Annotated in this window: 45 protein-coding genes (2 of these 45 cut by a window edge); 29 read left to right on the top strand and 16 right to left on the bottom strand. The window is 61.4% G+C overall.

The window, feature by feature from the left end; all coding sequences use genetic code 11:
* The 4 genes from pssA to J3P94_RS05120 all read right to left on the bottom strand — a co-directional run.
* Positions 1-669 carry the 5' portion of a CDP-diacylglycerol--serine O-phosphatidyltransferase gene (pssA, locus tag J3P94_RS05135; protein WP_305498795.1) on the bottom strand. Its footprint begins 177 nt before the window's first position, so 669 of the gene's 846 nt are visible here — the first part of the coding sequence; it begins with the start codon at positions 667-669; its stop codon lies beyond the left edge, outside the window.
* 144 nt (positions 670-813) lie between these two features.
* Positions 814-1,830 (bottom strand): ketol-acid reductoisomerase, encoded by a 1,017-nt coding sequence (gene ilvC, locus J3P94_RS05130; RefSeq protein WP_003185459.1) that lies wholly within the window; start codon positions 1,828-1,830, stop codon positions 814-816.
* Positions 1,831-1,875: 45 nt separating this feature from the next.
* Entirely contained in the window at positions 1,876-2,367 is a 492-nt protein-coding gene (ilvN, locus tag J3P94_RS05125; RefSeq protein WP_003176102.1) for an acetolactate synthase small subunit, read from the bottom strand.
* A gap of 2 nt (positions 2,368-2,369) precedes the next feature.
* On the bottom strand, positions 2,370-4,094 hold the full coding sequence (locus J3P94_RS05120; protein ID WP_305498794.1) for an acetolactate synthase 3 large subunit: 1,725 nt from the start codon (positions 4,092-4,094) through the stop codon (positions 2,370-2,372).
* Between the two features lie 400 nt (positions 4,095-4,494).
* Here J3P94_RS05120 and J3P94_RS05115 point away from each other — a divergent pair, with 400 nt between their 5' ends.
* Positions 4,495-4,917 (top strand): DUF4124 domain-containing protein, encoded by a 423-nt coding sequence (locus tag J3P94_RS05115; protein ID WP_434571808.1) that lies wholly within the window; start codon positions 4,495-4,497, stop codon positions 4,915-4,917.
* Between the two features lie 6 nt (positions 4,918-4,923).
* Here the strand turns inward: J3P94_RS05115 and J3P94_RS05110 are convergent, their stop codons facing one another.
* Genes J3P94_RS05110 through mrcB form a run of 3 tightly spaced genes read right to left on the bottom strand, consistent with a single transcriptional unit; the run spans position 4,924 to position 8,310 of the window.
* Positions 4,924-5,253, bottom strand: coding sequence for a YqcC family protein (locus J3P94_RS05110; protein ID WP_434571806.1), 330 nt, complete (start codon positions 5,251-5,253; stop codon positions 4,924-4,926).
* Positions 5,253-5,975 carry a tetratricopeptide repeat protein gene (locus J3P94_RS05105; protein WP_434571804.1) on the bottom strand — a complete coding sequence of 241 codons (723 nt, stop codon included), beginning with the start codon at positions 5,973-5,975 and terminating at the stop codon, positions 5,253-5,255. Before J3P94_RS05105 ends, J3P94_RS05110 begins: the two co-directional genes overlap by 1 nt.
* Before the next feature lie 16 nt (positions 5,976-5,991).
* Positions 5,992-8,310, bottom strand: coding sequence for a penicillin-binding protein 1B (mrcB, locus tag J3P94_RS05100; protein WP_434571803.1), 2,319 nt, complete (start codon positions 8,308-8,310; stop codon positions 5,992-5,994).
* A 116-nt stretch (positions 8,311-8,426) separates the two neighbouring features.
* On the opposite strand from mrcB, the gene J3P94_RS05095 reads away from it, so the two are divergent.
* The 3 genes from J3P94_RS05095 to J3P94_RS05085 all read left to right on the top strand — a co-directional run bounded on the left by J3P94_RS05095 (position 8,427) and on the right by J3P94_RS05085 (position 10,900).
* The gene (locus tag J3P94_RS05095; protein WP_434571801.1) at positions 8,427-9,983 is read left to right on the top strand and encodes an AAA family ATPase; all 1,557 of its coding nucleotides are present in this window, start codon (positions 8,427-8,429) and stop codon (positions 9,981-9,983) included.
* 90 nt (positions 9,984-10,073) lie between these two features.
* Positions 10,074-10,415, top strand: coding sequence for a pentapeptide repeat-containing protein (locus J3P94_RS05090; protein WP_434571799.1), 342 nt, complete (start codon positions 10,074-10,076; stop codon positions 10,413-10,415).
* A gap of 212 nt (positions 10,416-10,627) precedes the next feature.
* Entirely contained in the window at positions 10,628-10,900 is a 273-nt protein-coding gene (locus tag J3P94_RS05085) for a TfoX/Sxy family protein (RefSeq protein ID WP_039593847.1), read from the top strand.
* 219 nt (positions 10,901-11,119) lie between these two features.
* On the opposite strand, the gene J3P94_RS05080 is transcribed toward J3P94_RS05085, so the two are convergent.
* Genes J3P94_RS05080 through J3P94_RS05065 form a run of 4 tightly spaced genes read right to left on the bottom strand, consistent with a single transcriptional unit; the run spans position 11,120 to position 14,660 of the window.
* Entirely contained in the window at positions 11,120-11,968 is an 849-nt protein-coding gene (locus tag J3P94_RS05080; protein WP_434571798.1) for a ChaN family lipoprotein, read from the bottom strand.
* A gap of 21 nt (positions 11,969-11,989) precedes the next feature.
* Complete coding sequence (locus J3P94_RS05075) at positions 11,990-12,757, bottom strand: heme ABC transporter ATP-binding protein (RefSeq protein ID WP_434571796.1); 768 nt, start codon at positions 12,755-12,757, stop codon at positions 11,990-11,992.
* Positions 12,757-13,740, bottom strand: a complete 984-nt coding sequence (locus J3P94_RS05070) for a FecCD family ABC transporter permease (RefSeq protein WP_434574097.1) — start codon at positions 13,738-13,740, stop codon at positions 12,757-12,759. The genes J3P94_RS05075 and J3P94_RS05070 overlap by 1 nt, the downstream gene beginning before the upstream one ends.
* 50 nt (positions 13,741-13,790) lie before the next feature.
* Positions 13,791-14,660, bottom strand: a complete 870-nt coding sequence (locus J3P94_RS05065) for a heme/hemin ABC transporter substrate-binding protein (protein ID WP_434571794.1) — start codon at positions 14,658-14,660, stop codon at positions 13,791-13,793.
* Positions 14,661-14,826: 166 nt separating this feature from the next.
* Here J3P94_RS05065 and J3P94_RS05060 point away from each other — a divergent pair, with 166 nt between their 5' ends.
* Positions 14,827-15,144, top strand: a complete 318-nt coding sequence (locus J3P94_RS05060) for a Rieske (2Fe-2S) protein (RefSeq protein ID WP_434571793.1) — start codon at positions 14,827-14,829, stop codon at positions 15,142-15,144.
* Here the strand turns inward: J3P94_RS05060 and sfsA are convergent.
* Both sfsA and J3P94_RS05050 read right to left on the bottom strand, forming a co-directional pair.
* Positions 15,100-15,858 (bottom strand): DNA/RNA nuclease SfsA, encoded by a 759-nt coding sequence (gene sfsA / locus J3P94_RS05055; RefSeq protein ID WP_434571791.1) that lies wholly within the window; start codon positions 15,856-15,858, stop codon positions 15,100-15,102. The two genes, J3P94_RS05060 and sfsA, sit on opposite strands and share 45 nt — an antisense overlap.
* Positions 15,858-17,030 carry a pyridoxal phosphate-dependent aminotransferase gene (locus J3P94_RS05050; RefSeq protein ID WP_434571789.1) on the bottom strand — a complete coding sequence of 391 codons (1,173 nt, stop codon included), beginning with the start codon at positions 17,028-17,030 and terminating at the stop codon, positions 15,858-15,860. The genes sfsA and J3P94_RS05050 overlap by 1 nt, the downstream gene beginning before the upstream one ends.
* Before the next feature lie 337 nt (positions 17,031-17,367).
* Here J3P94_RS05050 and dksA point away from each other — a divergent pair, with 337 nt between their 5' ends.
* The 15 genes from dksA to J3P94_RS04975 all read left to right on the top strand — a co-directional run bounded on the left by dksA (position 17,368) and on the right by J3P94_RS04975 (position 37,437).
* Positions 17,368-17,811 carry an RNA polymerase-binding protein DksA gene (gene dksA / locus J3P94_RS05045; protein ID WP_434571787.1) on the top strand — a complete coding sequence of 148 codons (444 nt, stop codon included), beginning with the start codon at positions 17,368-17,370 and terminating at the stop codon, positions 17,809-17,811.
* A gap of 229 nt (positions 17,812-18,040) precedes the next feature.
* Complete coding sequence (gluQRS, locus tag J3P94_RS05040; RefSeq protein ID WP_434571785.1) at positions 18,041-18,922, top strand: tRNA glutamyl-Q(34) synthetase GluQRS; 882 nt, start codon at positions 18,041-18,043, stop codon at positions 18,920-18,922.
* A gap of 78 nt (positions 18,923-19,000) precedes the next feature.
* The gene (locus tag J3P94_RS05035) at positions 19,001-19,177 is read left to right on the top strand and encodes a hypothetical protein (RefSeq protein WP_003176118.1); all 177 of its coding nucleotides are present in this window, start codon (positions 19,001-19,003) and stop codon (positions 19,175-19,177) included.
* Complete coding sequence (locus J3P94_RS05030; RefSeq protein ID WP_305498777.1) at positions 19,161-22,115, top strand: sensor histidine kinase; 2,955 nt, start codon at positions 19,161-19,163, stop codon at positions 22,113-22,115. Before J3P94_RS05035 ends, J3P94_RS05030 begins: the two co-directional genes overlap by 17 nt.
* Before the next feature lie 22 nt (positions 22,116-22,137).
* Positions 22,138-23,574 carry a sigma-54-dependent transcriptional regulator gene (locus tag J3P94_RS05025; RefSeq protein WP_434571783.1) on the top strand — a complete coding sequence of 479 codons (1,437 nt, stop codon included), beginning with the start codon at positions 22,138-22,140 and terminating at the stop codon, positions 23,572-23,574.
* 714 nt (positions 23,575-24,288) lie between these two features.
* Complete coding sequence (locus tag J3P94_RS05020) at positions 24,289-25,686, top strand: polynucleotide adenylyltransferase PcnB (protein WP_434571781.1); 1,398 nt, start codon at positions 24,289-24,291, stop codon at positions 25,684-25,686.
* A gap of 2 nt (positions 25,687-25,688) precedes the next feature.
* A complete protein-coding gene (gene folK / locus J3P94_RS05015; RefSeq protein ID WP_434571780.1) occupies positions 25,689-26,174 on the top strand; it encodes a 2-amino-4-hydroxy-6-hydroxymethyldihydropteridine diphosphokinase in 486 nt (161 codons plus the stop codon).
* A gap of 327 nt (positions 26,175-26,501) precedes the next feature.
* Positions 26,502-27,302, top strand: coding sequence for a 3-methyl-2-oxobutanoate hydroxymethyltransferase (gene panB / locus J3P94_RS05010; protein ID WP_434571779.1), 801 nt, complete (start codon positions 26,502-26,504; stop codon positions 27,300-27,302).
* A complete protein-coding gene (gene panC / locus J3P94_RS05005) occupies positions 27,299-28,159 on the top strand; it encodes a pantoate--beta-alanine ligase (RefSeq protein WP_434571777.1) in 861 nt (286 codons plus the stop codon). The genes panB and panC overlap by 4 nt, the downstream gene beginning before the upstream one ends.
* Positions 28,160-28,342: 183 nt before the next feature.
* The gene (gene panD / locus J3P94_RS05000; RefSeq protein ID WP_003228271.1) at positions 28,343-28,723 is read left to right on the top strand and encodes an aspartate 1-decarboxylase; all 381 of its coding nucleotides are present in this window, start codon (positions 28,343-28,345) and stop codon (positions 28,721-28,723) included.
* Between the two features lie 330 nt (positions 28,724-29,053).
* Positions 29,054-30,718, top strand: coding sequence for a glucose-6-phosphate isomerase (gene pgi, locus J3P94_RS04995; RefSeq protein ID WP_434571775.1), 1,665 nt, complete (start codon positions 29,054-29,056; stop codon positions 30,716-30,718).
* A 205-nt stretch (positions 30,719-30,923) separates the two neighbouring features.
* Positions 30,924-32,861 carry an acetate--CoA ligase gene (acs, locus tag J3P94_RS04990; protein WP_434571773.1) on the top strand — a complete coding sequence of 646 codons (1,938 nt, stop codon included), beginning with the start codon at positions 30,924-30,926 and terminating at the stop codon, positions 32,859-32,861.
* A 210-nt stretch (positions 32,862-33,071) separates the two neighbouring features.
* Positions 33,072-34,088: a class I SAM-dependent rRNA methyltransferase gene (locus tag J3P94_RS04985; RefSeq protein WP_434571771.1), complete on the top strand. Its 1,017-nt coding sequence runs from the start codon at positions 33,072-33,074 to the stop codon at positions 34,086-34,088.
* 116 nt (positions 34,089-34,204) lie between these two features.
* Positions 34,205-37,138, top strand: coding sequence for a DUF748 domain-containing protein (locus J3P94_RS04980; protein WP_434571769.1), 2,934 nt, complete (start codon positions 34,205-34,207; stop codon positions 37,136-37,138).
* A gap of 2 nt (positions 37,139-37,140) precedes the next feature.
* Positions 37,141-37,437: a DUF2845 domain-containing protein gene (locus J3P94_RS04975; protein ID WP_434574095.1), complete on the top strand. Its 297-nt coding sequence runs from the start codon at positions 37,141-37,143 to the stop codon at positions 37,435-37,437.
* 317 nt (positions 37,438-37,754) lie between these two features.
* Here the strand turns inward: J3P94_RS04975 and J3P94_RS04970 are convergent, their stop codons facing one another.
* Together J3P94_RS04970 and J3P94_RS04965 are read right to left on the bottom strand one after the other, a co-directional pair.
* Positions 37,755-38,108 (bottom strand): BON domain-containing protein, encoded by a 354-nt coding sequence (locus J3P94_RS04970; RefSeq protein WP_305498762.1) that lies wholly within the window; start codon positions 38,106-38,108, stop codon positions 37,755-37,757.
* A 285-nt stretch (positions 38,109-38,393) separates the two neighbouring features.
* Positions 38,394-38,804: a pilin gene (locus J3P94_RS04965; protein WP_434571767.1), complete on the bottom strand. Its 411-nt coding sequence runs from the start codon at positions 38,802-38,804 to the stop codon at positions 38,394-38,396.
* Between the two features lie 224 nt (positions 38,805-39,028).
* Here J3P94_RS04965 and pilB point away from each other — a divergent pair, with 224 nt between their 5' ends.
* The 5 genes from pilB to yacG are packed head-to-tail and all read left to right on the top strand — an operon-like array spanning position 39,029 to position 43,646.
* Positions 39,029-40,729, top strand: a complete 1,701-nt coding sequence (gene pilB / locus J3P94_RS04960) for a type IV-A pilus assembly ATPase PilB (RefSeq protein WP_434571765.1) — start codon at positions 39,029-39,031, stop codon at positions 40,727-40,729.
* Positions 40,730-40,731: 2 nt separating this feature from the next.
* Positions 40,732-41,949, top strand: coding sequence for a type II secretion system F family protein (locus J3P94_RS04955; protein WP_434571763.1), 1,218 nt, complete (start codon positions 40,732-40,734; stop codon positions 41,947-41,949).
* Position 41,950: 1 nt separating this feature from the next.
* Complete coding sequence (locus J3P94_RS04950) at positions 41,951-42,820, top strand: prepilin peptidase (RefSeq protein WP_434571761.1); 870 nt, start codon at positions 41,951-41,953, stop codon at positions 42,818-42,820.
* Complete coding sequence (gene coaE / locus J3P94_RS04945; protein ID WP_434571759.1) at positions 42,820-43,443, top strand: dephospho-CoA kinase; 624 nt, start codon at positions 42,820-42,822, stop codon at positions 43,441-43,443. The genes J3P94_RS04950 and coaE overlap by 1 nt, the downstream gene beginning before the upstream one ends.
* Positions 43,440-43,646: a DNA gyrase inhibitor YacG gene (yacG, locus tag J3P94_RS04940; RefSeq protein WP_434571758.1), complete on the top strand. Its 207-nt coding sequence runs from the start codon at positions 43,440-43,442 to the stop codon at positions 43,644-43,646. The genes coaE and yacG overlap by 4 nt, the downstream gene beginning before the upstream one ends.
* 47 nt (positions 43,647-43,693) lie before the next feature.
* Here the strand turns inward: yacG and J3P94_RS04935 are convergent, their stop codons facing one another.
* Positions 43,694-44,380, bottom strand: coding sequence for an energy-coupling factor ABC transporter permease (locus J3P94_RS04935; protein ID WP_434571756.1), 687 nt, complete (start codon positions 44,378-44,380; stop codon positions 43,694-43,696).
* 143 nt (positions 44,381-44,523) lie between these two features.
* Between J3P94_RS04935 and J3P94_RS04930 the strand changes: the two genes are divergently transcribed.
* The 4 genes in view from J3P94_RS04930 to J3P94_RS04915 are tightly spaced (at most 60 nt apart) and all read left to right on the top strand, a layout consistent with a single transcriptional unit that may run on beyond the window.
* The gene (locus tag J3P94_RS04930) at positions 44,524-45,150 is read left to right on the top strand and encodes a DUF1780 domain-containing protein (protein ID WP_030140261.1); all 627 of its coding nucleotides are present in this window, start codon (positions 44,524-44,526) and stop codon (positions 45,148-45,150) included.
* A complete protein-coding gene (locus J3P94_RS04925; RefSeq protein WP_434571754.1) occupies positions 45,147-45,674 on the top strand; it encodes an MOSC domain-containing protein in 528 nt (175 codons plus the stop codon). Before J3P94_RS04930 ends, J3P94_RS04925 begins: the two co-directional genes overlap by 4 nt.
* A 52-nt stretch (positions 45,675-45,726) precedes the next feature.
* A complete protein-coding gene (locus tag J3P94_RS04920) occupies positions 45,727-45,900 on the top strand; it encodes a DUF3094 family protein (RefSeq protein ID WP_076386361.1) in 174 nt (57 codons plus the stop codon).
* 60 nt (positions 45,901-45,960) lie between these two features.
* Positions 45,961-46,748 carry the 5' portion of an NAD(P)/FAD-dependent oxidoreductase gene (locus tag J3P94_RS04915; protein ID WP_434571751.1) on the top strand. The gene runs 511 nt beyond the window's last position, so 788 of the gene's 1,299 nt are visible here — the first part of the coding sequence; the start codon lies at positions 45,961-45,963; its stop codon lies beyond the right edge, outside the window.

Here is a 46,748-nt window from a genome sequence, read left to right as displayed (position 1 = left end):
TTTGATGTTGCTGACCATCAGCATCCCGGCCGCCGCCACCAGCAATGCCACCAGGAACGACATTTTCGAGCCCTGGATGCCGTAGTCGCTGAATGCCCAGACCACGCCGGCCACCACGCCCGCGGCTGCAGGGCTCGCGAGACCGATGAAGTAGCGTTTGTCGGCAGTGCCGACCTGGGTATTAAAACGTGCCAGGCGCAACGCGGCACCGGCCACATAGATGAAAGCCACCATCCAGCCGACCTTGCCCATGTCGCCCAGCGCCCAGCCGAACGCCAGTAACGCGGGGGCAACACCGAACGCGACCATGTCGGACAGTGAGTCGTATTCGGCGCCGAATGCACTCTGGGTATTGGTCATGCGGGCCACGCGCCCGTCAAGGCCATCGAGCACCATGGCGACGAATATCGCAATGGCAGCCAGGGCGAAATAGCGGCTTGCCCCGGCACTGTCACCAGCACTGAGCGCCGCCTGGGCGCTCATGGAGCTGATGATGGAATAGAAGCCGGCAAACAGGTTCGCGGTGGTGAACAGGTTCGGCAGTAGATAGATGCCACGATGCCGGACCTTACGGCCTTCAGCGTCATGGCCCTCTTCGACGTGTTCATCGATGGGCAACAGGCTTTCGGCGTCAGGAGCCTGGTTCGGCTCGTCGGGACGTTCGCTCATGGACAGTACCTTGCAACGGTGTGAAAAAATTCGACAGGCGTCTGGGACGACGGTTCGGCCGCAAACGATGCAGCTTTATACCAGAAGCCAATGCCCAAACGAAAAAACGCGGCCAGGGCCGCGTTTTTTCGATCAAGTCGCGACTCAGTTCTTGGCTTTGTCGACGATCTTGTTGGCACCGATCCACGGCATCATGGAGCGCAGTTGCTCGCCGATGATTTCGATACCGTGAGCGGCGTTGTTGCGGCGCTTGGCGGTCATCGAAGGATAGCCGGTGGCGCCTTCGCTGATGAACATCTTGGCGTATTCACCGTCCTGAATACGTTTCAGGGCGTTGCGCATGGCCTGGCGAGATTCGGCGTTGATGACTTCCGGACCGGTCACGTACTCGCCGTACTCGGCGTTGTTGGAGATCGAGTAGTTCATGTTGGCGATACCGCCTTCGTACATGAGGTCAACGATCAGTTTCAGTTCGTGCAGGCACTCGAAGTAGGCCATTTCCGGCGCGTAGCCAGCTTCAACCAGGGTTTCGAAACCGGCTTTGACCAGCTCGACGGTGCCGCCGCACAGAACGGCTTGCTCACCGAACAGGTCGGTTTCAGTCTCGTCCTTGAAGGTGGTTTCGATGATGCCGGTACGACCGCCACCCACGCCGGCGGCGTAGGACAGCGCAACGTTCTTGGCATTGCCGGACGCATCCTGATAGATCGCGATCAGGTCAGGGATACCGCCGCCCTTGACGAACTCGGAACGGACGGTGTGGCCCGGGGCCTTCGGCGCGATCATGATCACGTCGAGGTCGGCGCGCGGCACAACCTGGTTGTAATGGATCGCGAAGCCATGGGAGAAGGCCAGGGTGGCGCCTTTCTTGATGTTCGGCTCGATTTCGTTCTTGTACAGGGCAGACTGGAATTCGTCCGGGGTCAGGATCATGACCAGGTCGGCAGCGGCAACGGCGGAAGCCACGTCGGTGACTTTCAAGCCGTGGGCCTCGGCCTTGGCGACGGTAGCCGAGCCTTTGCGCAGGCCGACGGTTACGTCAACGCCGGAATCTTTCAGGTTGCACGCCTGCGCGTGACCTTGGGAGCCGTAGCCGATGATGGCGACTTTTTTGCCCTGGATGATCGACAGGTCGCAATCTTTATCGTAGAAAACTTTCATGAATTTCCCCTATATCCGGCCATTCCGGCCATTCGCTAATTTGGTTTAGATGCTCAGTACTTTGTCGCCACGGGCAATCCCGGTAACGCCACTGCGTACGGTTTCCAGGATCGAGGCAGTTCCGATCGATTGAATGAAGCTGTCGAGCTTGTCGCTGGTACCGGTCAACTGAACGGTATAGACGCTGGCGCTGACATCGACGATCTGCCCACGATAAATATCGGTAGTGCGTTTGATCTCGGCGCGCTGGGCGCCGGTGGCCTTGACCTTGACCAGCATCAGCTCGCGTTCGATGTGAGCGCTCTCCGACAGGTCCACCAGCTTGACCACCTCGATCAGCTTGTTCAGGTTCTTGGTGATCTGCTCGATGACTTCATCGTGGCCCACGGTGGTCAGCGTCAGACGCGACAGGGTCGGGTCCTCGGTTGGCGCCACGGTCAGGCTTTCGATGTTGTAGTTGCGCTGCGAGAACAGGCCCACTACACGAGACAGAGCACCCGGTTCGTTTTCCAGAAGCAAGGAAATAATATGTCGCATGATTAGGTACGCTCCGTCTTGCTCAGCCACATATCGCGCATGGAGCCGTCTTTGATCTGCATCGGGTAGACGTGCTCGCTGGTATCGACCTGGATATCGAGGAACACCAGGCGGTCTTTCATGGCGAAGGCTTCTTCAAGCCCGGACTTCAGGTCCTTCAAGTCGGTGATGCGGATGCCCACGTGACCGTAGGCCTCGACCAGCTTGACGAAATCCGGCAACGATTCCATGTAGGAATGCGAATGACGGCTGCCGTAGCTCATGTCCTGCCACTGGCGAACCATGCCCAGTACACCGTTGTTCAGGTTGACGATCTTCACCGGCAAACCGTACTGCAGGCAGGTCGACAGCTCCTGGATGTTCATCTGGATACTGCCTTCGCCGGTGACGCAGGCGACGTCGTTGTCCGGGAAGCTCAACTTGACGCCCATGGCCGCCGGGAAGCCGAAGCCCATGGTGCCCAGGCCACCGGAGTTGATCCAGCGGTTAGGCTTGTTGAACCGGTAGTATTGCGCCGCGAACATTTGGTGCTGGCCAACGTCGGAAGTCACGAAGGCATCGCCCTTGGTCACTTCGCACAGGGTCTCGATGACGGTCTGCGGCTTGATCACGCTGCCGTCGCCCTTGTCGTACGGGAACAGGCCACGATCACCGCGCCATTCATCGACCTGTTTCCACCAGGCGGCCACGGACTCCTTGTTCGGAGCCTCGCCGATTTCCTTGAGGATGGCGACCATCTCGGTCAGCACGCTCTCGACCGGACCGACAATCGGCACGTCTGCCTTGATGGTCTTGGAGATGGACGCCGGGTCGATGTCGATGTGAATGATCTTGGCGTTCGGGCAGAATTTCGCCGGGCCATTGATGACCCGGTCGTCGAAACGTGCGCCCACGGCCAGGATGACATCGGCATGGTGCATCGCCAGGTTGGCGGTGTAGCTGCCGTGCATGCCGAGCATGCCGATGAACTGGCGGTCGGTGCCCGGGTAGGCGCCAAGCCCCATCAAGGTATTGGTAACCGGCAGGTTGAGCATCTTTGCCAATTCAGTCAGCGGCGCGGAGCCACCACCGAGGATGACTCCACCACCCGAGTACAGGACCGGGCGCTTGGCCGCGAGCAGCATTTCGGCGGCCTTGCGGATTTGTCCCGAGTGACCGCGTACGGCCGGGCTGTAGGAGCGCAGCTTGGCTTTTTTCGGATAGATGTACTCGAATTTCTCGGCCGGGTTGGTCATGTCTTTCGGCACGTCGACCACGACCGGACCTGGACGACCGGACTCAGCCAGGTAAAAGGCTTTTTTCATGACCTCCGGGATTTCCGACGCGTGCTTGATCATGAAGCTGTGCTTCACGATCGGCCGGGAGATACCGATCATGTCGGTTTCCTGGAACGCATCGGTACCGACCATGGTGCTGGGCACCTGGCCAGAGATGATCACCATCGGGATCGAGTCCATGTAGGCCGTGGCGATACCGGTGATGGCGTTCGTGGCGCCAGGGCCGGATGTCACCAGAACCACGCCGGCCTTGCCGGTGGCGCGGGCATAGCCGTCAGCCATATGGGTGGCCGCTTGTTCGTGGCGAACCAGGATGTGGGTCACTTCCGGTTCTTTGAACAGGGCATCATAGACATGAAGGAGAGCACCGCCGGGGTACCCGTAGATATATTTGACGCCTTCGTCACGCAAGAAGCGGACGAGCATCTCACCGCCAGATAAAAGCTCCACGTTGTTCACCTCTAAAACGCCAGAATACCGACCCACGAAAAGGGGACGGGTCTTAATAGGTTTACTTCTCGGCAGAGCATGAGCGACGGTGGTCGCCGACTACGTCAGCACTGACTGAGCAAGTATTGGGATCGTCCCAAGTGTTGCGGGCCTTTCCCACCCAGCGCGAGGTAACGCGTTGCGGGTGTAACAGGTCGGCGCGGATGTGCGCCTCATGATCTGCCGAGTGGGTCTGCTTCTGGCAGTCCCTCTACAGCGGACTTTGGATTCTTCTGTTTCGCCCTCTGCAAGTCAAGTCGTCAATGTGCTTTATTGAAGTAAGCACATGAGAACGCAAGAAAAAACCTTTAAACGGCTACTCTGTTAGCTTCAATTGCGCAACCCAGGACAAGGAAACAGCATGCGAACGATGTTATTGACGGCCTGCCTGCTGGCGGGCCTGAGCCCGATGAGCATGGCCGGCCAGATTTACAAATGGGTGGACGCCCAGGGCGTGACCCACTTCGGCGCCCAGCCGCCGCAAGGCGTAGAGGCGACAACCGTGGGCAGATCCGCACCGCCCGCTCCCAAGCCGGCAGCACCTGTTACCGGCGGTGTCGTCGGCGATCAAAAAGCCATCGACCAACAGGTAAAGCAGCAAGTTGCCGAGCAGGAAGCCCAACTCAAGGCGTTCTGCGAACAGGCCCGAACTAACCTGGCGCAACTGCAGAACAACCCCAGGGTCAGGGAAGACGTGGAAGGCGAAATGCGCCGGCTCACGGATGAAGAGCGGCGCCAGCGCATCGATGAGACCCGCAAGCAGATCGAAGAACACTGCCAGTGAGGGAAGTCAGCGGGCGTCGCTGATCAACTGGTCGAACTGCGCCAGCAACCGCTGCAACTCGGCGCCCTGCCCTGGCCGCTGGGCATAAACCATTTCGGCCATGGCCAGGATGCCCGAGGCGTTAGGCAGTGGCAGGTCGTTTTCCAGGATCGCCTTCATCCGCGGCAGGAAGATCCATTGCAGCCACTGCTCGAAATCCAGGGTATCGACCGCAAACGGCTCGACACTCGCCAGCGCCTCGGCCGAAGGCGAAACGCTGCTCCACCAACCCTGGACGCGCAGTTCGCGCTCGATCAGCAGCAACTGATCGGCGATCTGGGGAAAACGAACATCCATCAGAGTGAAACCTTGGCTTTCTGACGGGCCAGTGCGGCGCCAGCGGAGTCGCCTTGTTTCTCGCGGGCTTGGGCAATCAGTTCCCAAAGGCTTGCCTGGAGTGCCGGCCGACCGCTGGAGAATGTCAGGCCGCGGCGCGCCAGTTGCTCGGCTTGCGGCGCATCGCCCTGGGCCATGCGTACCTGGGCCAGCCGATAAAGAACCTGAGGCTCGCGCGGCGCGACACGCTGGGCGCGCTCGAGGCTGGAGGACGCGCCGTTGAGGTCACCACCGGCCTGCTGCTGTTGGGCCGTAGTCAGCAGCGCCAGCACCGGACCATCCAGTTGCTCATCGGCGGACAAGCCACCGGAGCTCGCCGACGGGATGCTGCTCGGCGTCGATGGCATGCTGTAGCTGCCCTGGTCGATCGGCGAAGTCTCGATAGGACCCGGCGTGATCGGCCCCGGTGTGATCGGCGTGCTGCTGATGGGTGCCGACGTGGCAGCGCCACCACCGGGCACCATCACCACGACGCCCGTATCACCCTGGGGAATCGCCTGGGTCTGAGCACCCTGCACCGGCCGCTTTACGGTCGTCTGACGGAAACCGCCATTGGCCGAGACCCGCTCGCTGTTGGAAACGGCGGTACCGGAGTCGACAACCGGAATCGAGCCGCGCTGTACGGTAGAGCAGCCGCTGAGCAAAGCCACGGCGGTTACCGCTGGAATCAACCACTTGTTCACTTGAAACCCTCTTTGCTTAATTCACCCAGTCCTTGACCCAATCCATCACCGATTCGGCTGGGTTCTGGCCGCCACACGCCGCACCGGGCGGCGGTTCGCTCCCGCGAATATACGGCATCTGAACCGCGCCCGGGCAATTCGCGTCGGAGCCCTGCCCGGTGCGTGAATCGACCCAGGCCTGGACGATGTTGTCCGGTTGCGGCATGTCCAGCGGCAACGGGTCGGCCTTGCGCATGAAACTGGTCCAGACCTGCAATGCGCCGGTGGCGCCGGTGAACGGCGTCTTGCCGTTGTCGTCACGCCCCAACCAGACCACCGCCAGCAAGTCCTGGCTGAACCCGGCGAACCAACTGTCGCGCGAATCGTTACTGGTGCCGGTCTTGCCCGCCAGGGTCAGCGTCCGCGGAAGCACGTTATAGACCGAGCTGCCGGTACCTTCACGCATGACCCGCTGCATGGCGCTTTGGATCAGATAAATGGAAGCCGGATCGAAACGCTGCTGGATCTGGAACGGATAACGCTTGAGCGGCTCGCCGTCGGCGGTCAGCACACTGCGGATGCCACGCATCGGCGTATTGAAACCACCGTTGGCCAGGGTCTGGTACATCGCGGCCACTTCGATCGGGGTCAGGCCACCGGCGCCCAACAGCATCGACGGGAAAGCCGGGAACTCGCGGTTCACCCCCAGGCGCGCCAAGGTCTTGAGCACATTCGGCACGCCGACTTCCAGCCCGAGGCGAGCCGTTGAGAGGTTGTAGGAATGCGCCAGGCCCTGATAAAGGAATACCGTGCCGTGGGGACGACGATCATAGTTTTGCGGCGTCCAGACCTGGCCGTCCGCGCCCTTGACCGAGAATGACTCGTCGGAGAGCCAACTGGTCAGCGTGTACTGGCTCGGTTTTTCCAGAGCGGTGAGGTACACCGCCGGCTTGATCAGCGAGCCGATCGGGCGCACCGCATCCAGCGCCCGGTTGAAACCGGCATAGCTGGCCTGACGGCTACCGATCATCGCCTGGACTTCGCCGGTTTCCGGGTTGGTCACGACCATAGCCGCTTCGACTTCGTCAGAGCCCTTGCGCCCCGCCAGGCGCTTGAAGGTGTCATTGACCGAGGCCTCGGCTTTCATCTGCAGGATCGGATCGAAGCTGGTGAAGATGCGCAAGCCTTCTTCGGTCAAGTCTTCGTCGCGATAGTCTTCGCGCAGCTGACGCTTGACCAGGTCCATGAAGCCCGGGAACGAACTGTCCGCGAGGCTGCCGCGCTTGGTCACGCCCAGCGGCATCTTTTTCGCCGCTTCTACCTGCTCGGCCGTGGCCACGCCTTGTTGCTGCAACAAGTCCAGCACCAGGTTGCGCCGCTCGAGGGCGCGCTCCGGATTGCGACGCGGGTTGTAGGAAGACGGCCCCTTGACCATGCCGACCAACAACGCCACCTGGTGCAACTTGAGCTCGGACAGCGGCTGGCTGAAGAAGAACTGGCTGGCCAGGCCGAAACCGTGCACCGCCCGCTGGCCGTCCTGGCCGACAAAGACCTCGTTGAGGTAGGCCTCGAGGATTTCCTGCTTGCTGTAATGCAGCTCCAGCAACAACGCCATCATCGCTTCGGTGAGCTTGCGGGTCAGGCTGCGCTCGTTGGTCAGGTAGAAGTTCTTGACCAACTGCTGGGTCAGGGTACTGCCGCCCTGGCGCATGTGTCCCGACGAGGTATTGACCCAGACGGCCCGGGCAATCGACTTGGGCGAGACGCCGAAGTGATGGTAGAAATCACGGTCTTCGACGGCGATTAGGGTTTCAAGCAGGAACGGCGGCACCTGATCGATCTTGATCAGGATCCGGTCTTCGAGATTTTTCGGGTACAACCCACCAATCAGCAGCGGCTCGAGGCGCACCACCGACAGGCTCGCATTGTTGGCGCCCGTCAGCGCGGCCACATAGTCACCGGAGAAACGCACCCGCACCGGCTGCGCCTGCTCCATGCCTTCATAGAACTGGAAGCCGCGAGTATTGATGTCGATGGTGTTGCCATTGACCGAAGCTGCACCCGGGCCATTGGCCACGCTTTCACGGCGATAACCCAAGGCATCGAGCTCGGTCAGGAAATCCTCCTTGCTCAGCTTTTGTCCGACGAACAGCTCCAGCGGCCGCGCGTAGACCTTGGCCGGAATGGTCCAGCGCTTGCCGGAGAATTTCTCCTGGACCACGGCATCGAGGTAGACGGCAAAACCGGCGAGCACGACAAGGCCCACCAGGCTCAGTTTAAGGGCCCAGCCCAGCCAGGGCCGCAGGCGGCTGGCGGGAGGTTTCTTGGGGGTACGGGGGGATCGGGTACGAGTCATGGCGGCGGATTATACGCACTTTGGCGTGGTTCAACATGCGTCCGCCAAGGTTTGCGTTAGCCTCGCTTGCCGCCATAATGAGCGCCTTGAATTTTCCCGCCTCTGAAGGATCGCCCGTGAGCCAATCACTGATCGCTGCCCTGCAAAACCCGGCCCTTTACCCGCATCCCGTCGAAGGGTTCCAGGTCATCGAAACCCATATTTCCTGGGTGTTGCTCACCGGGCCCTACGCCTACAAATTCAAGAAACCGGTCAATTTCGGTTTCCTCGACTTCACCAGCCTCGACGCGCGCAAGCATTTTTGCGCTGAAGAACTGCGCCTGAACCAGCGCCTGACCCAGGACCTCTACCTGGAAGTCCTGCCGATTACCGGCAGCGCCGAAGCGCCAAGCCTCGGCGGTGATGGTCCGGCCATCGAATACGCCCTGAAGATGCGCCAGTTTCCCCAGAGCCAACTGCTCAGCACGCTCCAGGCCAACGGCGAACTGACCACCGCGCACATTGATGAAATGGCCGCGCAGATCGCCCAGTTCCATCTTTCGACGCCCAAGGTGCCCGCCGACAACGCGGCAGGCACGCCGGACAGCGTCATGGCGCCGGTGCGGCAGAATTTCGAACAGATCCGTCCGTTCCTCAGCGACAAGGCTGACCTGCTGCAACTCGAAGCCCTGCAAGCCTGGGCCGAAAGCAGCTTCGAACGCCTCAAGCCGCTGCTGGCCCAGCGCAAGACCGAAGGCTTCACCCGCGAATGCCACGGCGACATCCACTTGGGTAATGCCACCGTGATCGATGGCCAGGTGGTGATTTTCGACTGCATCGAGTTCAACGAGCCGTTCCGTTTCACCGACGTCTACGCCGACACCGCGTTCCTGGCGATGGACCTTGAAGACCGCGGCCTCAAGTCACTGGCGCGGCGGTTCGTCAGCCAGTACCTGGAGCTGACGGGCGATTACCAGGGCCTGGAGCTGTTGAACTTCTACAAGGCCTACCGCGCCCTGGTACGCGCCAAGGTCGCGCTGTTCAGCATGCCCGCCGAAGCCGATCCGGTGCAGCGCGCCACGACTCTGCGCCAGTACCGCAACTACGCCAACCTGGCCGAAAGCTACAGCACCATCCCGTCGCGCTTCCTGGCGATTACCCATGGTGTTTCGGCCGTGGGCAAAAGCCATGTCGCTATGCGCCTGGTAGAGGCCCTGGGCGCGATTCGCCTGCGCTCGGACGTGGAGCGAAAGCGCCTGTTCGGCGAGCAGCAAATACCGAACGATCCCCAGGCCGGCATTTATAGCAGCGACGCCAGCTGCACCACCTACGCCCGCCTGCATGAAATTGCCGACGCGATCCTGCACGCAGGTTTCCCGGTGGTAATCGACGCCACCTACCTCAAGCGTGAGCAGCGTGACGCCGCCGCCAGGATCGCCGAAGGCACGGGCGCGCCGTTCCTGATCCTCGACTGCGACGCGCCGCAGGCGGTGATCGAAAGCCGACTCGCCCAGCGCCAGGCGGACCAGAAGGACCCGTCCGACGCGAACCTGGCCGTCATCGCCGCCCAACAGGCCGGCCGCGAAGCGTTGACCCCGGCGGAAATCCTTTGCAGCAAACGGGTTCAGACCAACGAAAGCGGCACGCTGGATGTTGTGGTCGCGCAGATCCGCCAACGCTTGCCAGGCCTGTAGGAATTATTTCGGCCGTGAAGCGACGCCCGGCTTCACGGCCGTCAAATAGTGGCACTATACTGGCGTCATAAAACCAGCAGGTGATATGAAATGAGCCACCCCAAGCTTCTCGACACCCCGCTTTATGCCTTGTTGCGCAACGACGATATCGCCGGCTTCAACAGCGAACGGCCTCAAGGGCCGATCGACATGCGCGGCGGCGATTTCCGTGGTCTTGACCTGCGTGAACTGAACGCGGACAACGTCGATTTCTCCGATGCCTACTTCCGTTCCGCCGATTTGCGCGGCGTCGATTTTCGTAACTCGTCGCTGGAAGGCGCGAGCCTCGCCCACGCGCAGATTTCCGGTGCCTACTTCCCGCCCGAGCTGTCGGCCGATGAGATCCTGATGTCGATGAATTTCGGCACACGCCTGCGCTACCGCACCCGCTAAGCCTGAAGCAACCGAGGCCCGGCATCGAACAGACCTCCAGCGCCCCCGCCTGCGCTGGACGACGTGCCGTGTTTGTCGTTCTGCACCTATCGTGCGTAATGCATTAGAAGGTTTTGCGTCGATTCCGACCAAACAATCACGCTTTTCCTACTGACCGCTACACTCCTGAGAAGCTTGCCCACTGCACCAGTCGGCCGTCGCAAGGAGGCTCGATGAATGATGAACTGCAACACCTGAAGAATCTGGGCAAGACGTCAGCCCAGTGGCTGCATGCCGTGGGCATCCACAGCGCCTCGGATCTACGCCGCCTCGGCGCGGTGGACGCCTATCGCGCCGTTCGCACTCGCGGGTTCCGGGCATCAAAGGTATTGCTGTATGCCATCGAAGGCGCATTGATGGACATGCATTGGAACGATATTCCCGCTGAACGCAAGGAAGCCCTCAACAAACAGCTGGATGCCATTTCGGCTCGCCACAAAGCCTGACGCACGATTTTTGCCGCCCACATTGCGCCGCCCCATTATTTTTGGCGAATCGAAAAACTTTGTTTGACTTGGAAATGAGAATCGCTATGATTACCACATCCGGTCGCGAGACTGGTCGATATTTGAAAAGCCCTTGGTTCGGACTCTCAGATATCTCCTCATCAGGCTAATCACGGTTATTTGACCCGGCTTTTGCCGGGTCTTTTTTTGCCCGGAATATCACTTGCCTTGTTGTCCACGCATCTGCGCGCAGTAATCCTGAGGCGGGGTGGCCGGGGTGTACCACACATAATCAGCCATGGCCGACGTAACGTTGCTCCCCTCCTCGGCCAGCATCAGCACAACCGGCGCTTCGTTGGCGCCCAGGTCCCGCACATGCAGCGGCACGCCGACGTCTTTTCGCCCATGCCAGGCACCGGCAAACAACAATGCAGGCGTCGGCGCCTTGAGCAACTGCTCCGCCATTCGCCGGTCTCGCTGCTGCTGGACCGCCAGCATCGCCGGCATCTGCGATTCCGGCAACAGGCCGCAATGGGACTCGCGGATCTGTCCCAGCAGCTTTTCCTTCACCACGGACCAATTGGAGCGCTCGCCCTGCACCAAGGGCATTTGACGATAAATGCGCTGGATCTCCGTGCGGTCAAGATTGGCCGCCAGCACCGGATAAGGCTGAGGCAAAGCGAACTCCACCACCGCTCCGTACAGGTTCCAATCCCAACCCGGCGACCAGTCCAGCGCGCCGGGCAAATCCTTGGGCAAGGCTGGCAACTGGCGAACCGCGTCGACCTTCGGCTGCTGCTGTGGCGTCAGCATCTCCAAGAGCAAGCTGCCTTGGGCTCGATGTTCGGCCAAGGCCTGGAGCAACCAGCGTTGCAACACATGATGGTCGCGGTTGTCGTGCTGCTCTCCGACCACGACACGCGAGGCCTTCGCCAAGCGCTCGACCAACGTAGGCGACGAGAGGGCCTGGCCATTTTGCAGGTCAAGGATCCGTCCGTTGACCGGAGGCGGCGCGATACTTTGGCAAGCCGTCAACACACTCAAAGCCAGGATCAGGAACAGGCGCACATCTGCATCCTCCAGATTGCCTCAGCGGGCGATGATCAACGGATGCCCGCGCTCCGGATGGGACTGCACCAGCACTTCCAGGCCGAATACCGCCTTGAGCGGCTCCGGGCGCAGCACGTGCCGGGGCGTGTCCAGGGCCACCGGCCGGCCGGACGCAAGCAGCAACAGGCGGTCACAGTAACGCGCCGCCAGGTTCAGGTCATGCAGGATCACCAGCACGGCGGCGCCGCGACCGGCGAATTCACGCACCGCTTGCAGGATGGTGTGCTGGTGCAAGGGATCGAGCATCGAAGTCGGCTCGTCCAACAACAGCGTCTGCCCCACCTCGCCCGGCCACAGTTGCGCCAGCACCCGCGCCAGGTGCACCCGCTGGCGTTCGCCACCGGACAGGGTCAGGTAGTTGCGGCCATACAGATGCGTGGCATCCGCGGCCTGTAATGCCGATTCAACGATCTGCGCGTCCCGCAATTGGCCGCTCTGGTGGGGCAGGCGCCCCATGCCGACCACCTCTTCCACGCGGAATGCAAAATCCAGGGTCGATGATTGTGGCAACACCGCCAGACGACGGGCGCGCTCGGCGCCGCCCCACTGGGCGAGGGGCCTGTCGTCGAGCCAGACCTGGCCCCGGGCCGGACGCAACTCGCCACACAAGCCTGCCAGCAGCGTACTTTTGCCCGCACCGTTGGGCCCGAGCACACCGAGCACTTCGCCGGGATTGAGCTGAAAGTCGATGTCCGCCAGTACGGTTTTGCGGCCCCGGAGAATATGCAGGTCATGCGCTCGCAGCATCAGGCACGCCCCCGCAGCAACAGATACAGGAAGAACGGTGCACCGATGAACGCGGTGACAATGCCGATGGGCAATTCCGCCGGGGCCAGCGCGAGGCGCGCCACCAGATCGGCGAACAGCAGCAGGCTCGCCCCGGCCAGGATTGAAGCCGGTAGCAGGACGCGATGGTCGGGGCCCGCCATCAGCCTTACCAGATGCGGCACCACCAGCCCGACAAAACCGATCATGCCCGCAGCCGCCACCGCGGCCCCAACGCCCAGCGCCGTGCAGAACACCAGCTCACGCTTGAGCCGTTCGACGTCAATGCCCAGGTGCGCGGCCTCGGACTCGCCGAGCAACAAGGCGTTGAGCGCACGGGCCCGACGCGGCAACCAGATCGCCACGCCGACGCTGACCAGCAGCAGGGGCCACAAGCGCGCGTAGGTGGCGCCGTTCAGGCTGCCCAGGTTCCAGAACGTCAGGGTGCGCAGGGTCGCGTCATCCGCCAGGTAAGTGAACAAGCCGACCGCCGAGCCGGACAGCGCGGTCAGGGCGATCCCGGCCAGAAGCATGGTCGCGACGTGAGTCTGACCGTCGCGCCGGCCGAAGCGATAGACCAGCGCCGTGACCCCGAGCCCGCCGAGGAACGCACACAGTGACAAAAGATAAGGTCCCAGCGCTTCGGGCAGCCCGCCCAGCATCGAACCGCCGACGATGGCAAGCGCTGCCCCCAGCGCCGCACCACTGGAAACCCCGACCAGCCCCGGGTCCGCCAGCGGGTTGCGAAACAGCCCCTGCATCGCCACGCCGGATAACGCCAATACCCCGCCCACCGCCAGCCCCAGCAAGGTACGCGGCAGACGGATCTGGCCAAGGATCAGTTCGGCCTGTTCCAAGCCATCGGCAGCCACCGGCAAGCCCGACAGGCGCATGGCGGCGCGCAGGGTATCGAACAGCGGCAAGCTCACCGGCCCCAAGGCCAGGGACAACCAGATCGCCAGCAGGCATAGCAGGCCCAGCCCGATGAATAAAGTGCGTGGCTTGACCAGCGCAGTCATGGGGCCTTGACCGGATAAAAACCGTCGGTGAGCTTCATCAGGCTTTGCGGCAGGCGCGGACCCAATCCGCCCACCAGCAGCGTCGGGTCCAGTTCCATGACACGCCCACTCTTGGCGGCCCGGGTCGAGGACAAGATCGGATTTTCCTTGAACAGCGCGGCGCGCGCTTCTTCGCCGGTCAAGGCTCGATCGGCAAAGATCAGCACTTCAGGATTCAAGCTGGCTAGGGTTTCCACGGAAAACGGTTTGTAGCCGCTGTGGGTCGCCAGGTTGTGACCACCGGCCTGCTCCAGCAACCAGTCGGCGGCGGTGCCTTTACCGGCGATCAGCGATTTGCCGCCAGCATTGCCCACCAGCAGCAATACACCAGGCGCCTTCTGCCTGAGCCGGGCTGCGTTTACGCGGACGGCGTGCTGGGAAAGCCGTTGTTGATAGTCATCGAACAACTCCGCAGCCTTGGTCTCGGCCCCCAAGAGCTGCCCCAGGTGACGCAGATTGGTCTGAAGCGCCTCCAGGCTCGGCGCCGCCGAGAACAACTCGACCGGCACCCCGGCCGCACGAATTTGCGCGAGCACCGGCGGCGGTCCCATTTCCTCGGTACCCACCAGAATTTGCGGCCGCAAGCTCAGCACGCCCTCCGCCGACAGCTGTCGCTGATAACCGATACTGGGCAGCGCTCGCAACGACTCGGGATGCTGGCTGGTGGTGTCCACGCCCACCAGCTTCGACTCACCGCCGAGCGCACTGACCCACTCCGACAAGGCACCCCCAGCGCTCACCCAGCGTTGCGGCAGATCGGCCGCCAGCGCTCCCTGGCTGGCCAAAAGGACGACACAGAGCGCAGCAACGCGGAAATTCAAGCGCATCGGACAGCTTCCTCAGAGAAATTTTTCACAGGGCCGAGCCTGGCGACGTATCCTCGGTCACCTGTGAGGGAGGCGCCATTTGATAATTGTTTTCATTTGACCGTCAAGCGCGGAACCTATGCCACATGAATCCCACAGGAGGATTCACAGACATGTCGAGACCCACATGAAATACCTTTGCGCCGCCGCTGAGTTACCGGGCAACAGCAGTCGCGGCTTCGACATTGAAGGGCGCAAGGTCCTGGCCGTGCGACGTGCAGGCCAGGCCTACGTCTATCTCAACCGCTGCCCGCATCGCGGTGTGCCGCTGGAGTGGCAGCCTGACCAGTTCCTCGACCCCAGCGCCAGCCTGATCCAGTGCGCGACCCATGGCGCGCTGTTCCTGATTGAAAGCGGTGAATGCGTCGCCGGCCCTTGCGCCGGGCAGTTCCTGGCCGCGCTACACAGCCGGGAGGATGATCAGGGCATCTGGGTCGACCTGTAGCGGTTCAAGCAAAACCGGCAGCGGGCGATCCACCCATATCTGCTCCGGCGTCAAGGTGACCCCGTAGGCCAACACTTCCACCCCGGCGGCCACCGCCTCACGCAACGCCGCCGCGTACACCGGGTCGATTTCCTGCGCCGGGCGCACCGCGTCGATGCCACTCAGGTTTACGCAATACAGCTGCACCGCCCGTACGCCGTCGCGGGCCAGACAAGCCAGTTCCCGCAGATGTTTGGCGCCACGCAGCGTCACCGCATCGGGAAATGCCGCCACGTTTGTTGCATCGAAACCCAGCGTGACACTTTTGACCTCGACCCAGGCCGAGGTCTGGTCGGCATAGTCGAGTCGAAAATCGATACGGCTGTTCTCCACGCCGTAGGCGACTTCGCGCTTCAGCCCGACAAAACCGTTCAGCTCTTTGATGACACCCGCGCGCAGCGCCTCTTCCACCAGGGGGTTGGCTCGCGCGGTGTTGATGCAGGCCAACCGGCCTTGAGGGGTTTCGCCTATTTCCCAGGTCCCTGGCAGCTTGCGCTTGGGATCGCTGGAGCGGCTGAACCAGACGCGTGCGCCCTCGGCCATGCAATTGAGCATCGAGCCGGTGTTCGGGCAGTGGATGGTGAGCAGTTCGCCGTCAATGGTCTCGATATCGGCGAGAAAACGCTTGTAACGTCGAATCAGTCGACCTTCTTCCAGTGCAGGAGAAAAACGCATCAGCCTCGCCAGCTCCGCAGTCCACGTTCGATTCGCGTCACCGCTTCCTGTAGCCGAGGCAGGCTTTGGGTGTAGGCAAAACGCACATGATGACCGGCCTGGTGCCGACCGAAATCCAGCCCCGGCGTGAACGCCACGTGTTCGGTTTCCAGGAAATGCTGGCAGAACGCAAAGGCATCGCCGCCGAACGCGTTGATATCGGCGTAAAGATAGAACGCACCTTCGGGCTCCACCGCGATGCCGAATCCCAACCCACGCAACGCCGGCAGCAGGAAGTCGCGACGCCGCGCAAACTCGGCACGACGCTGCTCGAAAATCTCGATGGTCGCGGGTTCGAAACAGGCCAGGGCCGCGTACTGGGCCATGCTCGGCGCACTGATGTAAAGATTCTGCGCAAGTTTCTCCAGCTCACTGACCGCCGCCGAAGGGGCCACCAGCCAACCGAGCCGCCAACCGGTCATACCGAAATACTTGGAAAAACTGTTGAGAACAAAAGCATCGTCGTCCACTTCCAGCACACTGGTGGCGTCGGTGCCATAAGTCAGGCCGTGATAGATCTCATCGACGACCAGATGGCCATTGTGGCCTTTGATTGCCCTGGACAACCCCGCCAACTCGTCCCGAGAGAGAATCGTCCCGGTCGGGTTGGCCGGCGATGCCACCAATGCCCCCACGCTGTCTTGATCCCAATGGCGATCCACCAGGTCCGGGGTCAGTTGGTAACGCACGTCCGGCCCTACTGGCACCAATTGCGCAGCACCTTCGATCAGGCGCAGGAAATGGCGGTTGCAGGGGTAGCCAGGATCGGCCAGCAACCAATGCTTGCCCGGGTCGACGAGCAGGGCACTGGTCAGCAACAAGGCACCAGACCCACCCGGCGTGACCAGGATGCGCCGCGGATCGATGTCGACGCCGTGGCGCTGCGCATAAAAGCCGGCGATGGCCTCGCGCAACTCGGGAATGCCGCGGGCTGCGGTGTAACGGGTCTTGCCGGCCGCCAGGGCGGCCTGGCCGGCCTGGATGATCGGCTCGGCGGTGGTGAAGTCCGGCTCGCCGATCTCCAGATGGATGACGTCGTGCCCGGCAGCCTGCAATTCGTTGGCACGCGCCAGCAGCGCCATGACATGGAACGGTTCGATGGCACGGCTGCGTGCGCTGTAGGGCTGGGCCATTGGGGCCCTCCTTCACGAAAAAAGAACCGATTCTACCCAACTCGGGCAGCGGTGCGGGAACGAGCGGGAATACACAATGGTCCTACCGTAGATCGCTGGAAATGGCTTCGGCGATTGGCCCAGGCTTGACTAGAATCAAGCATTGAGCAGGATTGCACCCCCACCGAAGCGAACCCGGCCACGTTTTACAGGCCCCGGCCGCCGCAGGCTCGACAACCGGGAGTAGCGCGGCCCGATTTGATCTGGTAAGTTCGCCCGCTTGCAGCCGCAGGGCCGGCAGGTGTCGGTGATGGAGCAATCCTGCGTAGTGGATTACAAGAGTAGAGGCGGTCCATTCATGCCCACCCAAGCAAAGCAGAATCAAAATCAGTCGCTCAGCGGGTTTGAGCCGTATATCCCACAACCGGGCGAAGAGTACATGGGCGCCCCGATGCGCGCGCACTTCACCAAGATCCTGAACAAGTGGAAACAGGACTTGATGCTGGAAGTCGACCGCACCGTGGACCATATGAAGGACGACGCTGCCAACTTCCCCGACCCGGCCGACCGTGCCAGCCAGGAAGAAGAGTTCGCCCTCGAACTGCGCGCCCGTGACCGGGAACGCAAGCTGATCAAGAAAATCGACAAGACGCTGCAACTGATCGAAGACGAAGAATACGGCTGGTGCGAGTCCTGTGGCGTCGAGATCGGCGTCAAGCGACTGGAAGCACGTCCAACCGCAGACATGTGCGTAGACTGCAAGACCCTGGCGGAAATCAAGGAAAAACAGGTCGGCAAGTAATCGCCGGGGCTGTCACCGAAACGGAGCGTTCATACGCTCCGTTTTTTGTTTCCGATATTTTCTCCAGGCTGATTATCCCTCTGTGGGAGCGAGCCCGCTCGCGAAAGCGGTGGGTCAGCCAGCTTGATATGACAGATACACCGCTATATCGCGAGCAGGCTCGCTCCCACAGGGGATATGTTTTGTTGTCGAGATTGCCTACCGCCCTGACCCCAATGACATTCGCCTTATGACTGCCTACATCGGACGCTTCGCCCCCACCCCCAGCGGCCACCTGCACTTCGGCTCGCTGGTCGCCGCCCTGGCATCGTACCTCGACGCCCGGGCCGCGGGCGGGCGCTGGTTGTTGCGCATGGAAGACCTCGACCCACCGCGGGAAGAGCCCGGCGCGCAAGCGGCGATCCTTAATGCGCTGCAAACCTATGGTTTTGAATGGGATGGCGAAATGGTCCGCCAGAGCGACCGCCATGAAGCCTATCAACTGGTCATCGATCGCTTGTTCAGCCAAGGCCTGGCCTACGCCTGCACCTGTTCGCGCAAGCAACTGGAACCGTATCAGGGTATTTACCCAGGGCTATGCCGCAACGCCGGCCACGACACCGAGGACGCCGCCATCCGCCTGCGCGTCCCCGAGCTTGAATATCACTTCACCGACCGGGTCCAGGGCGAATTTCGCCAGCATCTGGGCCGTGAGGCCGGTGATTTCGTGATCCGTCGTCGTGACGGGCTCTACGCCTATCAGCTGGCGGTGGTGCTGGACGACGCCTGGCAAGGCGTCACCGATATCGTTCGCGGCGCTGATCTGCTGGACTCCACGCCCCGCCAGCTCTACCTTCAGGAACTCCTCGGGCTGCCACAACCGCGTTACCTGCATGTGCCGCTGATCACCCAGCCCGACGGGCACAAGCTCGGCAAATCCTATCGTTCACCGCCGCTGACAGCGGACCAGGCTACGCCGCTGCTGTTACGGGCATTGCGCGCACTGGGCCAGCAACCGGGCCCGGAACTCTGCGATGCCAGCCCCCGCGAACTGCTGGCCTGGGGCATTCGGCACTGGGATGCGAGCAAGATCCCGCGCGTCCTCACCCTGCCCGAAGCGCAAATACCATGACGGCCCTTGCAGCCTGCCGCCTATCCGTTACCATCGCCGCACGTTTTCGGGCACGCGCATAAACAAAGAGAGGCCGGGATGTACATCTATCGCTTGGTCCTGCTTTTGGTAGTGGGGATCTACCTGTTCTCCCCGGCCATCATGGATTGGTGGATCGATGCCACGGGTGCCTGGTATCGGCCGTATCTGCTCTGGCTGATCCTGATCGTCGTGACCTTCATCCTGCAGAGCCAAAAAGATGCCGATGAGCTTTAGCCTGACCCAGATGATCCTGATCAGCGCCGCCTACCTGGCGGTGCTGTTCGGCGTGGCCTGGATCAGCGAACGAGGCATGATCCCCCGGGCGATCATCCGCCACCCGCTGACCTACACCCTGTCGCTGGGGGTCTACGCCAGCGCATGGGCGTTTTATGGCACGGTCGGGCTGGCCTATCAGTATGGCTATGGTTTCCTGTCCAGCTACCTTGGGGTGTCCGGGGCCTTCCTGCTGGCGCCTGTGTTGCTTTATCCAATCCTGAAGATCACCCGTACCTACCAGCTGTCATCGCTTGCCGACCTGTTCGCCTTCCGCTTTCGCAGCACCTGGGCCGGCGCGCTGACCACGATCTTCATGCTGGTCGGCGTGTTACCGCTGCTCGCTCTGCAAATCCAGGCCGTGGCCGATTCCATCAGCATCCTGACCCGCGAACCGGTGCAACATCGAGTAGCGCTGAGCTTCTGCGCGCTGATCATTCTGTTCACGATTTTTTTCGGCTCCCGGCACATCGCCACCCGGGAAAAACACGAAGGCCTGGTATTCGCCATTGCCTTTGAATCGGTGATCAAGCTGATCGCCATCGGTGGCGTCGGCCTCTACGCGCTGTACGGCGTGTTCGATGGCCCGCAACAGCTGGAGCTTTGGCTGTTGCAGAACCAGACCGCCCTCGCCGCCCTGCATACGCCTTTGCAGGAAGGCCCGTGGCGCACCCTGTTGCTGGTGTTCTTCGCCTCGGCAATCGTGATGCCGCACATGTACCACATGACCTTCACCGAAAACCTCAACCCGCGCTCACTGGTCAGCGCAAGCTGGGGCCTGCCGCTGTTCCTGCTGTTGATGAGCCTGGCGGTGCCACTGATTCTGTGGGCAGGTCTGAAACTCGGCGCCAGCACCAATCCGGAATACTTCACTCTCGGCATCGGCATTGCCGCCAACAGCAAGGCCCTGGCATTGCTGGCCTATATCGGCGGGCTGTCGGCGGCCAGCGGCCTGATCATCGTCACCACTTTGGCGTTGTCGGGCATGGCCCTCAATCATCTGGTGCTGCCGCTCTACCAGCCGCCGGCGGAAGGAAATATCTACCGCTGGTTGAAATGGACCCGCCGCGCGCTGATCGTTGCGATCATCATGGCCGGTTATGGTTTCTACCTGATGCTGGGCGACGGGCAGGATCTGGCCAACCTGGGCATCGTCGCGTTCGTCGCCACCCTGCAGTTCCTGCCCGGCGTGCTGTCGGTCCTGTATTGGCCAACCGCCAACCGCCGCGGTTTTATCGCCGGCCTGCTGGCCGGGATCCTGGTCTGGCTGGTCGCGATGCTGTTGCCGCTGCTGGGCAACCTGCAGGGGTTCTACATCCCGCTGCTGAACATGATCTACGTGCTCGACGACACCAGCTGGCACATGGCAGCCATCGCCTCGCTGGCGGCGAACGTGCTGATGTTCACCCTGATTTCGCTGTTCACCAACGCCAGCAGTGAAGAAGCCAGCGCCGCCGAAGCCTGCGCCGTGGATAACGTGCGTCGCCCGCAACGCCGGGAACTGCATGCCGCCTCGCCCCAGGAATTCGCCACGCAACTGGCCAAGCCGCTGGGCGCCAAGGCCGCACAAAAGGAAGTCGAACAGGCCCTGCGCGATCTTTACCTGCCGTTCGATGAGCGTCGCCCGTACGCGTTGCGTCGCTTGCGCGACCGGATCGAAGCCAACCTGTCCGGCCTGATGGGCCCCAGCGTGGCCCAGGACATGGTCGAGACCTTCCTGCCTTATAAGGCAGGCGGCGAAAACTACGTGACCGAAGACATCCACTTCATCGAAAGCCGCCTCGAGGACTACCACTCGCGCCTCACTGGCCTCGCCGCCGAGCTGGACGCCTTGCGCCGCTACCACCGCCAGACCCTGCAGGAACTGCCGATGGGCGTCTGTTCGCTGGCCAAGGACCAGGAAATCCTCATGTGGAACAAGGCCATGGAGGAGCTGACCGGCATCGCCGCCCAGCGCGTGGTCGGCTCGCGCCTGAGTACCCTGGGCGAGCCGTGGAAAGGTTTGCTGCAAGGCTTCATCGACCTGCCGGACGAACACCTGCACAAACAGCACTTGGCTCTTGACGGCCAGACCCGGTGGCTGAACCTGCACAAGGCGGCGATCGACGAGCCGTTGGCGCCGGGCAACAGCGGCCTGGTGCTGCTGGTGGAAGACCTGACCGACACCCAGATGCTCGAAGACAAACTGGTCCATTCCGAGCGCCTGGCCAGCATCGGACGACTGGCCGCCGGCGTGGCCCACGAAATCGGCAACCCGATCACCGGCATCGCCTGCCTGGCGCAGAACCTGCGCGAAGAACGCGAGGACGACGGTGAGCTGACGGAAATCAGCGGGCAGATTCTCGAACAGACCAAGCGCGTGTCGCGCATTGTCCAATCCTTGATGAGTTTCGCCCACGCCGGCGGCCACCAGCACAACGACGAACCGGTGTGCCTGGCCGAAGTTGCCCAGGACGCCATTGGCCTGCTGGCACTCAACCGGCGCAATTTCGAAGTTCAGTTCTTCAACCTGTGCGACCCCGATCATTGGGTCGATGGCGATCCCCAACGACTCGCCCAGGTACTGATCAACCTGCTTTCCAACGCGCGCGACGCCTCGCCGGCCGGGAGCGCGGTACGGGTCAAGAGCGAAGCCTTTGAACACACGGTCGACCTGATCGTCGAAGACGAAGGCAGCGGTATTCCACAGAACATCATGGATCGATTGTTCGAACCTTTCTTTACCACCAAGGATCCTGGCGAAGGCACCGGTCTGGGCCTCGCACTGGTCTATTCCATCGTTGAAGAGCATTATGGACAAATCACCATCGACAGCCCGGCCGATGTTCAGAGCCAACGCGGCACCCGTATCCGGGTGACCTTGCCGCGTCATGTCGAAGCGACGTCCGCTGTGAACTGAGACCGTCGAGAGAATCGAATCAATGCCGCACATTTTGATCGTCGAAGACGAAACAATTATCCGCTCCGCCTTGCGCCGCCTGCTGGAACGCAACCAGTACCAGGTCAGCGAAGCCGGTTCCGTGCAGGAAGCACAAGAGCGTTTCAGCATTCCAACGTTTGACCTGATCGTCAGTGACCTGCGCCTGCCTGGTGCCCCGGGGACCGAGTTGATCAAGCTCGGCCAGGGCACGCCTGTGCTGATCATGACCAGTTATGCCAGCCTGCGCTCGGCGGTCGACTCCATGAAAATGGGTGCGGTCGACTACATCGCCAAGCCGTTCGACCACGACGAAATGCTTCAGGCCGTCGCTCGAATCCTGCGTGACCGACAAACGGCGACCAGCCAGCCTTCGGAACCGACGAACGGCAAGGCCGCTGCTCCAGGCAAGGCGGGCGCCAGCAACAGCAACGGCGAAATCGGCATCATCGGCTCCTGCCCACCCATGCAGGACCTCTACAGCAAGATCCGCAAAGTGGCACCGACCGATTCCAACGTCCTGATCCAGGGCGAGTCCGGCACCGGCAAGGAGCTAGTGGCCAGGGCGCTGCATAACCTGTCCCGCCGAGCCAAGGCGCCAATGATTTCGGTGAACTGTGCGGCCATCCCGGAAAGCCTGATCGAGTCCGAGCTGTTCGGCCATGAGAAAGGCGCCTTCACCGGCGCCAGTGCGGGGCGTGCCGGCCTGGTCGAAGCGGCGGACGGTGGCACGCTGTTTCTTGACGAAATCGGCGAGCTGCCCCTGGAAGCCCAGGCGCGGCTGTTGCGCGTCCTCCAGGAAGGCGAGATTCGTCGAGTCGGTTCGGTCCAGTCGCAAAAGGTCGATGTGCGCCTGATCGCCGCGACGCACCGCGACCTCAAGAGCCTGGCGAAAATCGGTCAGTTCCGTGAAGACCTGTATTACCGGCTGCACGTGATTGCCCTGAAGCTGCCACCACTGCGCGAGCGCGGCGCGGACGTCAACGAGATTGCCAATGCCTTCCTTGCCCGCCAGAGCGCGCGGGTCAACCGCACCGACCTGAAATTTGCCCCCGACGCCGAACAAGCCATTCGTCATTACGCCTGGCCGGGTAACGTCCGTGAGCTGGAAAACGCCGTGGAGCGCGCGGTGATCCTGTGCGAGAGCCCGGAAATTTCCGCCGACCTGCTGGGGATCGACATCGAATTGAGTGACCTGGACGATGAAGAATTCATCGGCCTGGCCCCTCAACAGGGCGGCGGCGCCAACAACACCAGCCACGAACCCACCGAAGACCTGTCGCTGGAGGACTACTTCCAGCACTTCGTCCTGGAGCACCAGGACCACATGACCGAGACGGAACTGGCGCGCAAGCTGGGCGTGAGCCGCAAGTGCCTGTGGGAGCGCCGCCAGCGCCTGGGTATCCCACGACGCAAGACGGGCGTCGCCAGCGAGAGCTGAAACACGCAGGTGACACCGCAGGCTGTGAAAAAACTGTTACCTCAGTTTTTTCACGTAACAGATGCCGGGGTTTACGGTAACGAAACCCCGGCTTTTTTTCGCCTCGAGAAAACCGCTATAACCATAGAACCCCCGGTTTCTCTGGGCCTTCCAAAAGTTGGCACGCACCCTGCTATAGCTTTGGTACAAGAACAATAACAAGCAATGCACAAGACAATAAAAATAAGACGAATCGACTCACGCACAATAAAAACAAGACGGCGAGAGGCGCAGCTAACTGATTCTTTTGGAGAGGCGTTGTATTTGGGGCTTGCCCCACAACCAGGCCGAGAACAATAAAACTGTCTCAAGACAGGTGCCTGAACTGGTTGGATCGATTGATCACTGCAACACAGCGACCAAAGCAATCCGTTTGCTCTTGGCTCCCGATTGGGAGGGTCACGAAGGGAAACCTCGTGGCGCGGGCACTCAACAAAAACAAAAAGCCCGAAACCAATAATAAAAACAGAGCACGCAACTAATTCTGGGGGAGCTTCGGCTCCCCTTGTGGTTTCTGTCATTCCGCCTTCCCCGCAGCCTACAAGCTCGTCGCCTAAAGCTTGCAGCTCAAAACTCCTGTGTCCTACACCATCCCTCGACTAAATGCTAGAATCCCCGCCCATCATGCGGTCATTCCTCGTTTTTGGCCGAATATTCCTTCAAACAGTGCATCCCATGCTGAAGAAGCTGTTCCAGTCATTCCGTTCTCCCTTGCGTCGTACGCAACACATCCGCAGCACGCCTGAAGTGCTCAACAGCGGCCAGCATTCGTTGCAAAAGGCCCAATTCAGCCGTTACGCGGTGAACATCGTCGAACGCCTGCAGAACGCCGGCTACCAGGCTTACCTGGTCGGTGGTTGCGTGCGCGACATGCTGCTCAGTATCACGCCCAAGGATTTCGACGTCGCCACCAGTGCCACGCCTGAGCAGATACGAGCCGAGTTCCGCAATGCGCGGATCATCGGGCGGCGCTTCAAGCTGGTGCACATCCACTTCGGCCGCGAAATCATCGAGGTCGCGACGTTCCGCGCCAACCACCCGCAAAACGACGAAGAAGAAGACAGCAACCAGTCTTCGCGCAACGAGAGCGGGCGCATCCTGCGCGATAACGTCTACGGCACATTGGAAGAAGACGCGCAGCGCCGCGACTTCACCATCAACGCGCTGTATTACGACCCGGTCAGCGAACGCATCCTCGATTACGCCAACGGCGTTCACGACATCCGCAACCGGCTTATCCGCCTGATTGGCGATCCCAGGCAGCGTTACCAGGAAGACCCGGTGCGGATGCTGCGGGCCGTGCGTTTCGCCGCCAAGCTGGATTTTGGCATTGAAAAGCACAGCGCCCTGCCGATTCGCGAACTGGCGCCGATGCTGAGGGAAATCCCGTCGGCACGGCTGTTCGAAGAAGTGCTCAAGTTGTTCCTCTCGGGTCATGCCGCAGACACCTTCGAAATGCTCGTCGACCTGCAGTTGTTCGACCCGCTGTTCCCCGCCAGTGCCGAGGCGCTGGAATACAACCCGACCTACACCCACACCTTGATCAGCGAAGCGTTGATCAACACCGACCTGCGCATCAAGCAGAACAAACCGGTGACCCCGGCGTTCCTGTTCGCCGCCTTGCTCTGGCCCGCCCTGCCCGCCCGAGTCCTGCGTTTGCAGGAACGCGGCATGCCGCCGATTCCGGCGATGCAGGAAGCCGCCCACGAGCTGATCGCAGAGCAATGCCAGCGCATCGCCATTCCAAAACGCTTCACGATGCCGATCCGCGAGATCTGGGACATGCAAGAGCGCCTGCCGCGGCGCAGCGGCAAACGCGCCGACCTGCTGCTGGACAACCCGCGTTTCCGCGCCGGTTACGACTTCCTGCTGTTGCGCGAAAGCGCCGGCGAACAGACCGATGGCCTGGGCGAATGGTGGACCGATTACCAGGACGCCAACGACAGCGAGCGCCGCGACATGATTCGCGAACTGAGCGGCAAGGATGACGGCGCCAGCGGCCCGCGCAAACGTCGCCGCAGCAGTGGCGCCAAGCGCAAACGTGCCGGTGTACCAAGCGCCTCGGGCGAGTGACGATGGAACGCATCTACATCGGCATGGGCAGCAACCTGGCCGAGCCCGCCGAACAATTGCGCAGCGCCGTCGAGGCGCTGGCGCAGTTGCCTGACACGCAACTGGTAGGTGTCTCGGCGTTTTATCAAAGCGATTCCCTGCTCCCCGGCCAGCCGCGCTATACCAATGCCGTTGCGGCGCTGGACAGCGACCTCGCGCCGCTGGACTTGCTCGATGCACTACAGGCCATCGAAACCGGCCAGGGTCGCGAGCGCCTCGAGCGCTGGGGCCCGCGCACCCTGGACCTGGATATTCTGCTGTTCGGTGATCACCTGATCGACGAGCCGCGCCTCAAAGTCCCTCATTACCATATGCAGGCCCGAGCCTTTGTCCTGTATCCATTGGCCGAGCTCGCGCCCGCCGACCTGCGCCTGGCCGATGGGCGTTTGCTCAAGGACCTCCTCGCGGCGTGCCCCTTCGTCGGCCTGGAGCGCCTGCCTGCTAACTGAAACCAATCCCCTGTGGGAGCGAGCCTGCTCGCGAAGGCGGTGGATCCGTTATCCACATATCCACTGACACACCGCTTCGCGAGCAGGCTCGCTCCCACAAAAAATCCGGGACCAGGCAGTCAGTTTTTAAACACGCCTACACGCTGAAACGCATCAGTAACCTCGGTAACACCCACCGGTAACACATCCAATTGACTTCCCGGTTGCTCCTCACGACTATAGGCGTCCCGTCGCCGCCAACGCGGCGCTAATGGGCGTAATCCAGGCCTTACAAGCACCACGCATAGAAGGTGCGCCTGTATTGGAGCGCCTAATGAGGACTTTTTCATGCCAGCTATTACCCTGACCACGCTGCAAGGTCTCAAGCAGAAAGGTGAAAAAATCACCATGCTGACCTGCTATGACGCAACCTTCGCCCATGCCTGCAACGAGGCCGGTGTCGAAGTGCTGCTGGTGGGCGATTCCCTCGGCATGGTGCTGCAAGGTCACGACAGCACGCTGCCGGTGACCACCGCCGAGATGGCCTACCATGTAGCCGCCGTCAAACGCGGTAACACCGACGCACTGATCCTCGCCGACCTGCCGTTCATGGCCTACGCCACCCTCGAACAAACCATGACCAACAGCGCCATGCTCATGCAGGCCGGTGCCCACATGGTCAAGGTCGAAGGCGCGTTGTGGCTGGCCGACTCGATCCGCCTGCTGGCCGAGCGCGGTATCCCGGTGTGCGCACACCTGGGACTGACGCCCCAGGCGGTGAATATCCTCGGTGGCTACAAGGTCCAGGGCCGCAACGAAAACCAGGCGCGGCAGATGCGTGCCGATGCGATTGCGCTGGAACAGGCCGGTGCCGCCATGTTGCTGCTCGAATGCGTACCCAGCGAGCTGGCGCAGGAAATCACTCAGGCGGTAAAAATCCCGGTGATCGGCATCGGCGCCGGTAACGCTACCGACGGCCAGGTACTGGTGCTCCACGACATGCTTGGGCTGTCGATTACCGGCCGCGTACCCAAGTTCGTGAAGAATTTCATGGCCGGGCAAACCACTCTCCAGGCAGCCTTGTCCGCCTATGTCGCTGAAGTGAAGGCGGCAACCTTCCCTGGCGCCGAGCACGGATTTTCCGCATGAACACCGTCAAGACCGTACGCGAACTCCGCGCCGCCGTGGCCCGCGCCCGCGGCGAAGGCAAACGCATCGCCTTTGTCCCGACCATGGGCAACCTGCACAGCGGGCACATGGCGCTGGTGACCAAGGCGGCGCAGCGGGCCGATTTTGTCGTAGCGAGTATTTTCGTCAATCCGCTGCAATTCGGCGCTGGCGAAGACCTCGACAAATATCCGCGCACCCTCGCGGCCGACCAGGAGAAACTGCTCCAGGCCGGCTGCCATCTGCTGTTCGCGCCCAGCGTGGAGGAGATGTATCCCGATGGCATGGCCGGACAGACCCGCGTCAGCGTCCCGCAGTTGTCCGAAGGCCTGTGTGGCGCCAGCCGTCCGGGGCATTTCGAAGGCGTGGCGACGGTGGTCAGCAAGCTCTTCAACATGGTCCAGCCGGATCTGGCGGTGTTCGGCCAGAAGGATTTCCAGCAACTGGCGGTGATCCGCGCGCTGGTGCATGACCTGAACATGCCGATCCAGATCATCGGCGAGCCGACCGTGCGCGCCGAGGACGGCCTGGCGCTGTCTTCGCGCAACGGTTTTCTCAGCCCCGAGCAGCGCGCCGTGGCGCCCGTGGTCTACCGTGCCCTGAGCCAGATCGCCGAAGCGATCAGGCAGGGGCAACGGGACTTCCCGGCGCTGATTGGCGAACAGCTCAAACAGCTCGAATCCGCCGGCCTGCGTCCCGATTACCTGGAAATCCGTGACGCCAGGACCTTGCGCCCAGCTGTGAGCGAGGATCGCGACCTGGTGATTCTGGTCGCCGCCTTTCTGGGCACCACGCGCCTGATCGACAACCTGCATCTGGAACTCGACACGCCCGCCTGAACATCACAAAACCCTGTGGGAGCGAGCTCGCTCGCGATAGCGGGCTGTCAGCCAATACATTCGGAACTGAACTACCGCTATCGCGAGCAAGCTCGCTCCCACAGGGGCTCTGAGGTGTTATTGCCGCCTCGGCAGCCTTCGGGCAAACTGCCCGCCGTTTGGACCCGACCAGAGGAAACACTCATGCACGCCATCATGCTCAAGGCCAAGCTGCACCGCGCCGAAGTCACTCACGCCGTGCTCGACTACGAAGGCTCCTGCGCCATTGACGGTGAGTGGCTGGACCTGTCGGGCATCCGCGAATACGAACAGATCCAGATCTACAACGTCGACAACGGCGAGCGCTTCACCACCTACGCCATCCGTGGCGAAGAAGGCTCGCGGATGATCTCGGTCAACGGCGCTGCGGCGCACAAGGCCAAGGTCGGAGACCGCGTCATCATCTGCGCCTATGCCCATTACAGCGAAGCCGAACTGCTCAACTTCAAGCCGCGCATGCTCTACATGGCGCCGGGCAACGAACTGAGCCACACCAGCAACGCCATTCCGGTCCAGGTGGCCTGACCGAGACGCTTGGCCCCCTCTCCCCTGTGGGAGCGAGCTTGCTCGCGATAGCGGAGGACCAGTCGAAGAAGATGCCGACTGACATATAGCTATCGCGAGCTCGCTCCCACAGTTGATCAACTCCGCCTGTCGGCCCCTCTCACCCGCTGTTGTATAAAAAAGTACCGGGAAACTGTCAGACAAAGTCAAGACAGATCGCAACGCGAGGTTTACTGTAGTCGCCCTGCGTCTGGCGATCGTGTCGACGCAGTTGTCCGGACGCCCTTCTCGGGCCGCTCCGGAATTTTCAGTGTTAAAAAGGCCGTTCAAAGTAAAAGGAAACCCGCAGCGATGGCGTATTACCGAACTCCTCACGACGTGACCGCTCTGCCCGCCTGGCAAGCGCTGAATGACCACCGCAAAGCCATGCAGGATTTCAGCATGCGCGAAGCGTTCAATGCCGATCCGCAGCGTTTCAATCAATTCACCCTGTCGAGCTGCGGCCTGTTTCTCGACTATTCGAAGAACCTGATCAACGCCCAGACCCGCGACCTGTTGGTAAACCTGGCCAACGAAGTCGACCTCAAGGGCGCGATCCAGGCGCTGTTCGAAGGCGAAATCGTCAACGCCTCGGAGAACCGCCCGGCCCTGCACACCGCGCTGCGTCGCCCGGTCGGCGACAAATTGCTGGTCAATGGCGTCAACGTCATGCCCGATGTGCACAAAGTGCTGAACCAGATTACCGATCTGGTCGGTCGCATTCACGACGGTCTGTGGCGCGGCTACACCGAAAAACCGATCACCGACGTGGTGAACATCGGCATCGGTGGCTCCTTCCTCGGCCCGCAGCTGGTGTCCGAAGCGCTGTTGTCCTACACGCATAAAGGCGTGCGCTGTCACTACCTGGCGAACATCGACGGCAGTGAGTTCCACGAGCTGGCCCAGAAGCTGCGCGCCGAGACCACGTTGTTCATTGTCTCGTCGAAATCCTTCAATACCCTCGAGACCCTGAAGAATGCCGAGGCCGCTCGTGCCTGGTACCTGGCACAAGGTGGCTCGGAAGCGGAGCTCTATCGCCACTTCATCGCGGTATCGAGCAACAACGCCGCCGCGGTGGCCTTCGGCATCCGCGAAGAAAACATCTTCCCGATGTGGGACTGGGTCGGCGGCCGTTACTCGCTGTGGTCGGCCATCGGTCTGCCAATCGCCCTGGCCATCGGCATGTCGAACTTCAAGGAGCTGTTGTCCGGCGCCTATTCCATGGACCAGCATTTCCAGAGCGCACCGTTCGACCAGAACATGCCGGTGCTGCTGGCGCTGCTTGGCGTGTGGTACGGCAATTTCTGGGGTGCGCAAAGCCATGCGATCCTGCCGTACGACCACTATCTGCGCAACATCACCAAGCATCTCCAGCAACTGGACATGGAATCCAACGGCAAGAGCGTCCGCCAGGATGGCACGCCGGTGTCCACCGATACGGGGCCAGTGATCTGGGGTGGCGTCGGCGCCAACGGTCAGCACGCCTACCATCAATTGCTGCACCAGGGCACCCAACTGATCCCGGCCGATTTCATCGTGCCGATCGTCAGCTTCAACCCGGTTGCCGACCATCATCAGTGGCTGTACGCCAACTGCCTGTCCCAGAGCCAGGCGCTGATGCTCGGCAAGACTCGCAGCGAGGCCGAGGCCGAGTTGCGCGATAAAGGCGCCAGTGAAGAAGAAGTGCAGAAGCTCGCCCCCCACAAGGTGATCCCGGGCAACCGCCCGAGCAACACCCTGGTGGTCGAACGCATCAGCCCGCGCCGCCTCGGTGCACTGGTTGCGCTGTATGAGCACAAGGTATTCGTGCAAAGCGTGGTCTGGGGCATCAATGCCTTCGACCAATGGGGCGTGGAACTTGGCAAGGAACTGGGCAAAGGCGTCTACAACCGCCTGGTGGGCAGCGAAGAAAGCCCGGCCGAAGATGCTTCGACCCAAGGCCTGATCAGCTACTTCCGCGGACGTCATCGCGGCTGATCGTCCCCCGCTCCTACAGATCACCGCTGATCCCTGTGGGAGCGAGCTTGCTCGCGATAGCGGTCTAACAGACAACTCCTTTGTTGGATGTTAAATCGTTATCGCGAGCAAGCTCGCTCCCACATTGGCTCCATGTACGACTTGAACTCGATTTTTACTCGGCGCATCTTTATGTCTTGTCGCAAAACAAGAATAAGGAACCGTCATGTTCGATATCAGCCAGTACCCCCACGCCGATGCCGTCCGCCGGGCTGCGCAATTGAGTCAGGACGAGTACAAGCGGCTCTATAAAGAATCCATCGAACACCCCAGCGCCTTCTGGGCCGAGCAGGCCACGCGTTTTCTTGACTGGATGACGCCCTGGCAAACCGTCCAGCGCTACGATTTGAAGAGCGGCGAAGCGAGCTGGTTCACCGGTGGCAAGCTGAACGTCAGCGCCAACTGCATCGACCGTCACCTGGACACGCGCGGCGATCAGATCGCGATCATCTGGGAAGGCGACAATCCCGCCGAATCGGCACAGATCACCTACAAGAAACTTCACCATCATGTGTGCCGCCTGGCCAACGTGCTGAAAAGCCGTGGCGTGAAAAAAGGCGACCGGGTCTGCATCTACATGCCGATGATTCCAGAAGCGGCCTACGCCATGCTCGCCTGCACCCGCATCGGCGCGGTGCATTCGGTGGTGTTCGGCGGGTTCTCGCCGGACTCGCTGCGCGACCGGATTCTCGATGCCGATTGCCGCACCGTCATCACCGCCGACGAAGGCGTGCGCGGCGGACGGTTCATACCGCTCAAGCGCAACGTCGACAAGGCGCTGGAAAGCTGCCCGGACGTCAGCACCGTGCTGGTGGTGGAGCGTACCCAGGGCGAGGTGGAGTGGGTCGAAGGGCGCGATGTCTGGTACCACCAGGCCATGCACGACATGAGCGACGACTGCCCCCCCGAACCGATGGACGCCGAGGACCCGCTGTTCATCCTCTACACCTCCGGCAGCACCGGCAAACCCAAGGGCGTGCTGCACACCACCGGCGGCTATCTGTTGCAGGCGGCGATGACCTTCAAGTACGTGCTGGATTACCGCGACAACGAAGTATTCTGGTGCACCGCTGATGTCGGCTGGGTCACCGGCCATAGCTATATTGTCTACGGGCCACTGGCGAACGGCGCCACCACGCTGATCTTCGAGGGCGTGCCAAGCCATCCGAGCAGTTCGCGGTTCTGGCAGGTGATCGACAAACATCAGGTCAACATCTTCTACACCGCCCCGACCGCCCTGCGCGCGCTGATGCGCGAGGGCGCCGGGCCGCTGCAGGACACTTCGCGCAAGAGCCTGCGATTGCTCGGAAGTGTCGGTGAGCCGATCAACCCGGAAGCGTGGGAATGGTATTTCAACGTCGTAGGCGAACAACGCTGCCCGATTGTCGATACCTGGTGGCAGACCGAAACCGGCGGCATCATGCTCAGCCCCCTGGTGAGTGCCCCACGGCTCAAGCCGGGCTGCGCCACACGGCCGATGTTCGGCGTGCAGCCGGTGCTGCTGGATGAAGTCGGCAAGGAGATCAGCGGCGCGGGCAGCGGCGTACTGGCGATAAAATCCAGTTGGCCGGGGCAGATTCGCAGCGTCTACGGCGACCACCAACGAATGGTCGACACCTACTTCAAGCCTTACCCCGGGTACTACTTCACCGGCGACGGCGCCCGTCGCGACGAAGATGGCGACTATTGGATCACCGGGCGTATCGACGATGTGATCAATGTGTCGGGCCACCGTATCGGCACCGCCGAGGTAGAGAGTGCGCTGGTGTTGCACGACAACATTGCCGAGGCAGCGGTCGTGGGTTATCCCCATGACTTGAAGGGCCAGGGCATCTACGCCTTTGTCACGCCGATGAACGGGGTCGAAGCCAACGACGAGTTGAAGAAGGAGTTGCTGGCTCATGTCAGCAAGGAAATCGGTAGTTTTGCCAAGCCGGAGCTGATCCAGTGGGCGCCGGCCCTGCCAAAGACCCGCTCGGGGAAGATCATGCGGCGGATCCTGCGCAAGATCGCCTGCAACGAGCTCGACAGCCTGGGCGACACCTCGACCCTGGCTGATCCTAGCGTAGTGGAGGGCCTGATCGACACGCGCCTGAACCGCTGAGACAACATAAACCCCGTGGCGAGGGAGCTTGCTCCCGCTCGGCTGCGCAGCAGACGCAAAATCGCTATTGCAAAACAGGGGGCGCTTCGCACCCCAGCGGGAGCAAGCTCCCTCGCCACAAGAGCGCTGCCTGACTCAAACCTGCAGGCGATACCCGGGTATCCATAACTGCTAAACTCCCGCGCCTAATTTCCTTAAGGCGCGCCCGGCATGTCTTCCTTGAATCTGGCGCTGCGCGCCGCCCTCGACCAGCGTCAGGACCTGCTTGGCCAACTGCATCAGCAGGGCACCGATTGCTATCGCCTGTTCCACGGCAGCCAGGAAGGCGCTCCCGGCCTGACGGTCGACCGCTACGGCCCGCAGCTGCTGGTGCAGAGTTTTCATCAGTCACTGGAGCGCGAGGCCCTGTTGCAACTGCACGGCATCGTCAATCAACACTTGGGGCTGGATACCCTGCTGGTCTACAACGACCGCGCCCGGGGCAACTCGCGCATCGACCGCCAGGACAGCATTTATCAGCCTGACGAGGCTGCCTTGCAAGACCTGGTTGGCCATGAGTGGGGGTTGAATTACCGGGTTCGCGGACGTCACGCCGGGCAGGATCCGTTGCTGTTTCTCGATCTGCGCAACGCCCGGGGCTGGGTCAAGGACCACAGCCGGAACAAAAGCGTGCTGAACCTGTTCGCCTATACCTGCGGCGTCGGCCTGAGCGCCGCGGCGGGCGGAGCGCGCGAGGTGTGCAACCTGGACTTCGCCGAGGGCAACCTGGCGGTGGGCCGCGAGAACGGCCTGCTCAATCCCGACCTGCCGACGATGGAATTCGTCCAGTCGGATTATTTCCCGGCGATTCGCCAACTCGCCGGCCTGCCGATCAGTCAACGCCGCGGGCAGAAGCTGCCCGCTTACGTGCGTCTGGAGCAACGCCAATATGACCTGGTGCTGCTCGACCCGCCGGCCTGGGCCAAGAGCGCTTTCGGCACAGTCGACCTGTTGCGCGATTACCAAAGCCTGCTCAAGCCGGCACTGCTCACCACCGCCGAAAATGGCGTGCTGATCTGCTGCAACAACCTGGCGAAGGTGTCCATGAACGACTGGCGCGAGCAGGTATTGCGCTGTGCGGAAAAAGCCGGCCGCCCGGTTCGCGAGTGGAGCGTGCTGACACCTGGCAGCGATTTTCCCTCGCAGGATCAACAACCGCCGCTCAAGACGCTGATCCTCCAGCTCTGAGCACCCATCAATTCCCACGAATAAAACGGACAATTCTCATAAAACACAGTGGCTTCGGAACCGTAATCACATGCCATACTCCAAGGCACTCCGATTCACACCAGATGAAGCCACACATGCCCAAAGGATTGATTCGCGCTTTCGGCGCCCTGTTGACCGCACTGGCCCTCTACAGTCTGTTGGGTTTTCTGATACTGCCGGGCATTGCCCTGCGGATCGCCAATCAGCAACTGGCCGCCCATGCGACGGTGCCGGCGCAAATCCAGCGCATCGAGCTCAATCCTTTCAGCCTTGAAGTCACCTTGTGGGGGCTGGTAGTCGGCGAGCCTGGCAAGGAACAGGTCGGTTTCGAACGGCTCTATGCCAACCTGCAACTCGACAGTCTGTGGTCCGGCGCCCTGCACCTGGCCGACGTCGAGCTGGACAAGCCCAGGACCGAGATCGTGTTCGCCAAGGACGGCCAGCTGAATCTGCTGGGCCTGTTCAAGCTGCCGCCCAGCGAACCGACTCCGGCGGATCCCGACGCCAAGCCGTTTCCCTTGCGAGTCGAGCGGATCAAACTGGCCAGCGGCTACGTGCACTTCCAGGACCTGCGCCCCAGCGAACCCATCGAGTTCCTGTATGACACCCTCGACTTCGAGCTGAAGAACCTCAGCACCCTGCCCGACGACAGCGCCGACATGACCCTGGTGGCCGTCGGTCCCGAGGGTGGGCAGATCGACTGGACCGGTAATTTCAGCCTCGCGCCGATCGCCTCCGAGGGCACGCTCAAGGTGACCGGGGGCCAGATGAAAGCCTGGTGGCCCTACGTGCGAGACGCAGTGCCGCTCGTTCTGGAAAACGGCGTGCTGAACCTCAGCACCGAGTACAAGCTCAACCTCGCCAAGGGCACGGAACTGCTGCTCAATAACGCGTCGGTCAGCGTCGCGCCCTTCGCCATCAAGGCGCCCGACGGCCGTCCGCTGGCAAGGCTGGAGCGCCTGGACGTCAGCGAAACCTCGCTGGACCTGGGCAAGCAGCAGGTCATCGTGGGCAAGATCCGCAGCCACAAACTCGAGACCTGGGCCGCTCGGGAAGCCGACGGGCAGTTGGACTGGCAGAAGCTCTTCGCCAGCCAGGCAGCCAAACCCAAGGTCAAGGCCGAACCGGCCTCGGCCCCGGCCGCCGCCGACTCGCCCAAGCCTGAGCCGACAACACCGAGCAAGCCTTGGCAGGTGATGCTGAAGGACGTGCAACTGCGCGATTACCAGGTACACCTGGCCGACCGCCAGGCGCAGCCGGCCGTGGCACTGGACCTCGGCCCGCTGAACCTCGACCTGAAGAACTACGACACACTCAACGGCTCACCTTTCAACCTCAAGCTGGACACCGGGCTGGGCAAACAAGGCAAGCTGCTCGCCGATGGCGAGGTCAATCTGAATCCGGTTACCGCGAAGCTCAACGTCAAGACCCAGGACATCGACCTGCGGGTCGCCCAGGCCTACATCAACCCGTTCATCCGCCTGGAGCTACGCTCCGGGATGCTCGGCAGCGATCTGGCGGTAGACCTGAAAAGTACCGAACCGCTGGCGTTCGCCGTGACCGGCCGCGCCCAGGTCGATCAGTTGCATACCCTCGACACGCTCAAGACCCGTGACTTCCTCAAATGGCAGCGCCTGGAACTCCAGGGGCTCAATTACCAGCATGGCGACAGCCTGTCGATCGACAAGGTCAACCTGTTCCAGCCCTATGCACGCTTCATGATCAACGACGATCGCACCACCAACGTCGACGACCTGCTGATTCCACAACCCGCCGACGCCCCGGCCAGAAACACCGCGGCCAAACCGGCCCCCAAGGAAAAACCGCTGGGCATTCATGTCGGCGGAATCGCCATCAATGACGGTTCGGCCAATTTCGCCGACTTCAGCCTGACGCCGAACTTCGCCACAGCCGTCCAGCAGCTCAACGGCGAGATCGGCACCATCGACAGCCGCCAGGCCAAGCCCGCCACAGTCGATGTGAAAGGCAAGGTCGATCGCTACGCGCCTGTCACGATCAAGGGCGCGGTCAACCCCTTCGACCCGATGGCCAGCCTCGACATCGCCACCAGTTTCAAACGGGTCGAGCTGACCACCCTGACGCCGTACTCCGGCAAGTTCGCCGGCTATCGCATCCGCAAGGGCCGGCTCAATCTCGACCTGCATTACCGGATCACCAAGGGCCAGCTCCAGGCCGACAACAAAGTCGTGGTCGAACAACTGCAACTGGGGGAAAAGGTCGACAGCCCGGACGCCGTGAGCCTGCCGCTCAAGCTCGCCGTCGCCTTGCTGAAAGATTCCGAGGGCAGGATCTCCATCGAGCTGCCGGTTTCCGGCAACCTCAACGATCCGCAGTTCAGCGTCATGCCGATTGTCTGGCAAACCCTGCGCAACCTGGTGGTTCGCGCGGCACAAGCGCCGTTCAAGCTGATCGGCGGGCTGGTGGCCGGCGGCGGCTCGGAAGACCTGGGCAGCGTGGCGTTCGCGCCGGGCTCCAGTGACCTGAGCAAGGAAAACGAAAACGCTCTGCTCAAGTTGTCCGAAGCCCTGGGCAAACGGCCAGAGTTGAAGCTGGAGATCGAAGGCACCGCCGCCGAAAGCAGCGACGGCCCGCTGCTCGCCGCCCAGCGCCTGGAACGCGAATACCAGTACAACTACTACAAGATGCTGCAGCGCAGGGGCGACAAGGTCCCGGCCAAAGCTTCGTTGCTGGAAGTACCGGAAGACGAAAAAGCCCCGCTGCTTGAAGGCATCTATCGCACTCGCCTGAAGACCCAACCACCGACCGAATGGACACAACTGGATAAACAGGCCCGCATCGAAAAACTCCGTGAAGGGGTCATCAGGTTCTGGAGCGGCAGTGATCTGCTGTTGCGAGAACTGGGACAGGAGCGGGCCAGCAGCATCAAGGATTTCCTGGTGGACAAGGGCAAGCTGGCCGATGACCGCGTGTACTTCATCGATGCCAGCCTCGGTCAGGCCGAAAGCGACGGTAGCGTCATTACCCCTATGCATCTGGATGCCGAATGAAAATGAAGTGTCTGTCTGGAATCGGCCTGGTCCTGCTGCTTGCGACCGGCCATGCATCAGCCGCCGAGACCCTGCGCTGCGGCAGCCAATTGATCAGCGTCGGTGATCGCTCCAGCGAGGTGCGGCAGAAGTGTGGCGAGCCCACGGCGCGCGATGACCTGGGCTACCAACGCAGCGCCAATCGCCGGGAAGAGTACCCGGTGGAGGAATGGACCTACGGGCCCAACAACGGCATGTACCAATACTTGCGCTTCGTGGGGAATCGGCTGGTGGAGATCACCAGCAAGCGTGGGCGGTGATCGTGCCTCTGGGACAGGCATTTCTCATGCATAGCGCCGACGCCTTCGCGAGCAGGCTCGCTCCCACGTTTGACTGCATTTTTGCCTGACGAAACTCGGTCCAGTGTGCGAGCGAGCCTGCTCGCGAAAAGAACAACCCGGTTTCCTGGCCGTACACCAGGTTTTCCTCCCCAGAATAGAACAGGCCCCCGGCACGAATGCCGGGGGCCTGTAATGGCCACGTCCCTGTGGCCTTTCGCATGAACTCCAAAGCAACGGCATACGTATATCTAAGCCCGCGTGCCGTGCCTTCTCCCGTTCAGGCGAGAAGCCTAGCCTTACTCGGCTTTCAGACCGTCAGCCGATACGGCTTTGACGCCTTTGATTTTCTTGGTGATTGCCACAGCGGTGTCTTTTTGTGCCTCAGTAACCTTGGTCATAGAAGACAGGGACACAACGCCCTTGTTGGTTTCAACCTTGATGTCGGAGCCTGGAATGCCTTTCTCGGTGACCAGGTCAGCTTTGACCTTGGTGGTGATCCAGGTGTCGGAAACGTCTTCCTTAGCCTCTGTCACTTCGCCAGCAGCCAGCATCATCGGTGCCTGAGTCGCTTGAGTGGTCTCGGCAAATGCGTTAGCCATGGTCAGGGTCAGTGCAGTGGCAGCAGCGGCAGTGATAGCGAACTTCTTCATACGAGTAACTCCTGTTTTTCTCAGAAACTGCCGAAAGTGCATCGCGGCAGGTTGTCAGGAGTAGTGCGAAGGCTGTGCCAGTTTTGAAACAATCAGATTTCTCTTTAAATTCATATAGTTAAGCGAAGCGGCATTTTTCACAATCATGCAATTTGCATGACCGGATGATTTGGTACATGCAAGTTGCGGGTTTTGGCCCGGTTGCTAACTCCATGAATTGCGTAAACATTTCTCACCCAATAAAAAGCCCCGCTATAAAAGCGGGGCCAAGTCATACGGCATGGTCTATGCCCCGTCACAACCTGCTGGCAAGAATTCTTGAGCAGCGGTTGAAGTACAGGTCCAGACCCCTGTAGCCGCCCGACTGAGCGTAATAGTCCTGCCGAGTACAGGAGCAGGTGCGTTAACAAGAGTGCAAACGATCGCGCCTACTCCAGTGTTAGCCACGCCTTCCGCCGTAATAGTGCAGTTGCTGGTAGGGGATGTGCCGCCAATGTTGGCCAGCGTGGGGGCCGTTCCTTGATTCATGACATCTTCGAACGCCACCCTCAAGGTAGAAATTTCCGCCAAGCCCGCTGTCGCCTTTGCCCGCGCCTGATACCTCGAATACTGCGGCAACGCAAACGTCGCCAGGATGCCGATGATCGCCACCACAATCAGCAGCTCGATCAAGGTGAAACCCTTTTGCCTGTTCATAGTCATCTCCCTTGCATGAGTCGGATCTCATGCGATGACACGAGCATTGCACGGCACATGCCAACCACCGCGGCCCCGCCAGCCGAAGCTTTTCCAGCGACATACGAGCAAGGTCCTACCCCAACAACCGCACTATCTGACGCTTTTTGTCACCTCTGCTCGCTGGTGAGGCACCGATGCTTGACTAGGCTATAAATCATGAACAGTCCGCCACCGGTATTCCCATGAATGACATCGCCCTCAGCGGCCTGGCCAAGCAACTGGTGCTGGCCGAACTGATCACTGAACAAAGCGCGCAGCAGGCCTACCAACAGGCGCAGCGCAATCGCACGCCCCTGGTCAGCTATCTGGTGCAGAACAAACTCGTCCAGAGCCGCCAGGTGGCGGAAATCGCCTCGGAGCATTTTGGTATCGCCCTGCTGGACCTCAACAGCCTCGACAAGGACAACCAGCCCGCTGGCCTGGTCAGCGAGAAACTCGTGCGCCAGCATCACGCCCTGCCCCTGTGGCGGCGTGGCAACAAGCTGTACGTGGGCATTTCCGATCCGACCAATCACCAGGCCATCAACGACATACAGTTCAGCACCGGCCTGACCACCGAAGCCATACTGGTGGAGGACGACAAGCTCAGCGATGCCATCGAGAAGTTCTTCGAGTCCAGCAGCACGGGCCTGGAAGGCATGGCCGACGTCGACCTCGACGGCCTCGACATCGAGTCGATCGATGACCGCAAGCAGGATGCCATCGCCGGCCAGGACGGCGACGATGCGCCGGTGGTGCGCTTCGTCAACAAGATGTTGCTGGACGCGATCAAGGGCGGCTCTTCCGACCTGCACTTCGAACCCTATGAAAAGACCTATCGGGTACGCGTGCGCACCGACGGTATGCTGCGGGAAGTCGCAAAGCCGCCCATCCAACTGGCCAACCGCATTGCCGCGCGCCTCAAGGTGATGGCGAGCCTGGACATTTCCGAACGACGCAAGCCCCAGGACGGACGGCTGAAGATGCGCCTGTCAAAGACCAAGTCCATCGATTTCCGGGTCAACACCCTCCCCACGCTTTGGGGAGAAAAGGTGGTGATCCGGATCCTCGATCCCTCCAGCGCGCAAATGGGCATCGACGCCCTGGGCTACGAACCGGAACAGAAAGACCTGTACATGGTGGCCCTCAAGCAACCCCAGGGGCTGATTCTGGTAACCGGGCCGACCGGCTCGGGCAAGACCGTGTCGCTGTATACCGGCTTGAACATTCTCAACACTGTGGACATCAATATTTCCACCGCCGAGGACCCGGTGGAAATCAACATGGAAGGCATCAACCAGGTCAACGTGAATCCGCGCCAGGGGCTGGATTTCGCCCATGCACTGCGCTCGTTCCTGCGCCAGGACCCGGATGTGATCATGGTCGGCGAGATCCGCGACCTGGAAACCGCCGAGATCGCCATCAAGGCGGCCCAGACCGGACACCTGGTGCTGTCCACGCTGCACACCAACAGCGCCGCCGAAACCCTGATCCGGCTACAGAACATGGGCATCCCAGGTTTCAACATCGCCACGGCAGTGCACCTGATCATCGCCCAGCGCCTGGCGCGCAAGTTGTGCATGCACTGCCGCAGAGCCATCGAGATTCCCGAGGAAACCCTGCTCAAGGAGGGCTTCCCGCGGGAACGCATCGGCTCATTCACGATCTATGAGCCGGTCGGTTGCGAACAGTGCAACAACGGCTACAAGGGTCGCGTGGGGGTCTACGAAGTGGTCAAGAACACGCCGGAGCTGCAGCGGCTGATCATGGCCGAAGGCAACTCCCTGGAAATCGACCTGCAAATGCGCAAGGACGGCTTCAATGACTTGCGCACCTCGGGGCTGGTCAAAGTGATGCAAGGCGTCACCAGTCTCGAAGAAATCAACCGGGTCACCAAGGATTGAGCATGGCGGTCAAGGCAGCAAAAACCGACGTCTACACGTGGGAAGGCAAGGACCGCAAAGGCACAAAAATGTCCGGCGAACTGACCGGCCAGAGCCCGGCATTGGTCAAGGCGCAGCTGCGCAAGCAAGGGATCAACCCGGGCAAGGTACGCAAGAAGTCCACTTCGATATTCAGCAAGGGCAAACGCATCAAGCCGCTGGATATCGCGCTCTTCACCCGTCAGATGGCGACGATGCTCAAGGCCGGCGTTCCTCTGCTGCAGGCATTCGACATCATCGGCGAAGGCTTCGACACCGCCAACATGCGCAAGCTGGTGGACGAAGTGAAGCAGGAAGTCGCCGCCGGCAACAGCTTCGCCGCCTCGCTGCGCAAATGCCCGCAGTATTTCGACGAGTTGTACTGCAACCTGGTCGATGCCGGTGAGCAGGCCGGTGCCCTGGACACGCTGCTGGACCGAGTCGCGACCTACAAGGAAAAGAGCGAAGCCCTGAAGGCAAAGATCAAGAAAGCCATGACCTACCCCGCAGCGGTGATCGCCGTCGCGGCGGTGGTCACCAGCATCTTGCTGATCAAGGTCGTGCCGCAGTTCGAGTCGGTATTTTCCGGCTTTGGCGCGAAGCTGCCGGCCTTCACGCTAATGGTCATCGGCTTGTCGGAGTTCCTGCAAGACTGGTGGTGGGTGCTGCTTGGCGGAGTGGTGGGCGGATTTTTCGGGGTAAAATATGCCCTCAAGCGCTCCCAGGCGTTTCGTGACTGGCGAGACAAGTGGCTGCTCAAGCTGCCCTTGGTCGGCACCTTGATGTACAAGTCCGCCGTGGCGCGTTACGCGCGCACGCTCTCGACCACGTTCGCCGCCGGCGTGCCGCTGGTCGAAGCCCTCGACTCCGTCTCGGGCGCCACCGGCAACGTGGTATTCAAGCGTGCCGTGCAGCGGATCAAGCAGGACGTCTCGACCGGCATGCAGTTGAACTTCTCCATGCGCACCTCAGGCATTTTTCCGAACCTGGCGATCCAGATGACCGCCATTGGCGAAGAGTCCGGTGCGCTGGATGACATGCTCGACAAAGTGGCGAGTTTTTACGAGGCCGAAGTGGATAATCTGGTGGACAACCTCACCAGCCTGATGGAACCCTTCATCATGGTGATCCTGGGGGTGGTCGTCGGCGGCCTGGTGGTTGCCATGTACATGCCCATCTTCCAACTCGGCTCTGCGATCTGACATGCCCCTGAGCGAATTTTTCGTGCTTTACCCGCTGGCCTTCGTACTGACAGCGCTGCTGCTCGGGTTGATCATTGGCAGCTTTCTCAACGTGCTGGTGTGGCGCCTGCCGAAGATGCTCGATCGCGAGTGGCGCCTGCAAGCCCAGGACTTGCTCGGCCTGCAGGCCGACGCCCCCGGTCCGGTCTACAACCTGATGCTGCCCCACTCCCAGTGTCCCCATTGTGGCCATCGCATCCGCGCCTGGGAAAATATTCCGCTGTTGAGCTACCTGATGTTGCGCGGCCGCTGTTCCAGCTGCGCCGTGCCCATCGGCAAGCGCTACCCGCTAACCGAACTGGCCTGTGGCGTCCTGTCGGCATTCATTGCCTGGCATTTCGGCTTCGGCTGGCAGGCCGCCATGGCGATGCTGCTGAGCTGGGGCCTGCTGTCCATGAGCCTGATCGACGCCGAGCACCAGTTGCTGCCCGACTCCCTGGTGCTGCCATTGTTATGGCTGGGCTTGATCGTCAACAGCTTCGGGCTGTTCGTCTCGCTGAACCAGGCTTTGTGGGGGGCGGTAGCCGGCTATCTGGCGCTGTGGTCGGTGTTCTGGCTATTCAAGCTGCTGACCGGAAAAGAAGGCATGGGCTACGGCGACTTCAAGCTGCTGGCGATGCTCGGTGCCTGGGGCGGCTGGCAGATTCTGCCGCTGACGCTGCTTTTGTCGTCGCTGGTGGGCGCCATTATCGGCGTCATTGTGCTGCGCACGCGCGGCGCGCCGACGTCGACCCAGATCCCGTTCGGACCTTATCTGGCCATTGCCGGCTGGATTGCCTTGCTCTGGGGTGGTCAAATAACCGACTTCTATTGGCAGTCAGTCGGTTTCTAATGAACAGCTCTGCGAAAAAACCCTGGATCCTCGGCCTGACCGGTGGCATCGGCAGCGGCAAGAGTGCGGCGGCCGAGCACTTCATCGACCTGGGTGTGCACGTCATCGACGCCGACCATGCGGCGCGCTGGGTCGTTGAGCCCGGGCGCCCGGCGCTGACAAAGATCAGCGAACATTTCGGTCCTGGTGTATTGCAGGCAGACGGTACGCTCGATCGGGCAGCGCTGCGCAGGCTCATCTTCGAAAATGCCGAGGAACGCCGCTGGCTGGAGGCATTGCTGCATCCGCTGATCGCCGAAGAAATCGTCCATCACCTGGGCCAGGCGCAATCGCCGTACGCGATTCTGGTATCGCCACTGCTGATCGAATCCGGGCAGTACGCGATGACCCAGCGGATCCTGGTGATCGACGCTCCGGAACAATTGCAGATCGAACGCACCTTGCAGCGCGACCAGACCAGCGAACAGCAAGTCCAGGCGATCCTCAAAGCCCAATCCAGTCGCCAGGACCGTCTGAGCCATGCCGACGATGTGGTGGTCAACGACCGCGACCTCGCCTGGCTGCACAGCGAGGTCGAACGCCTGCATCACTTCTACCTTACTTTGCGTGGAGGCCAACCATGAGCCAAACCCCAACCGTTGATTGCCCAACCTGCGGCGCCCCTGTCGAATGGACCCCGGAAAGCAAATTCCGGCCGTTCTGCTCCGATCGCTGCAAGCTGATCGACCTGGGCGCCTGGGCGTCGGAAGAACACAAGATCCCGGTCGCACCGGATGCCGAGGATGAATTGTTCAGCGAAGACTTCAACCCTCGCTCCCATCACTAGGTTTTCCATGGCATGAGAGCCTGAAGGCGGTGCAGCCTAGAAGTGAATCAAGGCTTGTCGTCATCGTTCCAGGGGGCCGACAGGTAGCGCGTACGGTTGAAGGTTTCCAGCCATTCGGGGCTGAACACCACCAGCGCGCTGACCACCATGCCGTTGATGAAGGCCTCGGGAAAGATCATCAGCCAGAGATAGCCGATGAAATCCTCCAGCCAATAAGGCATCGCGAAGATGCCGTCATACCAAAGCAGGCCAAGCCCCAGCAGCAGGCACGCCAAAGCCGACAATGCGGCGGCGAGGAATCCCGAACAGAAGATATACACGAACAGATTGCGCGGCTGGGCACGCTCCACCAGGATCGCGCAGCATTCCGTGACCAATATCGGGAGGAGCACTAGCAGCGCGCCATTGACCCCGACGGCCATCATGTCCTGGCGTCCCAACAGCACCAGCGCAAGCTGGGCAACGAGCCCGCCAAGGATCGCCAGCGGCCAGTCCAGCAACAAGGTGACGGCGGTCAGGCCAATGAAGTGGTACGAGACCCCCGTATCGAAGTCGCGTCGCACCATCCACAACATGAACAGCGCGAATACCGTGCCGAACAGCAGGTGCTGGCGGCGAATGTCGGTAAACAGCTCGACCCACGGTGCCTTCGCCACCGCCCAGGCCAACACCGGCACGTAGATCAGCCAGCCAACCGCCAGGGTCTGCGAGGAGAGCAACTCGGCACCGATCATCGACGTACTCCTTTGGCGTGCCCCTGCATCAGAGACTCCATGATCGCCCTGAGATTCAAGCCGGCAGTCTACACCCCCGCCCGACCGCGATTAATCAACGCAACGCTTTCGGCTTGTCGTAATTGAACGCTAAGCTTGGGCTCATGGATGATTCCGATTATTTACGCTTGTTGACCATCGCGGCCGAGCAAGCCAACGCCTTCCTCTCCAATGCCCGCAAATGGGAGCGTGAGCGTTGGGTCTGCCAGCGCCTGCTGCAAGGGCTCAACGTGCCCTATCGTGCCGATGAGTTCGCGCCCGCCGGGGAGCCGCCGGACGTGTTGTTTCGCGACGCCAATTTCGAAGTGTTTTTTGTCCTCGATGAAGGCCGTCGTCTCAATGATGAATGGCGCGACGAACTGCAACGCCGCCGCAGCGCCTTTTCCCTGAGCCAACTGGTTCGTCGCGAGGCCAAGCCAAGACGGATTCCGGCCAACGAGTTCCTGATGAGGCTGGCCCCGACCCTGCGCAAGAAAGCCCATAACTACACCGAGCGCGGCATGGACCTGGGGGAGCTGGATATCATCGCTTTCGCCAGCCTCAAGCGTGAAGTCCTCGACCTCAACAGCCATTTCCCGCCGCCCACCGAGTACCTGCGCCAAGGGTGGCGCTCGTTGTCGCTGGTGGGCCCGACCTTTGCCCGCGTGCTGTTCGCCCATCCCGATGCACCCGACTTCCTGCGGGGGAACCTGGGCCGCAGCATCGTCTTCGATGTGGGGATCAGCCTTTGAGCCCATTACAGGAACTGATCGCCGCCGTGCCGCAGCGGGGCCGGGTACGCTGGATCGGCGTGCGCCCCGCAGGGCATGCACCGATGATCGAGCTGGACGCCGTCGAGGCACGACTGGAAGCCGGCCTGACCGGCGATCACGCTCGCCCCGGCGTGCGCAATGCGCGGCAAGTGACGTTGATCCAATGGGAACACCTGGCCGTGATCAGCTCGCTGATGGGCCGTCCCGAAGAACAACCGGTGCGTCCCGAGGAGCTGCGCCGCAACATTGTGGTCAGCGGCATCAACCTGTTCAGCCTCAAGGGTCGGCGTTTTCGCATCGGCCAGGCGATCTTCGAAACCACCGGCTGGTGCCAACCCTGCGCGCGACTTGAGCGAAATCTTGGCGAAGGCACGTTCCAGGCCGTACGCGGCCATGGCGGAATCACCGCCCGGGTGTTAAAAAGTGGAATCATTCGCCTGGACGACAGCCTGATCGTCGAGCCCGTCCCGGCAACCGGCTACGCTGCTTTTAATGCCGGATAGCCGGACGCTGTAACGTCTGCACCTTTCGCAACGTCTACCTGACGAGGCCTTTATGACCAGTCGCCTGAACCCAGAAGACCAGAAGCATGTCGAAGAGTACCTGCAACTGTCCCAGCACCGAGTCGAGCGCCGGCCTTTCCGGCCGTGGATGCTCCTGGTGGTGGTACTGGCCATCACGATTGGCCTGGGCCTGTTGAGCCGATTGATCAGTTACCTGACGCTATGAGCCGATTGATGCTCGCGCGGGTAACGGCACCGAATTCCTTTAGCCTTGCGAGATATCCCCATGACTCATCGTATTGTCATCGTTGGCGGCGGCGCCGGCGGTCTGGAGTTGGCTACCCGTCTGGGTAAGACTCTTGGCAAGCGTGGCACGGCCAGTGTGATGCTGGTCGACGCGAACCTGACCCACATCTGGAAACCCTTGCTGCACGAAGTGGCCGCCGGTTCCCTGAATTCTTCCGAAGACGAACTCAACTATGTCGCCCAGGCGAAATGGAACCACTTCGAGTTCCAGCTCGGGCGCATGAGCGGCCTGGACCGTGAGCGCAAGCGCATCCAGTTGGCCGCCACCTACGACGAAGCAGGCCTGGAATTGTTGCCGGCCCGCGAGCTGGGCTATGACACGCTGGTGATCGCGGTCGGTAGCACCACCAATGATTTTGGCACCGAGGGCGCGGCGCAGCATTGCCTGTTCCTCGACACTCGCAAACAGGCCGAGCGCTTCCATCAGCAGTTGCTGCACCACTATTTGCGCGCCCATGCCGGGCAGACTGACGTGGTCGAGCGCATCAGCGTCGCGATTGTCGGCGCGGGCGCCACCGGTGTCGAACTGGCAGCCGAGCTGCATAATGCCGCCCACGAATTGCACGCCTATGGACTGGACCGGATCAAACCCGAAAACATGCACATCACTCTGATCGAGGCCGGTCCACGGGTCTTGCCGGCGCTGCCGGAGCGGATCGGCGGGCCAGTGCACAGGACTCTGGAAAAACTCGGGGTCAAGGTCATGACCAACGCGGCCGTCAGTCAGGTGACTGCCGACAGCCTGATCACCGCGGATGGCAAAGTGAT

Origin of the sequence: Pseudomonas sp. Z3-8 (genome assembly GCF_051131975.1) — a bacterium.
Taxonomy (GTDB): Bacteria; Pseudomonadota; Gammaproteobacteria; order Pseudomonadales; family Pseudomonadaceae; genus Aquipseudomonas.
Note: the sequence above shows the minus strand (reverse complement) of the source record. Positions and strands in the feature narration are given on the sequence as shown.

What these genes read in the sequence shown, in the direction of transcription:
- ilvC (WP_003185459.1), bottom strand. Translation starts at nt 1,830, where the DNA reads ATGAAAGTTTTCTACGATAAAGATTGCGACCTGTCGATCATCCAGGGC.
- ilvN (WP_003176102.1), bottom strand. Translation starts at nt 2,367, where the DNA reads ATGCGACATATTATTTCCTTGCTTCTGGAAAACGAACCGGGTGCTCTG.
- J3P94_RS05115 (WP_434571808.1), top strand. Translation starts at nt 4,495, where the DNA reads ATGCGAACGATGTTATTGACGGCCTGCCTGCTGGCGGGCCTGAGCCCG.
- J3P94_RS05110 (WP_434571806.1), bottom strand. Translation starts at nt 5,253, where the DNA reads ATGGATGTTCGTTTTCCCCAGATCGCCGATCAGTTGCTGCTGATCGAG.
- mrcB (WP_434571803.1), bottom strand. Translation starts at nt 8,310, where the DNA reads ATGACTCGTACCCGATCCCCCCGTACCCCCAAGAAACCTCCCGCCAGC.
- J3P94_RS05090 (WP_434571799.1), top strand. Translation starts at nt 10,074, where the DNA reads ATGAGCCACCCCAAGCTTCTCGACACCCCGCTTTATGCCTTGTTGCGC.
- J3P94_RS05085 (WP_039593847.1), top strand. Translation starts at nt 10,628, where the DNA reads ATGAATGATGAACTGCAACACCTGAAGAATCTGGGCAAGACGTCAGCC.
- J3P94_RS05075 (WP_434571796.1), bottom strand. Translation starts at nt 12,757, where the DNA reads ATGCTGCGAGCGCATGACCTGCATATTCTCCGGGGCCGCAAAACCGTA.
- J3P94_RS05065 (WP_434571794.1), bottom strand. Translation starts at nt 14,660, where the DNA reads ATGCGCTTGAATTTCCGCGTTGCTGCGCTCTGTGTCGTCCTTTTGGCC.
- J3P94_RS05060 (WP_434571793.1), top strand. Translation starts at nt 14,827, where the DNA reads ATGAAATACCTTTGCGCCGCCGCTGAGTTACCGGGCAACAGCAGTCGC.
- sfsA (WP_434571791.1), bottom strand. Translation starts at nt 15,858, where the DNA reads ATGCGTTTTTCTCCTGCACTGGAAGAAGGTCGACTGATTCGACGTTAC.
- J3P94_RS05050 (WP_434571789.1), bottom strand. Translation starts at nt 17,030, where the DNA reads ATGGCCCAGCCCTACAGCGCACGCAGCCGTGCCATCGAACCGTTCCAT.
- dksA (WP_434571787.1), top strand. Translation starts at nt 17,368, where the DNA reads ATGCCCACCCAAGCAAAGCAGAATCAAAATCAGTCGCTCAGCGGGTTT.
- gluQRS (WP_434571785.1), top strand. Translation starts at nt 18,041, where the DNA reads ATGACTGCCTACATCGGACGCTTCGCCCCCACCCCCAGCGGCCACCTG.
- J3P94_RS05035 (WP_003176118.1), top strand. Translation starts at nt 19,001, where the DNA reads ATGTACATCTATCGCTTGGTCCTGCTTTTGGTAGTGGGGATCTACCTG.
- J3P94_RS05030 (WP_305498777.1), top strand. Translation starts at nt 19,161, where the DNA reads ATGCCGATGAGCTTTAGCCTGACCCAGATGATCCTGATCAGCGCCGCC.
- J3P94_RS05025 (WP_434571783.1), top strand. Translation starts at nt 22,138, where the DNA reads ATGCCGCACATTTTGATCGTCGAAGACGAAACAATTATCCGCTCCGCC.
- J3P94_RS05020 (WP_434571781.1), top strand. Translation starts at nt 24,289, where the DNA reads ATGCTGAAGAAGCTGTTCCAGTCATTCCGTTCTCCCTTGCGTCGTACG.
- folK (WP_434571780.1), top strand. Translation starts at nt 25,689, where the DNA reads ATGGAACGCATCTACATCGGCATGGGCAGCAACCTGGCCGAGCCCGCC.
- panB (WP_434571779.1), top strand. Translation starts at nt 26,502, where the DNA reads ATGCCAGCTATTACCCTGACCACGCTGCAAGGTCTCAAGCAGAAAGGT.
- panC (WP_434571777.1), top strand. Translation starts at nt 27,299, where the DNA reads ATGAACACCGTCAAGACCGTACGCGAACTCCGCGCCGCCGTGGCCCGC.
- panD (WP_003228271.1), top strand. Translation starts at nt 28,343, where the DNA reads ATGCACGCCATCATGCTCAAGGCCAAGCTGCACCGCGCCGAAGTCACT.
- pgi (WP_434571775.1), top strand. Translation starts at nt 29,054, where the DNA reads ATGGCGTATTACCGAACTCCTCACGACGTGACCGCTCTGCCCGCCTGG.
- acs (WP_434571773.1), top strand. Translation starts at nt 30,924, where the DNA reads ATGTTCGATATCAGCCAGTACCCCCACGCCGATGCCGTCCGCCGGGCT.
- J3P94_RS04985 (WP_434571771.1), top strand. Translation starts at nt 33,072, where the DNA reads ATGTCTTCCTTGAATCTGGCGCTGCGCGCCGCCCTCGACCAGCGTCAG.
- J3P94_RS04980 (WP_434571769.1), top strand. Translation starts at nt 34,205, where the DNA reads ATGCCCAAAGGATTGATTCGCGCTTTCGGCGCCCTGTTGACCGCACTG.
- J3P94_RS04975 (WP_434574095.1), top strand. Translation starts at nt 37,141, where the DNA reads ATGAAGTGTCTGTCTGGAATCGGCCTGGTCCTGCTGCTTGCGACCGGC.
- J3P94_RS04970 (WP_305498762.1), bottom strand. Translation starts at nt 38,108, where the DNA reads ATGAAGAAGTTCGCTATCACTGCCGCTGCTGCCACTGCACTGACCCTG.
- J3P94_RS04965 (WP_434571767.1), bottom strand. Translation starts at nt 38,804, where the DNA reads ATGAACAGGCAAAAGGGTTTCACCTTGATCGAGCTGCTGATTGTGGTG.
- pilB (WP_434571765.1), top strand. Translation starts at nt 39,029, where the DNA reads ATGAATGACATCGCCCTCAGCGGCCTGGCCAAGCAACTGGTGCTGGCC.
- J3P94_RS04955 (WP_434571763.1), top strand. Translation starts at nt 40,732, where the DNA reads ATGGCGGTCAAGGCAGCAAAAACCGACGTCTACACGTGGGAAGGCAAG.
- J3P94_RS04950 (WP_434571761.1), top strand. Translation starts at nt 41,951, where the DNA reads ATGCCCCTGAGCGAATTTTTCGTGCTTTACCCGCTGGCCTTCGTACTG.
- coaE (WP_434571759.1), top strand. Translation starts at nt 42,820, where the DNA reads ATGAACAGCTCTGCGAAAAAACCCTGGATCCTCGGCCTGACCGGTGGC.
- yacG (WP_434571758.1), top strand. Translation starts at nt 43,440, where the DNA reads ATGAGCCAAACCCCAACCGTTGATTGCCCAACCTGCGGCGCCCCTGTC.
- J3P94_RS04935 (WP_434571756.1), bottom strand. Translation starts at nt 44,380, where the DNA reads ATGATCGGTGCCGAGTTGCTCTCCTCGCAGACCCTGGCGGTTGGCTGG.
- J3P94_RS04930 (WP_030140261.1), top strand. Translation starts at nt 44,524, where the DNA reads ATGGATGATTCCGATTATTTACGCTTGTTGACCATCGCGGCCGAGCAA.
- J3P94_RS04920 (WP_076386361.1), top strand. Translation starts at nt 45,727, where the DNA reads ATGACCAGTCGCCTGAACCCAGAAGACCAGAAGCATGTCGAAGAGTAC.